Raw genomic sequence first — 55,745 nt, 5'->3', positions numbered from 1 at the left:
TCTTTTCCGGTCTGATCCGTGCCCCCCGAGCCCGCGGTTAAACGAACCGACGCGTTCATCGACGGACAGAACCTGTTCCACGCCGCGCGGGAGGCCATCGGCTACACGTACCCCAACTACGACGTGCGTGTCCTGGCCGACCGCGTCTGCGCGGAGCTCGGCTGGCAGCTCGCGCAGACGCGTTCCACTCGGGCATCCCTGATCGCGAGGACGAAGCTCGCTGGCACGACTTCTGGTCGGCCAAGCTCGCGCTGATGGGGCGGCAGGGCATCCATGGCGAGTACGACATCGCCCTGGTCTTCAGCCAGGACCAGGATCACTCCGAGGTCGCCGACGAGATCCGGGCCATCGCCGCGGAGCAGACGCGGTGGATCAAGATGGCGTGCGCGTTTCCCTCGAGCCCGACCAGCCGGAACCGCCGCAGCGTCAACAAGACAGACTGGGTTCGGATCGCCCGCGACACCTACGACGCATGCCTGGACGGCCTCGCTTACCGGACCAAGAGCGTGTGAGAGGCGTGCGAGTGAGACCGACGCGGGCGACGGCGGAGCCTTTCGCGCTGCTAAGAAGCTGCTAAGGTTCGGACTTGGATCCCGCTGACGGGCGCAGAGTGCGCTCGGCGGGGGAGCCCAGGGAGCGGCGCTTGTCCGTCCTATGCGCTCCAGCGGCAGATTCTCGATCTCCTCGCGATCGCACCACGGGAAGTGCGGACAGTAAGTCAGAAGGCCCGATCCCACGGGATCGAGAGGCGGATGGCGGAGTTGATCAGGCCCACCATGCTGTAGGTCTGCACGAAATTCCCCCATTGCTCTCCCGTGCGGGGATCGATGTGCTCGGCCAGCAGGCCAAGGCGGTTGCGGCAGGCGAGCATGCGCTCGAACAGCGCCCGCGCCTCCTCGTGGCGGCCGAGGGCAGTCAGGGCGTAGATGTACCAGTAGGTGCACACGACGAAGGCGTTCGCAGGCTCGCCGAAATCGTCGGCCTCGACGTAGCGGAAGATGAAGTCGCCGCGCTTGAGCTCCCGCTCGATGGCGCCGACCGTGGCGGCGAAGCGTGGATCGTCGGCCCGCAGGAAGCCGATCTCGTGCATCAGCAGCAGGCTGGCGTCGAGACTCTCGCCGGCGAACGTGGCGACAAACGCATTGCGCCGCCCGTTCCAGGCCGCCTCGCACACGCCCCTGCGGATCGCCTCGGCGCGGGGGCGCCAGTAGGCCACCCGCTCGGCGAGCCCGAGCCGCTCGGCGATGCGCGCCAGGCGGTCGCAGGCCGCCCAGCACATCAAAGCCGAGAAGGTGTGCACCTTGGGGGGTTCCGGGCGATTCCCACAGCCCGGCATCCGGTGTGTTCCACACGGCCACGGCCCGCTCGCCGAGCGACTCCATGCGGCGGAACAGCATCTCGTCACCGCACCGGGACATGCGCCGGTCGAAGAAGACGTGTGTGGCGGCAAGGATGGCCGAGCCGTATACGTCGTGCTGCACCTGCCGGTAGGCCTGGTTGCCCACGCGCACCGGTCCCATGCCACGGTAGCCGGGCAGATGGGGCAGCTCCCGCTCCTCCAGCGTCGCCTGGCCGCTGATGCGATAGACCGGCTGCAGCGTGTTACCGCCGTTGCCCGCGCCCGCGGCGATGTTCACCACGAAGCCGAGGTAGCGCTCCATCGTGCGCGTGGCGCCCAGCCGGTTGAGAGCGTTGACCACGAAGTAGCCGTCGCGCAGCCAGCAGTAGCGGTAGTCCCAGTTGCGCCCGGAAGCCGGCGCCTCGGGCACCGAGGTCGTCATCGCGGCGATGATGGCACCGGTGTCCTCGTAGGCGTTCAGCTTGAGCGTGATGGCGGCGCGGATCACCGCGTCCTGCCATTCGAAAGGAATGCCGAGATTGTTCACCCAGTCGCGCCAGTAGACCACCGTCTCGCGCAGGAAGCGGTCGCCCACTTCGCCCACCGCGTCCGGGACGGTCTCGTCGGGCCCGAGCAAGAGGGTGACGGAGTCCTCGAGAAAGAAGGGCATCTCCTCCAGGATTGCCGTCACCGAGGCATCCGTGGTCAAGCGCAGGACGAGCTCCGGTGCCATGAAGCGAATATGGTGGCTGCCGTGGCTGACCTGGGGCCGGGCCTGGCCGAAGTCGCAGGCGGGCCGCACACGCAGCACGATGCGTGGGCTGCCCTCGACGCGCCGGACGCGGCGCGCCAGCATCATCGGGCAGAAGGTGCGCCCGTGCTGACGGAAGCGGGGCGCGAAATCCGTCACCTCGACGATGCCGCCCTGCCGGTCATGAATGCGCGTCACCAGCACCGCCGTGTTGTCGAGGTAGGCCTGCTCGGTACGGGCGGCGTCCACCACGTCGACCGCGAAGTAGCCGAAATCGCGCTCCCCGCCGCGCTCGCGCAATAGGGAGCAGAACACCGCGTCGCCGTCGAAGCGCGGAAAGCAGGCCCACGTCACCTCGGCCTTGGCGTCGATGAGGGCGCCGATGCTGCAGTTGCCGACGAGCCCCAGATCCAGCGTGCTCATGCACCCTCCCGCGCTGCGTCGCGCGGCCGCGCCGGGCCCTCCGCCAGCGCCCGCAGCCAGCGCCGGACGGTGGCCACGTCGGGCATGCGCGAGCGGGCGTCCGGCGGGCCCGGACCCACCTTGACGGAATGGCCTCCCAGGCTGTTGACAACTGCGAACCCGTGTTCGTCGGTGATGTCGTCGCCGACAAATACCGGAATACGGCCCGCAAAGGGCGCTTCCTGCATGAATTCCATGATCGCGGTTCCCTTGTCCTTGCCGGCCGGCGTGACCTCCAGGACCATCTTGCCCGGCTGCAGCCTGAACTCGTCGCCGAATCGTTCGAGGCATTCCCTCAGCGCGTGCTGCACCGCGCCGCCCAAGTGAGGCGCCTGCCGATAGTGCACTGCCAGCGACATCCCCTTGTCCTCGAGCAGCACGCCCGGGACGGCCTCGGCCCATGCGGCAACGCAGCGCCGCAGCGCGCCGAACTGCGCCGCGCAGAGGGAATCGGCATGGGCAGCGCCCGCGGCATCGCGCCGCTCGGCGCCGTGCTGCCCGGCGATCGGCAGGCAGAGTGGCGCGAACAGCCGGTCGACGCCGGCCACCGACCGGCCGCTGATGAGCGCTAGGGCGCCGCCGGCAGCGGCGTGCAGCCGCCGCACCGTGTCGAGCAGCCGGGGCTCGACGGACACCCGGCCCGGCGTGTCGGCGATATCCACCAGCGTGCCGTCGATATCGAGAAAAAACGCGTATGCCGCCGGACCGCCGGGCAGGTCGATCCGGGATGCGTCATCCATGCCCGGCTCGGCCCGCATTGCCGCTACCGCCCGGCCGCGGGGCGCGCGGCCTCCGCCGTCATCACCCGGCCGCGCATGCGCATGTTGGAGGCATCGAGCAGCATGCGGCCGGCCCATCGGTATACGTTGAACTCCTGGATCAGGCCGCGCATGAGGCGCATGCGGTTGCGCTGCTCCGACAGCGGCATGGTGAGCGCGACGTGCATGGCCGCGGCGCACTGGTCGATGTCGTACGGGTTGACGATCAGCGCTTCCGGCAGTTCGCGCGAGGCCCCTGTGAACTGGCTGAGGATCAGCACGCCGCGCTCGTCGTCGCGCGAGGCAACGAACTCCTTCGCCACCAGGTTCATGCCGTCGTGCAGGCTGCTCACGAAGCACAGGTCCGCCGCTCGGTAGTGCTCGTACACGTCCTGGGGCTCGTGGTGCTCCACCTTGAGGATGATGGGCGGGCAGTCGCCCGCCTCGAAGCGGGCATTGATGCGGCTGGCCAGCGCCCTCACGTGCACCTCGAAATCCTGATACTGCTCGATGCTGGAGCGGGACGGCGCGGCGATCTGGATGAAACTGAACGTGCCGATCCAGCGCGGCTCGATCTCGAGCAGCCGCTCGATGGCATTGAACCGTTCGAGTATTCCCTTGGTGTAGTCCATGCGATCCACGCCGACGCCGACGGCGTGGTCGGGCCCGAGCCCGTGCCGCCGGCGCACGCGGCTGCGGCATTCCTCGAGGCTCACACGCATCACGTCGGCCGGTGGCGGCCACTCGATGGAGATCGGGTAGCGCTTCACGGCGGTGGGCTGGCCGCGGTATGAGACCGTGAACAATTCGCGATCTACGCGGGCCTCCAGTTGGCGGTCCACAGTGTCGAGGAAATTGTTGCAGTGGAACTGGGTGTGGAAGCCGAGGATGCTGCTGCCGAGCAGCCCGTCGACCAGTTCGGCCCGCCAGGGGCAGATGGCGAACGCCTCGGGGTTCGGCCAGGGAATATGCCAGAAGGTGATGATCGTGGCGCGGGGGAGCAGCTCGCGGATCATGCGCGGCAGGAGCGCGAAGTGGTAGTCCTGCACCAGCACGATGGGGGCATCGGTCTTGGCTTCCTCCTGCACCGAGCGGGCGAACGTGCGGTTGACCGCCGCGTACTGGGTCCAGTCGCTCGTGCGGAAGGTCGGGCGCACGTGGGCGATATGGCACAGCGGCCACAGTCCCTCGTTGGCGAAGCCGTAGTAGTAGCCGGCTTCCTCCTCCTTCGTCAGCCAGACGCGCCTGAGCTGGTAGGCCGGGTGCTCGGGCGGCACCGCCACGCGGTCGTTGCGGTCCACCGTCTGCCTGTCCGCGGAGCCGCCGCCGTGCGCGATCCAGACGCCGGAACAGGCCCGCATCACCGGCTCGAGCGCCGTCACCAGGCCGCTCGCCGGCCGCTGCACCTCCACGGCATCGTCCCGTCGGACGTGTATGTAGGGCTCGCGATTGGACACGACGATGATGTCCTCGCCCTTCAGGTCCTCGCGCAGGATCCGCTTCAGCGCCTCGGGCGACCAGGTGATCTGGCTCTCGTCGCGCGGCCGGTATTCCATCTCCAGATCGCGGATGAGCATGCGCAGGTCCCGGGCAAGCGGCCGCAGCTCCGGCAGGTTGATCCGCTCGGCCGGCCGCAGCAGTCCTTCCCCGCGCAGCAGCGCCCGCATGCCCTGCACCCAGCCGCGCCAGCTCAGCTGCGCGATGATGACGGTGATCATCGAGACGATGGCGCCCAGACCGATGAAGAAGTAGAAGACGTAGCGCTTCGTCTCCTCACTGCGGCGCTGGACGAAGCTCATGTCGTGCACCAGCACCAGCCTGCCGACGGATTCTCCCTCCGCTTCGATCTTCTGCACCGAAACGTGCAACGGCCCCTGCGCGCTCGGCAGCAGGTGCGTCGGTCTCGCCAGGAAGGCATCGAGGGCCTTGCAGTTGAGGTCTGGCGGGAAGGCCTGCGTGGCCACGAGCCGGTCCTGGGCCGCATCGCAAAAGCCGACCGCGTAGAGTCGCTCGTCCTGCGTCATCTTGTTGAAGAAGCGCAGGACCTTGGCCTTGGTTCCGCCGAGGACGAGCTCATGCAGCGGCTCCTGGACGGCAGTGGCGATCAGAGTCGAGCGGATCTCGAGATCCCGCGTGAACCACTTGAGCGTGAGCCGATCCACGAGCGGGACTACGGCGTAGGCGATCGCGGCCAGGGCGAGCGCCAGGGGAATGATGAAGCGAAGCGAGAGTCGCATCACCGTTTCCCGGTTGAAGAGAGAGCCATCGTCGGCTTCCGCATCCGGCCGGCGACTCCGTCAGGCGCCGGACGTCCCGGTCGCCCGAGTGTTACGAATGACGACTTGGCAGACATGGCACTCATTATCCCATTCCCTCTCAAGTGGCGCTCGCGGTTCGTGGACACCAAAGGGCCCGGGCTCGAGAGCATGAAGTAATGACATAGCCTGCCCTGTGAAGTGTCAGGAGGTTGTCCATCCGAGCTGGCCCTGAGACGCTGGTGGTTGCGACGCCAACCATCACCTCAGGGAGGGAACTCGGATGGACATGCATAAGAAAGCCCGGACCACGCCACGGAGTCGAGCCGAGATTGTGCGCCGGGTCGTGGAGGCGGGGCAACGCTCAACCCAGGTCGCCGCCGGAATGGGGATCAGTGTGCGCACGGTGCGCAAGTGGGTCGCCCGGTATCAACACGAGCGGGAGGCGGGCCTGGCCGAGCGGTCGTGTCGGCCGCGGCGGCAGTCCACGGCCACGCCCCGCCGGCTGGTCCGCTGGGTGCTGCACCTGCGGCGGCAACGCTGGACGGGGACGGACATCGCCGCGCGCTTGCGGCTCAGTCCCGCCACGGTGGCCCGGCTCCTACGGCGCCACGGACTGGCGCGCCTGCGCGCCCTCGAGCCGCCCCGGCCGGTGCGCCGCTATCAGCGCCGCCGCCCCGGAAGTTTGCTCCACGTCGGCACGAAGAAGCTCGGCCGGATCGGGCGCATCGGCCATCGCATTACCGGGGACCGCCGCGCCTGGGTGCGCGGCATCGGCTGGGAGTACGTCCATGTCGCTATCGACGACGCCACGCGCGTGGCCTATGTGGAGGTCCTGCGGGCTGGGGACGGCCCCCCGTGCGCGGCCTTCCTCTGGGGCGCGCCCTGGCCTGGTTTCGCCGCCTCGGCATCCGCGGGCGCGAGCTCATGACCGACAACGCCGGGGCCTATCGCGCGGCCGCGTACGCGGCCCTCTGCCGCGGCCACCGGCACCGAGTTCGGGATCAGCGGCTCGGCGGGCTACTTCGTCGTCGGGGAAGCCGCCTATCGGCTCAACGCCGAGAAGGGCGATGCGGGCCTGCCCGGGCGCTATCATTCGGGCGGGTACTACGACTCGAACGAGTACGCCTCTCTCACCAATCCCGGCCGGCAGCAGACGGGGAACTACGGCTTCTTCCTGCTGGGCGAGCAGATGGTCTACCGGGAAGGCGTACTACGGCGGCTTCAGCCGCGACCTGCCAGGGCAGACGTACGAGCTGGTCCTCGAGTGGACGTACGCCATCGCCGTCGCCCGGTGGCTCACGGTGCAGCCGGACCTCCAGTACGTCATCAACCCAGGGGGCCGATCGAGCGTCGGCAGCGCCGTCGTGCTCGGGGCGCAGCTCGCGGTCGAGTTCTGAGCTTTGACCCGTCTCCGGCCGGGCGCTCGCCAACCTCAACCGCGACGGGTGCTGATACGTGAGCCGGGGCTAGCCGCCGCCTGACGGGAGCGGGACGCACGCGCCGACCGGCGCGCCGGGCGTCAGATCCGTCGAGGCAACGCGCAGGCGCAGGCGGCCGCGCGCGCCGGTGCCCGTCCCGTCGGCGACGCCGTCGATCAGGTTGGTCTTGCCGATGAACTCGGCGACGAAGCGCGTCCGCGGACGCTCGAAGAGCTCTTCGGCGGTGCCGAGCTGGACGACACGCCCGTCCTGGAGCACCGCCACGCGGTCCGAGATCACCATGGCCTCCGCCTGGTCGTGGGTGACGTAGAGCGTGGTGATCGCGAAGGTCTTGAGCAGGCGCCGGATCTCGAACCGCATCGCCTCGCGGAGATTCGCGTCCAGGTTGCTGAGCGGCTCGTCCAGCAGCAGGGTGCTGCGGCGCGAGCCGAGCAGCCGGCCCTGCCTGACATGACACTGTAACCGGGGCCGGGAGCCCGGGCGACCGCGGAGGTCTGTGCTGAGCGCCCCGGTGGACGGCGCCCGCTCGCCGCCTCGAGGCGCCGGTTTGACTTGTCCCGCGCGCTCTGACAGGGTCGGCGCGAAATGCCACGGTTCGTCCGCGCTGTGGCACGGGCACCAACGGCCGCCGGGTCCGAGAACAGGCGTCATGTTACGTACGCGCCACGGAGGAGGTTCACTAGCATGTTCAAGAAGCGCTGGTTCATTATTGCGTCGATACTCCTGGCCATGGCCGGGTGGCGTGACGTGTCGTGGTCCAAAGAACCTTATCACGTGGGTGTTGTCTCCTTTGGCGGTGGGCAGGTCGAAGTCATTCTGGGCATGCAGGAAGGTATGAAAGAGCTCGGATATGAAGAAGGCAAGAATATCGCTTATACCGTCGTGGATGCCGCAGGTTCCGATGAGAAAGCCAGAGCTGCCGCTGAGGAGTTTTTGAGAAAGAAAGTCGATGTTGTCTATGCCGTTTCGACGCCGGTGACAACACACGTGGCGCAGGTCATAAAAAACATTCCAATCATCTTCAACATTGTAAGTGATCCGGTGGGCACTGGATTGGTGCGAAGCTGGCGCTCATCGGGCAACAACCTTACCGGCTGCAGTAATTACGTCGGGCAGACCGGTCCGAAGCGGCTGGAGGTTCTAAAAATGATGGTGCCCGATGTTCGTCGGGTACTTGTCCCATACGATCCGAAAAATAGGTTCTCACACGGTGCGATCGTGATTCTTCGGGAAGCTGCAAACGCGCTTAGGATTGCGCTCATTGAAAAGCACGTTGGATCGAAGGATGACGTAGTGGCCCTAATGAAGAGCATCAGGCGAGGCGAATATGATGCCTTCTTCCACCTTGGTGAGGCAAAGGTCACCGCTGCCATCGACGCGGTGATCGCACGTCTGAACGAAGTCAAACTTCCCTCAATAGCTCATGAGGAATCTTTTTCGGAAAAGGGGATGCTGGCCGCCTATGGTCCCTCGTGGCGAGTTCTTGGGAAACAGTGCGCGCAAAGTCTGGACAAAGCGTTACGCGGTGAAAGGCCCGCCGACATTCCGATTCAAATTCCGACGAGGTTTGACTTAGTAATTAACATTCAGACCGCGAAGGCGATAGGAATCACGCTACCGAGGGAGGTGTTCACTCGTGCGGAGAAGATTATTGAGCGGTGAGAAAGGGAATGTGCACCAGGGCTACGGTGTGAAGGTGCCCAAACGAATTCGACAGCGCCCTCTCGGCGATGATCAGAGAACGCGCGGACGCTCTCATCGTGTTGTCGGACCTGGAGGAGAGGGAGCACGTGCGCCGGGCCGTCGACGCCGAGATGGGCAGGCTCAACCCGGACCTCGACGTCTCGGTGCTGTTCCGGAGCGGGTGAGCCGGGCCTAGCCGCCCCCTGACGGCAGCGGGACGCACGCGCTCACCGCCACGCTCACGCTGACGCTCTCGCCCAGCCGCACACGCGGCGGGGCCGGGCCGGCCACGCGCAGGACGACGTCGCTTCCCTCGATCCGGACCTGGTAGTCGACTCCGTCGCCGAGATAGCTCGCGCGCACGACGGTACCCGTGAGGACGTTAGTCTCCCGCGCGGCCGTGGCGCCGGCTCTAGCTCGCGGCGCCAGCTCGATCTGGTGAGGCCGGATCGAGACGGCGACCGGCGCGCCGGCCGTCAGGCCTGCCGAGGCAACGCGCAGGCGTAAGTCCCCGCGGGCGACGGTGGCCGTCCCCTCGGCGCGGCCGTCGATCAGGTTGGTCTTCCCGATGAACTCGGCGACGAAGCGCGTCCGCGGACGCTCGAAGAGCTCTTCGGCCGTGCCGACCTGGGCGACGCGCCCGTCCTGGAGTACCGCCACGCGGTCCGAGATCACCATGGCCTCCGCCTGATCATGCGTGACGTAGAGCGTCGTGATCGCGAACGTCTCGTGCAGGCGCCGGATCTCGAAGCGCATCTCCTCGCGGAGGTTCGCGTCCAGGTTGCTGAGCGGCTCGTCCAGGAGCAGGATCTCGGGCTCGACCACCAGCGCACGCGCGACGGCGACGCGCTGCTGCTGGCCGCCGGAGAGCTCGCCGGGATAGCGGGATCCGTAGCCCTCGAGCTGGACCGCCTTCAGGATGTCCTTCACCCGCCGGTCCCTCTCGGCCTTCGGCACTCCCGTGAACCGCAGCCCGTACGCGACGTTCTGATCCACCGTCATGTGCGGCCACAGCGCGTAGCTCTGGAAGATCATCGCCATCCGGCGCCGCTCGGGCGGGACCACCGCTGCCGGCGACGAGAGGCAGCGTTCTCCGACCCAGATTTCGCCCGCTTCCGGCTTGAGAAAGCCCGCCACGAGCCGCAGCGTGGTCGTCTTGCCGCAGCCCGATGGCCCGAGCAGCGCCACCAGCTCGCCGGGCTCCACGCGCAGCTCGAGGCCTAGGACGGCGGCGACGTCGCCGTAGCGCTTGGTCAGACCCCGTATCGTCACGCCGGGCATCGCGGTTACCCCGGCGCGCTCGCGGACGGCCTCTGCCCGAGGACGTCCTTGCCGAGGAGCGTCTGCATCAAAGCAACGACGGCAAACGTCATGCCCAGCATGAAGATGCCGAGGACCGCGATGGCGCCGAACTGGCCCTCTTCCTTGAGGTCGAAGATCACGACCGATATGACCTTGGTATTGGGCGTGAAGAGAATGATCGACGCGGACAGCTCGCGGATGACGCCGATGAAGATGAAGCACCAGGTGGCGATGATGCCGCTCTTGGCGAGCGGCGCGGTGATCTCCCGGAGCACGCGCAGACGCCCGGCGCCCAGGATGCGGCCCGCCTCCTCCAGCTCGGGATGGATCCCGCGAAACGTGGCGTCGGACTGGGAGTAGCCGACGGGCATCTCCTTGGTCAGGTAGGCGATGAAGAGGATCCAGAGTGTGCCGTAAAGGAGGAAGGGCGGGCGGGTGTACGCGATGAAGAGGGCGACCGCGAGGACGGTGCCGGGAATGACGATGGGCGCCAGCGCGAGGAAGGCCAGGAGCTGGTGGCCCACGATGAGCTTGCGATTCGTGACATAGGCGAGCAGCGCCGCGAGCCCGGCGCCGACGCAGGCCGTGAGCACGCCCAGCTCGAGCGTGTTGACGATGGCGCCCTGGGTCGAGCTGTACAGGAACGTGAACGACCAGTTCGCCAGCGTGAAGTTCTCCCAGGTCAGCGGCTGGGCCCAGGCGCGAGAGAAGGCGGCCTTGGCGAGGATCCCATACGGGAGGAACACCGCGCAGCCGAGGACCGCGAGGCAGCCGAGGAGCGCGGGGTACCGCCACGGGCCGAGCGGGATCGCCCGGCGCTGCGCGCCCTTGCCGCCTACCGACGCGTAGCCGCGTCGGCCCAGGAGCCTCTTCTGGACGAGCAGCAGGAGCGCCGTGGCCAGCAGCAGCGGCACGGAGAAGGCGGCCGCCATCTCGACCTTGGGCGGGTAGTGGAAGAGCGCCCAGATCTGCGTCGTGACCGTGTGAAAGCCCGCCGGCAGCGCGAGGATGGCCGGGGAGCCGAAGAGCGCCAGCGCCTGCAGGACGGACAGGATGAAGCCGCTCAGAATGGCGGGCGCGACCATCGGCAGCGTGATGGTCAGCGCCACCCGGAAGCGGCTGGCGCCGAGGATGGACGCGGCCTCCTCCAGATCGGACGCGATCAGCCCGAGCGTGTTGGCGATCATGATGTACACGTAGGGGAAGGTGTAGATCGCGACCACGAAGATCAGCCCCGGCATCGTGAAGATGTTGAGGAGCGGGTCGTTCGCACCGGTCAGGCTTCGGTAGAGCTTGTTGAGGTAGCCGGCGTTCGGCCCGGCGAGCATGACCCACGCGAAGGCGCCGAGGAAGGGCGGCGTCACGAAGGAGGCCATGATGAGGCTCCGAATCACCCGCGACCAGGGCAGGTCGGTGCGGGCGGAGAGCCAGGCCATGGGCGCGCCGATGGCGACCGACAGGAGTCCCGACCAGAACGCCAACACCACCGTGTTCCAGAGCGCTTTCTGGAGCTGGGGGTCGGCGAAGACGCGGGCGTAGTGGGCGAGCGTGACGCCGCGCTCGGAGCTCACGCTCATGTAGCCGAGCCAGCCCAGCGGCAGGAGGATCAGCAGCGCGAGCACGGCCGCCGTCAGGACCCAGACGGGAGCGGAGCGATCGAGGCCGTCGAGCCGCGAGGGATGAGACCGGGCCATCTCCGGGTCGGCCGTGGGCTTTCGGATCAGGATCAGGCTCCGAAGAACTCGACGAAGCGCGTCTTGATCTCCTCGTTGCGCTTCTCCAGCTCCTCCGGGTCCACGCGGAGCAGGTTCAGCTCGGAGAGCTTGGGCCGGTCGGCCGGGTACTTCACGTCAGGATGGCCCGTGTACAGCCCCTCGCTGTCGGCCAGCACCTGCTGGAGCTCGCGGCTGAAGATGAAGTCGGTGAAGAGACGGGCAGCGTTCGGGTGCGGCGCGAAGGCGGTGATGGCGCTCGGCGACACGACGAGCGGGACGCCTTCCTTCGGGAACACGATCTCGACCGGATTGCCCTTCTTCTTGACCTGGTAGAACGTGTAGTCGCCGCCGTTCGCCGCGATGGGCCGCTCGCCCGAGGCGACGACGCCGGAGGGGTCGACCGCCGACTGGACCAGCATGGGCTTGTTCTGGGCGAGCTGCTTGAAGTAGTCCCAGCCGTGGAGATGCACCAGCGCCAGCACATGGGTCGCGATCACGCCGCTGTACCCCGGATGCGCCGTGACGAGCTTGCCTTTCCATTTCGGGTCGAGCAGGTCCTTCCATGTCCGCGGCGCCTCGGCGGCAGGAACGATCTTCGAGTTGTAGGCGATGACGTTCACCGTGGCGCGGAGGCCGTAGTGATAGCCGTCCTTGTCCTTGAAGGCGGCCGGGAAGCGATCGACGCCGGCCGGCGCGTACTTCATCAGGAGCTTCTTGTCCTTCAGCAGCACGTAGTGGCCCGCGTCGGAGGTGTGGACCACGTCGGCGATCTTGATGTTGGCCTGGAGCTCCTGCATGAGGCGCTGGAGGATCCGCTCGGAGCCGGTCCGGTGGACTTCGACCTTGATCCCGGGATACGCGGCCTCGAAGAGCTTGGCGACCTTCTCGGAGCTGGACAAGGCGAGGGAGGTGTACCAGACGACCTTGCCTTCCTTCTTCGCCGCCTCCAGGCGCGCGTCCTGCGCGGGCGCGGAGGCGGCGGAGAGGAGCAGGGCGAGCACTGTCAGGCTTGTCGCGAGCCGAAGTCGTGTCATCTCATCCCCCTAGGCCGTCAGAGAATCCATCAAGGCGGTGACGTGCGCCTGCGCCGCGAGCTGCCCCACGAGTGTGACGACGCGAGCTGACTGTTCCGCTGGTACGGCGAGAGCGGCGTTGCCGAGGAACTTCGCCTCGACTTCTTCGCGCGTCATGGGGAAGTCCGGCCCGCCGCGCGGGTGATCCTGGTGCTCCTCGAGGTGGCGGCCGTCGTGCAGGCGAATGGCGACGTGCCCGATGAACTGGCGGGGATAGTCGATGGTCGCGTCCACCTCGTAGCCGACCTTGCCCGCCACCGCCAGCACCGCCTGGTCACGCGCCGCCTCGTCGGTGAACTCGGCAAGCGTCGCCCGTCCCTTCACGAGCATGAGCGCGAGCAGATAGGGCAGGCTGAACTTGGCGGCATACCCGTTCTGCGGGCTGTGCTTGCTCGCGAGGGGCTCCCAGAGGCGCGGGATCGGGCCCTCGGCGGTGCGGCAGCGGATGCCGGCGATCTGCTCGGGCTTGATCTGATGCTGCTGCCGGAGCCGGAGCGCGCAGTCCATGTAGGGCTGGGCGATGGAGCCGCAGGGATAGGGCTTGAGCGTCAGCTCGGCGAGCTCCCATGTGCGGCCGAGGGTCGCGAGGAGAGCGTCGAGGTTGGGCTCCTCGTAGCCGCCGGCGAACGCCTGGTAGAACCCGTGAACGCCCTCGAAGACCGTCTCCGGACCGGTGAAACCCGAGCGGGCGAGGAGCGTCGCGGCCACTCCCGCGTGCGCGGCCCAGCCGGGGTGCAGGCGCTTGGTCCACGAGCCGTCTGCCAGGTACTCGATGATGCCGCCGGCCTGGCTGCCGCAGATCCCGAAGGCGTGGACGAGCTGGTCCTCCGTAAGGCCGTAGAGCTTGCCCGCGACCGCCGCCGCGGCGAAGCTGCCCGTGAGAGACGTCGGGTGATAGTGGCGCGCGTGGAAGCTGCCCGGCACCGCGAGGCCGACCCGGCACATGACCTCCACGCCCGCGATCATCGCCTCGAGCACCGCGCGGCCGGAGGCGCCGAGGGCCTCGCCGACAGCAAGCGCCGTGGTGACGGCGACACAGCCAGTGTGGACGATGGCGTCCTCCCGGGTGTCGTCGAAGTCGAGACCGTGGGCGAGCGTGGCGTTCGCGAGCACCGCGCTCGCCGCGCCCGACCTCGATTTGGTTCCGATGAGGGTGCTCTCCGGGGCGCCGCCCAGGCGCTCGGCGGCCTGCAGGACGGCTCTGCCGAAGTCCTCCCGCGAAGACGCGAGGCAGCTGCCGAGAGTGTCGAGGGCGAGCGAGGTCGCCTTCGCGGCCACCGGCGGCGGCACCTGATCCAGCGCCAGGCCGAGGACGAAGCGCGCGTAGCGCCGGGCAACCGAAGGACGCGGCACGTGCGGAAGATTACCACGGGAGTCAACCTGACCCCGATCCGGGCAGGAGGATTCCGAGCCGCGCTCTGGCAGGCTCGGCTCGGGATGGGAGGGGCGTTATCCGCGCTGTGACAAGGGGAAGAGCTGTGACAAGGAGGGAAGAGCCTGGGCCGCGGGGCGCCATGATCGAGAACGGGCTCTATGTTATCTCCACTCCCCACGCGGTTGAGCTGGCCGCACGAGTAGCAGAGGCTCGATCCGGTTCGCGGCCTGAACAAGCGGGTGGGTCTTGCCGGGACGTCGGGGACGCCGGTGAGCCGGGCGGCGGCCTCAGGATCGGCCAGGGCCGGGGGCGGACGACGGGAAAGGCGCCTGCGCCTCGAGCCGCTCCAGCAGCGCCTGCACGTGGACCGAGAAGGCTTGACGGCGGTGCGCGGTGACGCGCGAGCCGGGGATGAACTTCTCGCCCAGCGGATTCACGAGCACGCCGCCCTTGCGCACGCGGTAGTCGAGGTGCGGCCCGGTGGAGAGGCCGGTGGTGCCGACGCGGCCGATGACCTGGCGCTGGCGCACCCGCTCTCCCCGGCGGACGTCCATCTTGGACAGGTGGTTGTACATCGTTTCGTAGCCGCGCGCGTGACGGAGCGTGATGGTGAGGCCGAAGCCGCCATCCCTTCCCGCCTGGGTCACCACGCCGTCGGCCACCGCGCGGACCGGCGTGCCGACCGGCGCCCCGTAGTCCACCGCGAGGTGCGGCCGCAGCCCACCCAGGATCGGATGATGGCGCGCATGGGAGAAGCCGGAGGTGATGCGGGTGAAGTCGAGCGGGGCGCGCAGGAACATCTTCCGCACCGAGCGCCCGGAAGCGTCGTAGTAGTTCCGCCGCCCGCCGCTGTCCTCGAAGGCCACGCTCGTGAGCAGCGAGCGGCCGATACTCGAGTACTGCGCGATCAGGATGTCGCCGTAGCCCAGGAGCGTGTCGCCGACGTAGCGCTTCTCCACGAGGAAGCGGAAGCGGTCACCCGGCAGCGAGTCGGCCGCGAAGTCGAAGTCCCACTCGAAGAGGGTGACGAGCCGCGCGGTGAGGCTGGCCGCCTCGCCGAGACGCTCGATACTGGCGAAGAGCGAGTCGCGCACCTCGCCGGCGAGCGCCACCACGCGCGTGTCCACGTCTGCGCGAACCGCGGTGACCGTCCAGCGATGGCCGCTGGGCCGGATCTCGTAGCGCTCCGCGGGGGAGCGCACGTACACGACCTCCGCGGGCGGTCCCTCCGGCCCCGGCACGACCGTCAGCTGCTCGCCCGGCGCGAGGCGGCGCATGTTGACGCTGCTCCGGAGGGCTGCGACGATGGCGGCGGCCTCGGCCCGCTCGACGCCGGCGCGGCGGAGCGCGGTCTCCAGGGTCTCGCCGCGCTTCAGCACGATCTCGATGGGGGCCGGGCTCTGGTCCGGGGCCGCGGGCTCGGGCGCCTGGCCGATGTCGGGTCGTGCGCGGGGCGGCTCGGGCGCGCGCGTGCGGACGGCGACCCCGATCACGCCCAGGGCGAGCAGGACGGCAACGGAGACGAGGCGGTAGGAGCGCTTCATGACAATGCGGCTAGGATACCGCGGGAGCGCGAGGGTCCCAACCTAAACGGCCACGGGCCGAGCGAAGGCGCCGGCGGCGCGCCCGCGCTCCGTACTTGGTGAAGCGAAGGGCGTTGGCCATCACGAGCGGCATCAGATCCTGGTCCGGCATCACCCCGAGCGAGCCGCTCGCGCAGTCCCGCCCGCTGAAGCGGCTCACGAGGTCCGCGCCGCAGTAGGCGCTCGGAGCAGTCAGCGAACACCCTCATCATCGGCTCGAAGACGGAGCCGAAGCGCTACTGCGCCTGCGTGGTGCGCGCGACCAGGCGGGTGGACGTCAATCATACGGTAGGAAAGCCCCTCGGCGTGTTGCGGCTGTCCTTCGCCGGTCCCGAGGAGAGGGTTACTCGCGGAGGGCGCCGGCGAGGAGGCCGCGAACCAGGTAGCGCTGGAAGCCGACCACGATGAGGATGGGCGGCAGGCTCGCGAGGAGCGAGGCGGCCGCGATGTCGCCCCAGGGCACTTCGAACACCCCGGGGAAGAGCGCGAGGGCCACCGGCACCGTGCGGCTGGCCTCGGTGGCGGTGAGGCTGTAGGCGAACAGAAACTCGTTCCAGGAAAAGAGGAAGGCCAGCAGGGCCGCCGAGGCCATGCCCGGCGCCACCAGCGGCAGCACCACCCAGCGCAGCGTGGCCAGCCGGCCCGCGCCGTCCACCATCGCCGCCTCCTCGAGCGCGCGCGGGATCTCGCGGATGAAGCCCGCCAGCAGCCAGATCACCAGCGGCAGAGTGAACGAGCCGTTGGCCAGGATCAGCGCGAGCCAGGTGTCGCGCAGGCCCAGGGCGCGCATCAGTAGATAGAGCGGGCTCACGGTGGCGATCTGGGGAAACGCGGTGGCCGCGATCATACCGAGCAGGATGACGCTGCGACCGCGCACCGGCAGCCGCGCCAGCGCGTAGGCCGCGAGCGCGCCGAGCCCCACCGCAAGGAGCGTGCTCAGCAGTGCGATGCCCAGGCTGTTGACGAGCGCCCGCGGCATGAGGCTCTGGCGGAACACCACGTCGTAATGGGCGAGCGTGAGGCGGCTCGGCCAGAGATGCGTCAACGGTAGCAGCTCGGTGTCGGGCCGCAGCGAGGTCATCGCCTGCCAGAAGAACGGGGCGGCGTACATCGCGAGCGCGAGCAGCACGAGCCCATCGCGCACCCGGCTGGCTCTCACGCCGTCTGATCCTGTCGGTTGATCACCCACAGGTAGGCCACCGCCACCACCATGACGAAGGCGAAGACGACCACCCCGATGGCCGAGCCGAACCCCATCTGCATCGTCTGGAACAGGGCCCGATAGGCGTACACGGTGAGCGTCTCGGTCGCGCCCGCCGGTCCGCCACCCGTCAGCACGAACATGATGTCGAAGGCGCGCAGGGCGTCCAGCGTGCGGAAGAGCAGCGCGACGAGGAGGATCGGGCGCACCAGCGGCCAGGTGATGCGCGCGAAGGCCTGCAGGCCCGCGGCGCCGTCCACCTGCGCGGCCTCGTAGAGATCGGCCGGGATCGTCAGCAGGCGCGCGAAGCAGAGCAGCGTCACGAACGGCGTGGCGCGCCAGACGTCGGCCGCGATCAAGGCGGGCAGCGCTAGGTCGGGGTCCCCGAGCCAGTTGATGGTCCGGCCGCCCACCAGGAAGTTCACGAGCCCGCCCGCCGGATGGTAGAGCCACTCGAACATCTTGGCGGTCACCACCGAGGGCAGCGCCCAGGCCAGCAGCAGGAGCGCCAGGGCCACGCGGCGGCCGCGGTACTGGCCCCGCAGCCCGAGCGCCAGAGCGAGCCCCAGCGCGCACTCGAGCGCCACCGAGCACACCGTGAAGACACCGGTGACCCACGCCGCGTTCCAGAAGCGGGTGTCGACGGCGAGGAACGCATAGTGCTCGAGGCCGGCCCAGCGCGAGATCGAGAACACCGGCACGCGGTACTGGAGCGAGAGCCACAGTACCCACAGCGCCGGGTACACGGTGAGGCCGCCGAGCACGGCGAGCGCGGGCGCGAGGAGGATCCAGGCGAGGCGGCGGTCGGTCACGGGGTGATGGCCCGCAGCAGGTGCTCGACCTGGGCGGTGCCGTCGCGGATGGCCCGGTCGGGTGACTTGCGACCCACGAGGACCGCGGAGAACTCGGGCTGCAGCGTGGTGGAGAGCATGAGGTAGTAGGGCGTGATCGGGCGCGGGTGCCCCTTCTCCATCAGCCCGAGCAGGGCGGGCAGGCTCGGATCGCGCGCGACCAGGGCCGCGTCTTGGTAGAGGCTCGGCCGCGAGGGCCGGAGCGCCGCGCCCTCGGTCATCGCCCGCTGCGCGGCCTTGCTCGTGAGAAAGCGCGCCAGATCGACCGCGAGCGCCTGGTGCCGCGTGCGCGCGCTGACCGCGAGGTGCGCGCCGCCGGTGGAGGCGGCGCCCACCGGGCCGTGGCGCAGCCGCGGCAGCGGCGCCACGCCGACCTTGCCGCGCACGCGCGAGTCCGGCAGCTCGAAGAGGTCGAGCGCGTAGGGCCAGTTCCGCAGGAAGATGGCCCGCCCGTCGCCGAAGGGCCGCCGGGTCAGCTCCTCGTCGGCCGCGGTCACCCAGGCCGGGCTCACCCCGCTCTCGATGAGCCCGCGCAGGAACGCGAGCGACTCCCGCGCGCGCTCCCGGTCAGGGAACGGCCGGCCCACCTCGTCGAGCAGCCGTGCGCCGTTGGCCCACAAGGCCTCCAGCACGTTGACCATGCCGCCTTCGTATTGCTTGCCCTGCCACAGATAGCCGTCGAGCCGCGGATCGCCCTCGCCCGCGCGGATGCGGCGGACCTGCGCGGCCAGGGCCTCGTAGGTCTCGGGCGGCGTGAAGCCGTACTTGGCGAGGAGATCGCGCCGGTAGTAGAGGAGGCCCACGTTCATGAACCACGGCAGCGCCCAGAGACGACCGCTCTGCACCGCGGGCTCGATGGCGGTGGGGAAGTGCGCGTCGCGCTCCGCCGCGGGCACGAACGGGGTGAGGTCCAGGATCCATCCCGCTCGCGCGAACTCTGGCACCCAGATCACGTCGAGCATCATGACGTCGAAGGGCGGGCTGCCCCCCTCGAGGTTGATCACGTAGAACTGGTGCTGCTCGTCCGAGCTCCACGTCAGCGCCTCGCTCTGCACGCGCACGCCCGGGTGCCGGGCCTCGAAGCGCCGGAGCAAACCGGGCAGCGGATCGGCCGGCCCCAGGATCTTGGCGTGCTTGAAGACCAGCGTCACCGGCGCGCCGCTGCCCGCGCGCTCGCCGCAGCCGCCCGCGATCAGCGCGAGCAGGAGGAGCGGCACGAGCAGGACGGCGCGCGCCGGGCGGCGAGCCATGAAGGCGGCGCCCGGGCGGGCTAGCCCCCGCCCAGCAGATCGCGCAGGGTCCGGCCTTCGTTCTTGAACCAATCAAAGAGGATGCTCATGTCCCAGCCCATGCAGAAGTGCCGCCCGCCCAGGTCGAGATAGGCCTTGGCCTCGCTCGGATGCGAGATCTCGGCGCGGGGCGCGATGCCCATGCGCAGGGCGGTCTTGATGACGTGACGCTCGGCCTCGACAACTCGGGGGTGGCTCCACTGTCCCGCGAGCCCGATGCTCATCGAGTAGTCGGCGGGCCCGAACTGGACCATGTCGACGCCCTTCACCGACAGCATCGCCTCCAGGTTCTCCACCGCGGAGGCCTTCTCGATCATCACCGCCGCCACCGCGTCGTCGAGCGCCTGGACGAACGCGGGCGAGCCCACGTCCACGACGTAGCCGACATCGCGGCGCATGCCCACCCCGTGGAGGCCGCCCGCCTCGGGCGTCTCGGCCCGCACGCTCCGCACGCAGTCGCGCACGTCGTCGGGCGTGCGCGGATCGGCGAAGAGCAGGTTCTGGATCCCCGCACCGATGGCGCGCACCGCCAGGTAGGTGCGCGGCTGCTGCTCGACCTTGAACATGGCGGTCATGTGGTCGAACGTCTTCACGGCCCGCGCGAGGTTCTCGAGCGCGAAGCGATCGTAGGGCGCGTACTCGCCCACGAACTCCACGTAGTCGAAGAGGCCGGTGTGCCCGGCCAGCTCCACCACCGCCGGCCACGCCGAGTGGATGTGAGTGCCCATCGAGGGCTGGCCCGCCCGCAGCAATTCCCGGAGTCGATTGCGTCGCATGCGCCGAGTCTAGAGGGGCAGGCACGCCCCGTCAATCACCGCGTCCCGGGCGCGGTTGAAGGACACGTAGCGGTGCTTCACCTTGTCGAGGGGCGCGACGCCCTCCCGGCTGAAGGCGGCCACGAAGACGAAGCGGCCCTCGAGGGATACGGGCCCGAACACCCGGCCGTGATCGTTGGGAAGCTCGAAGGGTTCATCCGAGAACGCGTGGTTGGGTTCCGAAGGCAGATGCGGATGCAGACGGCCATCCATAGAATGCGCAGTAGCCCCCCGAATGCCCGGTGCGGCTCGGGAAGCCCGCCACGGATAAGGTTTCAGATAGAACCACCCGCGCCTCTTCCATGCTCTTGGACCGCCGATCCACGAACACCACGTTGAGGGGTTCCACCAGTTCCTTGCCGTTGACCTTCGCCCCCAGCCAGTGCGCCGCCACCAGATCCGGCGCCAGCATCCACTTGTAGAGCGGCGGAAACCCCTTGGGCTGCCCCATCTCCCCCTCCGGCGGACGCAAGCCGGAAAGGATCGTGGGACCAGAGATTCCGGGCTTGTGCATGAAGGCGGAAATCACGAGCAGCAGCGCCCCGCACAAAGTTCCCATGAGGGTTTTCGGATCCATGGAGGCAACAAGGGCACCAGGACGGTGAGAGGACGCTGTGACAAGCGCCGGGCGGAAGTGGCGGTCAGCAGATGGTCGTTCGTCGCGGCTGGCTCTGATCGGCAATGCATGATTGCAAGGTCTTGCAATCCGACATCCGCGCCCGTATCGTCGATGCTCTCATGAGGATCTCCACATGAACGTTGCCACTTGGCGCGGCGAGAGCCGCTTCACGATCGACGCGGTGCCCGATCCCGTGGCCGGGCCGGGGCAGGTCGTGGTGGGGATTCACGCCGCCGGCATCTGCGGCACCGACATCCACGCGACGCAGGGGCTCTTCCCGTGGACGCCACCCATGGTGCTCGGGCACGAGTACACCGGTGTCGTCCTCCAGGTGGGCCGAGGGGTGAGCCGGCGCCTGCTCGGGCGTGCGGTTGCGTGCGAGCCGTCGTACGGGTGCGGGGAGTGCGCCGCGTGCGAGGCGGGGCACATCTCGCAGTGCCAGCGCGCGGTCCGCGTGGGAGGCTTTGCCGAGCGCGTCGCGCTGCCCGCGACCTGCGTGCATCCGCTGCCGCGCGGCCTCGATGCGGCAACGGCCGCGCTGACTGAGCCCGCCGCCTGCTGCCTGGCGGGGCTCGAGACGTTCGCCATGCCGCGCGGGGCGACGGTGCTCGTCATCGGCGGCGGCATCATGGGGCTTCTCACCATGGCGCTCGCCCGCCGCCGGGGCGCCAAGCGCCTGATCCTCTCCGACCCGATCGAGGAGCGCCGCCGGATCGCGCGCCGCCTGGGCGCTCACGTGGTCGTTGACCCTTCGAGAGAGAGCCTGCGCGATCGCGTGATGGCGCTCACACGGGACCGCGGCGCGGATGTCGTCTGCGAAGCGGTGGGCAAGCCGGAGCTGGTCGCCGAAGCGATCGCGCTCACCCGGGCGACCGGGTACCTCCAGCTCGTGGGCGTGAATCCGAAGGGTAGCCGGCTGCCGCTCGACCTCTGGGACGTCCACTACCGCGAGCTCAGGATCGGCGGCGCGTTCGGGCGCGGCACCGCGTTCCGCCGCGCGCTCGCGCTGATGCCGAAGCTCGGGGTCAAGCGGCTGATCACCGCGCGCTTCCCGCTGGAGCGGATCGGCGAGGCCTTCGCCCACGCCGCGGCCGGCCACGGCGCCAAGACCGTCATCGCGCCGTAGCGAGACAGGGCCGGCCCTGCAGGACGCGTCCTGACTGCCCCGCGCTCGCCGGCGCACGATCGTCGCTGATGACTGGCCCGGCTGGGCGATCACCGAAGCGGTACGAGTGGCTCTCTCGGCGCCAGCCACCCCGCCGCCGGCCCCCGCCGGCGCCGGCCCAGTCCGATAATGGCCTTTAGGTCGCCTGCGCTCCGGTCGTCGAAAGGTGGGCAGGCGGCGATCCCCGTTCGGATGATCGACGAGGTCGGGCTCCTTGGGCCAGGGGGTGCAGGACGTCGATCGCCCAAGTCAGATTCAGCCGTTCCCCGAGCCAGCCGGCGCACGCCGTCCGCGCGTCGACGTGAAGGCCGATTGAGTCGTGATACGCGCGGAGAGCCTCGACGGGATCACCGGGCACTGCAGCGGGCGGCGGCACCTCAGGCAGCGGGCGCCCGTCCGGCCGCCGGAATCGGAGAGTCCCGTCGGGGCCGCGCGCGACTTGGTAGCCCTCCTCGTGCACCGCTCGGTGATGCCGGCGGCAGAGTAGCGCGAGGTTCGAAAGCGTCGTCGGCCCGCCCTGCGCCCAGTGGCGGAGATGATGCCCCTGGCCGAAGCGGACGCCGCAGCCGGGGAAACGGCAGCCCCGGTCCCGATGGTGGAGCGCTCGCCGCAAGGCGGGTGGAATCGTCCGGGTCCGGGCACCGATCTCCACCAGGCGCCCATCGTCGTCGTGGCGCATCACCACCCGGCTTGCGTCGCAGGCCAAGCGCCGGGACGTTTCCGCGGAAACGCGCGCGCCGTCCTCGAGGACGGACTGGCCCGGCTGATCCGGATCGGCCAGCGCTTGGGCGTCGACGTGGACCACCACTTGATAGCGCTCGCCCGGGGCGCCGGGATCGAGTCCGTGATGGAGGGCCGTCTCTGCGAGCAGGGCCAGTGCATCGGCCTGCTGCTGGGCCGTGGTAGGGGTGTCCTCGGTCGGATCAGCCGGGCGCGCGGTCGTCGCCTCGGCCCGGGCTCGCTGGTAGAGGGCCTCGCGCGCTGCTGCGAGCGCCTGGACGAGCACCGCCCCGACCTCCGGCTCGACCCGCCCCCTGAGGACCACCATGCCGTCCTCGTCCTGATGCAGGTGAAGTGCTCGGCTCGCATGCCGTTGCGCGGTCTCCCGAGCCTCGGCCCGCCGGTCCACCCGCCGCCAACCGCGTACGATCCGCTCGACCTGGGCGGCCGTGCCCGCGCGCGCCACCGCCAGCAGTCGAGCTTCGGTCTCCGGCGTGGCCACGCGGGTGATGGCGCGGACCTTGGCGTACGACACCTGCCCGCGGGCAAGGGCTTGGGCGACGAGTGGCAGCGTCTCGAGGGCGCGCGCGACCCGGACCCGTTCACGCGCCGCGCCCAGATCAAGCCCCACCCTCCAGCTCAGCCAGGCGGCGCAGGAGCGAAAGCCTGTGTTCCATCCCCCGCGCGCGTCGAACTCTCGGATCAAGGCGAGGAGGCGCGCGGTGGCGGCGTCGAGGTGCGCGGACAGCTCGGCGATCTCGTCGCCGAGCCGGTCCAGCTCAGATGGCGAATGGACCTGCATAACGAGCCCTCCTTCTGTTGAAGTGACCCTACACCCTGATTTTCGAGCCCCCGGGAAGCGCCCGGGCCGGGCGATCCCGGGACGCGAAATGATTTTCGATCGGATCCCGCCCGATCGCGCACCGGTGGACCGATGCATGCCGCTGGGCCGGCACTTGCCGAGGGCTGCTGCCGAGAGACCGACTCACCCGGCCGAGGCTGTCAAGCGGAAAAGCGTGGGATGCCGACTTTTGGTGTATCCCGAGTTCCTGGAGAGGCTGGCCGCGCTGACGCCGCGGCCCGCGGTGCACTGGCTCCTCTACCAGGGGGTCCTGGCGCCGCACGCTCGCTGGCGCCCGCAGATCGTAGGCTTTCGCAGGTCGGCGGCGAGCGAGGAGGCGGCCGACCTGCGCGCTCCCGCCCCCTCCCATCAGTAATCCGTCCCAGTCTCGGGGTTGGACTCTGCCCCTGCAGCACGCGCCGGGGCCGGGTTTGACCGGGCCGTCGCAATCTGGCAGGATCGGCGCGATGGTGACCCGGATCGATCACGTCATGATCGGCGTCGCCAGCCTGGAGCGGGGCATCGACGCCTACACCCGCATCGGATTCAACATTTACCCGGGCGGCGCCCACCCGGGCAAGGGGACGCGCAACGCCATCGCCTTTCACGGTGAGGACTACCTGGAGCTGGTCAGCGTGAGCGACCGGGATGAGTACCTGGCGGCGCGAGCGGCCGCTGGCAACGCGGGGCCCTCCCTCTTGGATTTCCTCTCTGGCGGTGGCGGGTTTCGTTACGTCATCGTTCAGAGCGACGACCTGGCGGCCGACGTGGCTGCGATGCGGCAACGCGGCGTCGACGTGAGCGATCCCAGTCCGGGCGCGCGCCGGACCCCGGGCGGACAGGATCTGCAATGGAAGATGGCCGCGCTGGGACAGGGAAACCCGCTCCCCGTGCTTTTCATCCAACACCTGACGTCCCTCGCTGAGCGGCGCGCGCAAGTGCCGCGCGCAGGTCAGCACCCCAACGGCGTGCTTCGTACCGACCGCGTGTACATCGCGGTTTCAGACGTCGCGGCCTCAGCCGCGAGCTACGGTCAAGTGCTTGGCATGCCCGTGCCTCCGATCCAGCGTGGCGCGGTCATCAAGGCCGACATGGCGGTGTTCGACCTCGGGCCGACGGGCCTGACGGTGGCCCAGCCCGCCGAGCCCGGTCCCGCCGCCGAGGCGCTCGGCCGGCGCGGGCCGAGACCGTTCCAGGTCTTGTACCGTACCAGCAGCATGGACGCCGCCGCCCGCTGGATGGCCGACCACGGCGTGCCGCCTCCCGTCCGCGGCGTCCGCAACACCGGCGAGCAAGCGATGCTGGTGGGACCGGAGCATGCGTGCGGCGCCTACATCGGCTTCGTGGGGCCGGCGTCGTGATTTACTAACCTTTCCCGAGGAGACCACCATGGACGCTCTCGTCAAGCAGATGAACGCCCTCTGCGAGGCCCTGCCGTTTCAGACCAGCTGGTATCTCAAGGACCTGAAGACGGGGAAAATCGCGAACCGGCTCGGCGACGTGCCCGTGCCCTCGGCCAGCACGCGCAAGATCTCCATCCTGATGGCCGCGCTCAAGGCCGTGCACGACGGCAAGCTCGCGCTGGACGAGAAGGTGACCATCGAGGCGAAGTACCAGGACAACGACTCGGGCACCTTCCAGCACATGACGCCCGGCTTCTGGATCACCTTCCGCGACGCGCTCGTGCAGATGATCATCGTCAGCGACAACACGTGCACCGGCACCGTGGTCGATCTGGTCGGGCTCGGGAACGTGCAGAGCTTCTGCGAGTCGGCCGGCATGACGCGGACCATCCACCGCTTCGGCATCCCGCCGCGGCTCGGGCCCGACCACACGCTGGAGCAGGTGACGACGACGACGCCCAACGACCAGGGCATGCTACTCGAGATGATCCTGCGCGGCGCCTCCGACAAGTCCGCGGCCGCCAAGCTCGGCTCGACGCCCGAGCTCTGCCGCCTGGGGCTCGACATCCTGTCTTGGCAGAAGCTGAAGACCCGCTTGCCGTCCCAGCTTCCCCTCGGCACCAGGGTCGCCCACAAGACGGGGACGGGATCGCGCGGCTTCATGGACGCGGGCATCATCTACAAGGATGCCGCGCCGCTCTTCATCCTGACCGCGTACACGGAACGCGTGCCCGCCGCGCTCCCCGACGGCACGCCGGGCTTCGCCGCCGCCTACCAGCTCATCGGCAGGATGTCCCGCCTCTGCTGGGACGCTCTCGCTTAGCGGCCAGTCTCAGCGCGCCGCGGGCGCCTTGTCGGCGAGCCAGTCGAGGCCGAGGTCGCGCAGCTTGGCGGGCGTCGGGTAGCCCGTCGCCGTGTCCCAGCCCGCGAGGCGGTAGTAGCTCTCGCGCGCGTGCTCGAACTCCTCCGTGGTCAGCGCCACGCCGGCGCTCGGGCCCTTGCCCTCGAGCGGCCGGAAGAGCTTCTTGGGCAGCACGTCGGCGGCCTTGCCCATGCCCTCGCGGGCGTTGAACGCGCGCTCGAGGTTGATCTTCCGCTCGCCGATCTCCAGCAGCTCGTCCATTGTCGCCTGCCACCCGGTGCCGGCGCGCACCAGCTCGACCGTCTCGGCCGGGCCGTAGAGCTGCCACGAGGGGCCCCAGACGAACTGGCAGAGCCCGAGCGTGTCGAGGGCGGAGTAGAAGCATTGCGAGCGGAAGGCGAAGCGGACCTTGGCGTCCGAGAGATCGGTGAGCGGCAGGCTGGCGGCGATGTCCAGCTCCTCGAGCCGCCGGTTCTGTAGGGTGCCGGGCTTGGCCCGCAGCGCCGAGTCGTGCTCGGAGGACTGGTGGTCGGCGCCGAAGGGGTTGACGGCGTAGATGAGGCCCAGCGAGCGCTTGACCTGCGGCATGTGGGCCGGCAGCTCCTGCCCCTTGACGGTCACGGTGAGGTCGACCGCCGCCTGGCCGAGCGTCTTCGCCGCGCGGAGGCTGCCCTCGGCGAGGAGATCGCCGGCGCCGCGTCGGAGCGCGATGGCCTCTATGGCGCGGAGGACGGAGTGGCCGTCACCGTACTCCAGGCCCAGCCCCTTGTCATCGAGGAGGCCCTTTGCCTTCGCCTCCATCGCCCACGCGATGGTCCCGCCGGCCGAGATCGTATCCATGCCGTACATGTTGGCGTCGGCCGAGGCCTTGGAGAGGAGCTTGAGGTCGCCCACGCCGCACATGGAGCCGAAGAGGGACAAGGTCTCGTACTCGGGGCCCCCGTAGATCGGGTCGATGTCGAGGCCGGGCTCGTGGACCTCGACCGTGCGCTTGCACTTCACCACGCAGGCGTAGCAGGTGTCGCGCTCCTTGAGGATGGTCTTGGCGAGCGTCGTCCCGTCGATGTTCTTGGCCAGCTCGAAGGTGCCCTCGTTGTAGTTGCGCGTCGGCAGACCGCCGACCTTGTCCTGGATGGCCAGCACGCCCGCGGTCCCGTACTCGCCGAACCACACGATGCCGGGGTTCGCCTCCTGCAGCTCCTTCAGCCGCTTGACCAGGCCGCGGAAGGCCTCGGGCACCGCCGGCTTCGGCGACTTGCTGCCGCGCACCACGACCGCCTTGAGCCGCTTCGATCCCATGACGGCGCCCAGGCCCGTGCGGCCGTTGGCGCGATTGACCATATTCATGATCGCGGCGAAGCGCACGAGGTTCTCGCCCGCCGGGCCGATCTGCGCGATCTCGACCTTCTCGTCGCCGATCTCTTTCTTGAGGAGGCTGTCGACCTCGGCGGTGACCTTGCCCCAGAGGTGCTTGGCGGGACGTAGCTCGGCCTTGCCGTCGTTGAGCCAGAGGTACACGGGCTCCTTGGCCTGTCCGGTAAAGACGATGGCGTCGGCGCCGGCCGCCCGCATCTCGGCGGGGAAGAAGCCGCCGCACTGGCTGTCGCCGATGGCGCCCGTGAGCGGCGAGCGCGCGCACGCGGTCATCCGGCTCTGCCCCGAGATCGCGAGCCCGGTCAGCGGGCTCACGGCCAGGACCAGCACGTTGTCGGGGCCGAGCGGATCGGCGCCGGCGGGAATCGACTTCAGGAGGAGGTACGCGGCGAGCGCGCTTCCACCCGGGTACCTGCGGTAGATGTCTTCGGGCAGGGTCTTCGTCTCGATGGTGCCGCGGCTCAGGTCAACGTGATAGACGGTGGCGGTGAGTGCCAAGTCTCAAGTCCTCCCTCTGGGTTTCTTTCTCGCGACCCAGTGAAGTGTACCTCAACCGGGCATCCCGCAGTCCACCTCGTGGGCGAAGCGATTCCGTTCGTCCCGGTGCGCCAGTTGGTGCTCACGCTGGCCTACCGGCAGCGCGACTTCGGCGATGAGCGCCGGGCGAGTCGGATGCGCGGCGGGGTAGTCACGCGGCGAGCGGCGAACGACGCAGACCTCCGTCCGGTGCGGGCTGTGCTGGGGCTCCTTGACGAGCAGAAGGCCGTCGAGGAGGCCGTGGTCGATCATCAACCCGTACTCGCGGCGGGACCAGCGATGGAGACCGGGTCGCTCTGCGTGCTTCATGGCGCTGAGTGACGCCGAGGCTAGCCGAGAACTCCGAGCAGCGTCACTGTATGCGGAGGGATACACCGAGAGTCGGCATCGCGTGTTTTTCCGCTTGACAGCTTCCGCGGGGCGCCATGGTCATTCGGCGGCAGTGCTCTGAAGGTGACGGCCCAGCGGCCCACACTCGTCGGCCGGCGCGCATTCGAGCGGGGTCGAGTCAAAAATCATTCCCCGTCTCGGAAACGCGCGCCCCGGGGGCTCGACGGAGGCGCGGAAACCGGGGTGTAGAGTCGGCGCAGGAGGGCTCGCCATGCAGAGCCGCGTCTCACCTGTGACTGCCTCGCAGCATCCCTTTGCGGCGCTCGACCGGCTCGGCGACGAGATCGCCGAGCTGTCCGCGCACCTCGACGCCGCCACCGCGCGCCTGCTCGCCATGATCCGGGAGTTCGACGCCCGCGGGGGGTGGAACACGGGCTTCCGCTCCTGCGCCGCCTGGCTCTCCTGGCGGGTGGGGCTCGATCTGGGCGCGGCCCGTGAGCGGGTCCGTGTCGCGCGCGCCCTCGAGACCCTGCCGCTCCTCGCCGAAGCCCTGGGTCGCGGGGAGCTCTCGTATGCCAAGGTCCGTGCGCTCACCCGGGTGGCCACGCCGGAGACCGAGGCGCGGCTCCTGGCCGTGGGGCGCGCCGGCACGGCCGCCCATGTCGAGCGGATCGTGCGCGGCTGGCGCCTGGTGGATCGGCGGGCCGAGGCTCGGGAGACCACCCTGCGGCACGCGAGCCGAGCGCTTCACGTGCACCAGGACGAGGACGGCATGGTGGTCCTCCGGGGGCGGCTTGAGCCGGAGGTTGGCGCGCTGCTCGTCCAGGCGCTCGCGGCAGCGCGGGAGGCCCTGTACCAGCGAGCCCGCGTGCCGAACGGCGACGCCAAGCCCATGGGCGTTTCCGCGGAAACGCCCTCGATGGCCCAGCGGCAGGCCGATGCCCTGACCCTGCTCGCGGAAACGGCCCTGCACCATGGGCTCGATCCCGGCGCCCCGGGCGAGCGCTACCAGGTGGTGGTCCACGTCGATGCCGAGGCGCTGGCCGATCCGGATCAGCCGGGCCAATCCGTCCTCGAGGACGGCGCGCGCGTTTCCGCGGAAACGTCCCGGCGCCTGGCGTGCGACGCGAGCCGGGTGGTGATGCGCCACGACGACGCCGGGCGCCTGCTGGAGATCGGGGCCCGGACCCGGACGATTCCCCCGGCCTTACGGCGAGCGCTCCACCATCGGGACCTGGGCTGCCGGTTCCCCGGTTGCGGCGTGAGCAATGGCCAGGGGCATCATCTCCGCCACTGGGCGCACGGCGGGCCGACGACGCTTTCGAACCTTGCGCTCCTCTGCCGCAGGCATCACCGGGCGGTGCACGAGGAGGGGTACCAGGTCGAGCGCGGCCCTGACGGGGCCCTCCGGTTCCGGCGGCCGGACGGCCGCCCGCTGCCTGACGTGCCGCCGCCTGCCGCGGTGCCCGATGATCCCGTCGAGGCTCTCCGCGCTTGTCACGACTCGAATGGCCTTCGCCTCGACGCCCGCACGGCGTGCGCCGGCTGGCTCGGGGAGCGCCTCGATCTGGGTTGGGCGATCGACGTCCTGCACCCCCGGGCGCAGAGACCAGCGTCGCTTGACCACTCTGGCTTCAGACGCTAAGGTCAGGGCGCCTGTTCTCGAGATCGTTGGCCCGCATCGAAGGAGATTGAGCATCAATCTCGACACTGCCAAGGCGCTCGGCCTGACGATCCCACAGTCCCACCTGCTGCGCGCCGACGGGGTAATCCAGTGATGGATCGGCGGGAGTTCCTCGGCACTCTGGCTGGCGGCGTCGTCGCCGCGCCGTTCGCCGCCGAGGCGCAGCAGGCGGCCAAGATCGCTCGAATAGGCATCCTGGCGCTCAACCGGGCCGCTGCCCCCCACGTGCCCGAGGCCTTCCTCCAAGGACTGCGTGACCTCGGTTACGTCGAGGGCCGCAACCTCGTGATTGAATGGCGAGATGCCGAGGGGAAGTTCGAGCGGCTCCCCGCTCTTGCGGTCGAACTGGTTGCGCTTAAGGTTGATGTCATCGTGGCCCCAGGCACACCCCACGCGCTGGTCGCCAAGCAAGCGACCAGGACCATTCCCATTGTCTTCATTGGTGCTGGCCGGTGACGAGCGCGCTCGTCACCAGCCTTGCGCGGCCGGGCGGCAATCTCACGGGGTTGTCGATCCTCTCCCCGGAGCTAGTCGGCAAGTGGCTGGAACTGCTCAAGCAGGCCGTTCCGGGGGTCAGTCGCGTCGCTGTCCTCTGGCAGCCAGGTGCCGCCGGCGAACGCACGGTCAAGGACATGCTGAAGGAAGCAGACGTCGCGGCGCGGGCGCTGGGGGTGCGGCCTCAATTCGTTGAGGCGCGAGGTCCCGCCGATTTCGACAGGGCCTTCTCGGACATGACCAGGGCGCGTGGGTGCTCTGACTGTGTTGCCAAGCGGCATGTTCTCCAGTGAGCGAAGACGCCTCGTGGACCTGGCGGCCAAGAACCGGCTGCCGGCAGTGTACCCATGGAGGGAGTATGTCGATGCCGGGGGCCTCATGTCCTATGGACCGAACAATGCTGATGCGTGGCGGCGCGCCGCTACCTACGTGGACAAGATTCTCAAGGGCGCCAAGCCCGCCGACCTCCCCGTCGAGCAGCCGACGAAGTTCGAGCTGCTGATCAACCTCAAGACCGCCAAGGCCCTCGGCCTGACGATCCCGCAGTCGGTGCTGGGGCGGGCGGACGAGGTCATCCAGTGATGGGCCAGCCGCGACCAGTTCCGCCTCGTCTCGACGCAGTGGATCCCGACATGGCCAGGGTCTTCGAGGCAAAGTCTGGGATGGATCGGCTGCGAATTGCGCACGAGGCGTGGACGCAGGCCAGAGAACGCCTCACGGCCTTTCTGGCCGCCGAGCACCCAGAATGGGGTGCCACGGAGTTGAGACAGCAAGTGGCCAAGAGACTTCTCAGTGGATCAGACTGAGCTCCTCCGTCACCTCGTGGAGACCATGGATGCCCTGGGGATCGCGTACATGATCGCCGGATCCCAAGCATCGATCTACTACGGCGAGCCGCGCTTCACCCAGGACATTGGCGTCGTGGCAGATATTAACCTGAGCCATGTGCCGGGACTGTTGGCACGCTTCCCTGCCGATCAGTTCTACATCAGCGAGGAGGCGGTGCGCGAGGCGATCAGAACCCAAGGCCAGTTCAACATCATTCACCCCGCCGCCGGCCTCAAAATCGACCTCATGCTGAAGAAGGACGCCCCCTACGATCGCGCGCAGTTCGAGCGGCGTCAGCGCAAGACGATCGCGCCCGACCTCGACGCTTACCTCGCGATGCCGGAGGACATCATCCTCTACAAGATGCTCTACTTCAGCGACGGGGGATCCGAGCGCCACCTGCGTGACATCCTGGGGATGCTCCGGATATCGGGCGCCGGCGTCGACAGGACATACATTGGCGACTGGGCCGCCCGGTTGGGCCTCGGCACGATCTGGGAGTCGCTGCAAAAGCAGGCACCCCCGAGTAAGGAAGCATGAGCCAGCGCTTCTTTACCGAAGAGCACGGGATGCTACGGAAGAACGTGCGCGTCTTCGTGGAGAAGGAAGTCGAGCAACCCACCAAGTTCGAGCTGGTCATGAACCTCAAGGCCGCCAAAGCCCTCGGCCTGACGATCCCGCAGTCGCTGCTGGGGCGGGCGGACGAGCTGATCCAGTGAGCGGCGCGTTCACCCACCCTCACCCTGCCCTCTCCCTGGAAGGGAGAGGGGACCGAATGCCCTCTCGCCCTGGAAGGGAGAGGGAACCGATTTCCCTGTCCCCCTCGGGGAGAGGGGAGGGTGAGGGGGCCGAGCAGTGAACTACACGTTCAAGTGGTCGGTGCTGTGGACCGGCGAGTCCGGGCAGTGGCTGCTGAGCGGGCTCATCGTCACGCTCGAGCTGTCGGTGCTGGCGTGGCTGCTGGCGGTGGCGCTGGGCATCGTGTCGGGGGCGCTTCGGACCGTGAAGCTCCGGCCGCTCCGGGCGCTGGCGACCTTCTACGTCGAGTTCTTCCGCAACGTGCCGCTCCTGGTCTGGATGTTCTTCTGGTACTTCGGCGTGCCTCCGATCCTGCCCGAGATGATCCGCGAGTGGATGTTGGGGCACGGGCTCGAGTTCTGGGCGGGCGTGCTCGCCCTCGGCGTCTACAGCGGCGCGCGCTTCTCCGAGGTGCTGCGCTCGGGCATCCAGTCCATCCCCAAGACGCAGATGGAGGCGGCCGTCGCCTCGGGGCTGACGACCTTCCAGTCTTACCGCTACGTCATCCTGCCGGTGGCGCTCCGGATCATCATCCCGCCGGGGACCAGCGAGTCGCTCAACCTGCTCAAGAACTCCTCGATCGCGCTCACGATCAGCGTGGCCGAGCTGACCTTCCAGACGCGCCAGATCGAGACCTACACCGCCAAGGCTATCGAGGCGCTGACGGCGGGAACACTCATCTACCTGGTCCTCTGCGTTGGGATCGCGTCGCTGATGGCCTGGGTCGAGCGGAGGACCGCGATCCCCGGCCTCATCACGGCCGGCGGCAGGAGGCGGCGGTGACCTCCGACGTCGAGATCATCTGGCGCAACCTTCCGTTCCTGATGGTCCAGGGCTTCCTGGGTTTCGGGAATTTCGTCGGCGGCACGCTGCGGCTCGCCATCCCCGCCATCGTCCTGGGCTTCCTCCTCGGCATCTTCATCGGCCTCGGCCGGCTTGCGCCCCAGCGGTGGATCCGCATCCCCGCCACGCTCTACGTCGAGTTTTTCCGGGGAGTCCCGCTCGTCATGGTCATCTTCTGGTTGTGGATCGTCGTGCCCATCGTGCTGCGACGTCCCATCCCCGAGTTCTGGGTGGCGCTGAGCGCCTTCGTCATCTTTGAGGCGGCCTACCTCGGCGAGATCGTACGCGCGGGCGTTCAGTCGGTGGCGCGGGGGCAGGTGGAGGCGGCGACCGCCGTCGGCCTGACGGGCGCGCAGACGATGCGCCACGTCGTCCTGCCACAGGCGCTCAAGAACATGATCCCGTCGCTGGTGACGCAATTCATCGTGCTCTTCAAGGACACCTCGCTCGCCTCGATCATCGGCTTCATGGACCTGACCAAGGCCGCCCAGGTCGTGAACAACCGCGAGGTGCGCCCCTTCGCCCTCTACCTCTTCATCGCGGTCGTGTACTGGATCTGCACCTACTCCATGTCTCGCTACGCGCGGCACGTGGAGCAGCGTCTCAGCCCTGCCTGAGGCGCGGCTCCAGAACGGCGTCCGCCGCCACTGGCGCGAGGCGGGCGCTCTCGCGAGGCCGCCCGTCGTCTGACGGTGTCACTATCCGGAGACATTGACGCGCTCGCTGGCCGCCGGTACGATGCCGGTAATGGCGATCCACAAGAGAAAGACGCGCCGCTGGAGCCGGATCGAATACGAGCGGCTCATCGACTTGGGCGTCTTCCAGCCCGGCGACCCCATTGAGCTGATCGGTGGCGAGCTCCTGGTCGCCGAGCCGCAGGGCGCCCCACACTACACGTCCATCCAGAAAACAGCGCGGGTCCTCGAAAGGGCCTTCGGCCCGTCGTGGAACGTCCGTACGCAGGGACCGATGGGGCTTGACGAGGAGTCAGAGCCCGAGCCCGACGTAGCCGTGGTCCCCGGCGAGCCAGAGGACTACAGGAGCTCCCATCCCTCTCGCGCCGCCCTGGTCGTCGAGGTGTCCGAATCGAGCCTTGTGTTCGATCGCGACCACAAGGGCAGCGTCTATGCCAGAGCCGGTATCCCGGACTACTGGATCGTCAACCTCGTCGATCGCGTCCTCGAGGTGTACCGCGAGCCGGCGCCCGATGCTGCTGCGCCCTTCGGCGCGCGCTACGCGAGGCGTGAGGTCCTCGACCCCTCGCGTCAGGTCAGTCCTCTCGCGGCGCCTCATGCCAGAATCCAGGTCCGCGACCTCTTCGCCTGAGCCTGAGTTGACCGGAAGGCCCTGACAGCCCTGAAGAGCGGCGCCGGCGTATTGTTTCGTAGCGGGGAATCGGGAGCGACCGGCGCCCGTCAATGCCGCGCTATCGAATGCCGTGGCCGCGCGGGCCCGACGGCTTGCCGGGCCAAGACTGTGCCGGCCGTCTAGGTTGGGAAGCCGGGGTGGGTGTAGCGCCGGAGCGCGGGCCCTGCGATGCCTGGTGCTGGCCGCGCCGCTGGGCGTTGGTCTTGGCGCGGGCGCGGTCCTCGGCCTTGCGCCCGCGGATGGCCGCGATGCGCTCCGCCAGCGGGATCTCGAGCTTCTCCGACCCGCGCCGGCTGTACTCGAAGTCGGGCAGGATCACCCGCGGCAGGCGCTTGCCGACGGCGCGCTCGATGGCGGAGAGATCCCTCTCCTCCTCCGGCGAGACGAAGGTGAAGGCGTCACCCGTCAGCTCCGCGCGCGCCGTGCGGCCGACGCGGTGAATATAGTCGTCCGGCACTTTCGGCACGTCGAAGTTGATCACGTGGCTGAGCGCCTCCACGTCGATGCCGCGCGCGGCGATATCGGTGGCGACGAGGATCCGGAACCGGCCGCTCTTGAAGCCCGCGAGCGCCGCTGTCCTCTGCGCCTGGCTCCGGTTGCCGTGGATGCGCTCGCAGGCGACGCTGTGGCGCGAGAGGAAGTCGGCCAGCCGGTTAGCGCGGTGCTTGGTGCGCGTGAAGACCAGCGCGCTCTTCATCTCGCCGCGCTTGATCAGCTCGAGCAGCAGGGAGGACTTGCCGTCCTGGGCGACCGGGTACACGGCCTGGGTGATGCCGACGGCGGGCGCGGACTTGCGCTCGAGGTTGATCGTGGCCGGGTTGCGCAGCAGCTCACGCGTCAGCGTCATGATGGGCGCCGGCATCGTCGCCGAGAAGAAGAGCGTCTGCCGCCGGGGCGGCAGGTGCTTGAGGACGCGGCGGATGTCGGGCAGGAAGCCCATGTCGAGCATCCGGTCGGCCTCGTCGAGGACCAGGATCTCGAGGCCTTCGAGTTTCGCGTAGGGGAAGCGGAAGTGGTCGAGGAGCCGTCCCGGCGTGGCGACGATGACGTCCACGCCCGTCCTGAAGGCGTGCTCCTGCGGCCCCATGCCGACGCCGCCGAAGACGGCCGCGCCCGACATCGGCGTGTGCACGGCCATCTGGCTCAGGTGCTCGTCGATCTGGGCCGCCAGCTCGCGTGTCGGCGTGATGATCAGCGCGCGGGTGACCCCGCGGCGCTTGGGCATGAGGCGGTGGAGGATCGGCAGGACGAACGCCGCCGTCTTGCCGCTGCCCGTCATGGCGCAGGCGAGCACGTCGCGGCCTTCCATCGCCGGGGGAATCGCGTCCTGCTGGATCGGGGTGGGGCGGGTGAAGCCCATCTCCTTGACGCCGCGGAGGAGATCGGAGTGAAGCCCGAAAGATGAGAATGGCATAGGCCTTCATCCTCTCACAGGCGGCGGAGCGGCCGCCGTATATCGCGCCCTGTCCACGCCGACCGGTTCGCGGTACCATAGCGGGCGAACGAGGACTTCATGCCCAGGACCCAGATCGAGCCGCAATTCCCCACCGAGCGCCTGTCCATCCTGGACAGCGACGGCACGCTCGACGCCAAGCTCGAGCCCAAGCTCTCCCCCGATGACCTCAAGCGGCTCTACCGCGCCATGGTGCTGGGCCGGCGCCTCGACGAGCGGATGCTCAAGCTCCAGCGCCAGGGCAGGATCGGCACCTTCGCGCCGATCAAGGGGCAGGAAGCCTCGCAGATGGGCAGTGTCTTCACGCTCAGGCCCACCGACTGGATGGTGCCCTCCTTCCGCGAGACGGCGTCCATGCTCTGGCGCGGCTGGCCCATCGAGAAGATCCTGGCGCTCTTCGCCGGCCGGCTCGAGGGCAGCCAGCCGGGCCCCGAGCAGCGCGACCTGCCCATCACCATTCCCGTGGCGACCCAGCTGCCTCACGCGGTGGGCATCGCGTACGGCATCCAGTACCGGGGCGAGGACGCGGTGGTCATGGTCTACTTCGGCGACGGCGCGACCTCCGAAGGCGACTTCCACGAGGCGTGTAACTTCGCCGGCGTCTGGCACGTGCCCGTGGTCTTCGTCTGCCAGAACAACCAGTGGGCCATCTCCGTGCCGCTCAAGAAGCAGACCAACTCGCGCACGATCGCCCAGAAGGCGTTGGCCTACGGCTTCCCCGGCATCCAGGTGGACGGCAACGACGTGCTGGCAGTCTACGCGGCGAGCCGGGACGCCGTCGACAAGGCGCGGGCGGGGGAGGGGCCGACGCTCATCGAGTGCGTCACGTATCGTCTCGGCGTGCATACGACGGCGGACGACCCGACCAAGTACCGCTCGGACGAAGAGGTCAAGGCCTGGGAGCAGAAGGACCCGCTGACGCGCTTCCGCGCCTACCTCGAGAAGAAGGGATTGATCGACCCTTCGGTGGACGAGCAGGTGGACGAGGAGATCGCCCGCGCCGTCGAGCGCTTCGAGGCGGTGCCGGCCGCCGACCCGCTCGGCATGTTCGACCACGCGTACGCGGAGCTGCCGCCGGACGTGGCGGCCGAGCGCGCGGAGCTGGCGGGGCGCCTGGAAGCCGCGGCGGACGCCACCGCGCCCGCCGGCTCCGAGCCCGTCTCGCCCCCGATGCGGGGCCAGCGGAGGACGAGCCGTTGGCAGAATTGATCGTCATCAAGCCGGAGCACCCGTTCAGCCGCCGGGAGCTCTTTTTCTTCGCCGTGTGCCTGGGCGCCCTGGCCTGGGTCGCGCCGTTCGCCGTGGATTTCGCCCTCGCGCACGTGCCGGGCCTGCAGTACCAGGGCTCGGGCGTCGAGCGCGCGGTGAATGACCTGGGCCGCCCCGTGCTGATAGGGCTCGGCGCCGCCGTCGTGGGCTTCTGCGTCCCGCGCCGCGGCTGGTTCATGGCTCCGGCGGTCGCCCTCGTGGACGTCTTTCTCTGGATCGTCCGCGCCGGATTGGCCGCCGGTCACTCGGATCTCGACCGGATCGAGGCGCTCGGGCCATCCCTCCTGCGCATCCTCGCGCTGACCGTGCTGCCTGCCGCGGTGACCGGCGCCATCATGCACATCGTGAGGGACTGACGGCGCGCCGCATGGCAAAGCTGAACATGGTCAAGGCGCTGAACCTGGCCCTCCTCGAGGAGATGGAGGGGGACCCGGACGTGCTCATCATCGGCGAGGACGTGGGCGTGGATGGCGGCGTCTTCCGCGTGACGGAGGACCTGCACCGGCGCTTCGGCGGCACCCGCGTCATCGACAGCCCGCTCGCCGAGGCGGCCATCATCGGCTGCTCGGTCGGCATGGCGCTCTACGGGCTCAAGCCCGTCTGCGAGATCCAGTTCTCCGGCTTCGCCTTCCAGTGCTTTCACCAGATCGAGAACCACGCCGCGCGCTACCGCCAGCGCAGCCAGGGGCGCTTCCACTGCCAGATGGTGATCCGCATGCCGTTCGGCGGCGGCGTCCGCGCGCTCGAGCACCACTCCGAGAGCGAGGAGCAGTTCTACGCCCACATCCCCGGGCTCAAGATGGTCATCCCGTCGGGGCCGCGCACGGCGCGCGCGCTGCTCGTCGCCGCGATCCGCGACCCCGACCCCGTCGTCTTCTTCGAGCACAAGGCGCTGTACCACGCGTCCAAGGAGGAAGTGCCCGACGAGAGCGAGGCCATGCCCATCGGCAGGGCGCAGGTCGTCCGCGAGGGGCGGGGGCTGACCCTGATCGCCTACGGCGCGATGCTGCGGGTGGCGCTCGAGGCGGCGGAAACGCTCCAGGCGGAGGACGGCGTGGCGCCCGAGGTCATCGACCTGCTGACCATCTCGCCGCTCGACCGCGAGACGCTGACGGCCTCCGTCGCCAAAACCGGGCGCGCCGTCATCGTCCACGAGGCGCCGCGGAGCTTCGGCCCCGGCGCCGAGATCGCGGCCAGCATCATGGAGGGCGCCTTCCTCTCGCTTGAGGCGCCCATCCGCCGGGTCGCGGCCTACGACGTGCCCTTCCCAGGCTTCGCGCGCGAGAAGGCGAACGTGCCTGACGTCGCGCGCGTCCTTGCCGCCGCCCGCGAGACCCTGGCCTTCTAGCATGGCCGCCGCGCGATCCCCTCTCCCCCTCACCTGTGTCCTCTCCCCCAGAGGGGGAGAGGGTAGGGTGAGGGGGAGAAGGTCAGGGTGAGGGGGTGTAGATGGCGCGCACTTTTGTCCTGCCAGATCTCGGCGAGGGATTGATCGAAGCCGAAATCCGCGCCGTCCTGGTCCACGAGGGCGACGTCGTGAAGGAGGACTCGCCGCTCCTCGAGGTCGAGACCGACAAGGCGCAGGTCGAGATCCCGTCGCCCTTCGCCGGGCGCGTGGAGAAGATCCATGTCCAGCCCGGACAGACCGTCAAGGTCGGCCAGCCGCTCGTGAGCTTCGCCGATGGCGGTGGCACGGCGGCGCCGGCACGCTCTGCCCCCGCGGCTGCCGCATCGGCGGGGCCGGCGGCGCTGCCCAAGCCGGCGCCACGCGTCGACGGCGGGCCGGTTGCGGCCGCGCCCGCGACGCGGCGCCTCGCGCGCGAGCTGGGCGTGGAGCTTCAGGCCGTGCGCGGCACGGGCCCCGGGGGCCGCATCACCGACGACGACGTGCGCGCGAGCGCGGGCACGCCCTCGGGCGCGCCTGGGGAGCCCGGGGCGCCCGCGCGCGCCGCCGCTCCCGCGGGCCCGGCCAAGCCGCTCGCCGCCGTCGGGCTCGAGCCGCCGCCCTTGCCCAAGTTCGAGCAGTGGGGGCCCGTCGAGCGCCAGCCGCTCTCGCATCTGCGCCGCACCATTGCCGAGCGCATGGCGCTGTCGGCCGCGCTGATCCCGCACGTGACCCACTTCGACAAGGCCGACGTCACCGATCTGAACGCCATCGTCACGCGAAGCTTCGAGGCGGCCAAGCAGCGCGGCATCACGCTGACGCTCACGAGCTTCCTCCTCAAGGCGGCGGCGCTGGCGCTCCACGAGCACCCGCAGTTCAACGCGAGCCTCGATGCCGGGGCGGGGGAGCTGATCCTCAAGCGCTACTGCCACCTCGGCATCGCCGTGGCGACGGACCGGGGCCTCATCGTCCCGGTGATCCGCGACGTGGACACGAAGCCCGTCATGGACATCGCCCGCGAGCTTGCGGCGCTCGCCCAGCGGGTGCGCGACGGCAAGGCGGCGCTCGACGACCTCCGCGGCGGCACCTTCACGATCACCAATATCGGCGCGCTCGGCGGCACGGGCGCCATTCCCATCATCAATTACCCGGAAGTGGCGATCCTCGCCGTCGCGCGGGGCAGGGAGGAGCCCGTCGTGCGGGGCGGCCAGATTGTGGCGCGCATGATGCTGCCGATCACCCTGACCTTCGACCACCGCGTGGCCGACGGCGCGGACGGCGCGCGCTTTGCCCAAGCCATTATCCGCCGCCTCGAAGCGCCGGAAACGCTCTTCGTCGGGTGGTAGGACCTAGGCCTTGGCCTTCTTCGCCCGACGCTTCTTCCGCTTCGTGGTCGAGTACTCGGCGATCCGCTCGGCAAGCCGCGAGATGAGCTTCTCGTCAGCGACCAAGGCGCCCTTGCCCGGGGGAGGGCTGCCCTCCATGTACTCGCGCAGGGCCTGGTTGATCTGGGTCTGGTACGGCGGCTTGCCGCGCTTGGCCGCCCTGGCCCTGAAAAAGTTCAAGATGTCGAGGTCGATGAAGATCGTGATCCGCTCCTTAGTGTGGCGGGCGAGCTGGTCCGGGGGCGGCATGTGTTTCCAGAACTCGGACCGCCGCGCCTTACTGAAGTCGAATTCTTTCCTCATAACCAGTGGCCTCCTGCCGGCTTGCCCGGCGTGACGAGATGATGCGAATCTTGACGCCCCTCCAGGTGAAGACCGTCATGAGCAATTGGCCAGTCCGCGTCTTGCCGAGGAGGAAGAATCGGTCCTCCGCTAGGGAGTGCCGTCCGTCGAACTGGAAGGACGCGTGCCTGTCGTCAAACGTGTTTGCCGCCTCCGTGAAATCCACGCCGTGGGATCGGATATTGTGTTCTCGTTTGGCCCGGCCCACTCGAACTCCACGCCCCCAGTATATGTATAGAATGCATATCATGTCAAGCGTGATCCCATGGTGATGGGCGACCTGGTGACTGAGGTGGACGTGGCCGTGCTGGGCGGCGGGCCCGGCGGGTATTCGGCAGCGTTCCGCTGCGCGGAGCTGGGGCTCGAGGTGGTCGTGGTGGACGCGGGGAAGCGGCTGGGTGGGGCGTGTCTCTATGAAGGCTGCATCCCGTCCAAGGCGCTGCTCCACGTCGCGGCGGTGATCGGCGAGGCCGAGCGCGCGAAGGAGTTCGGGCTCGACTTCGGCGAGCCGCGCATCTCGCTTGACCCGCTCCGCAAGTGGAAGACCGAGCGCGTCGTGGGCAAGCTCTCCCGCGGCCTCGCCTCCGTGGCCAAGGCCAAGGGCGTGCAGGTCATCGGCGGCCGCGGCGCGTTCGAAGACTCGCGGAGCATCCGGGTCGGCGGCGACGAGCCGCAGGTGCTGCGCTTCAAGCACGCGATCATCGCGACGGGCTCGCTGCCTTCGCGCGTGCAGGGGCTCGACCTCGAGAGCGAGCGCATCATGGACTCGACTGCCGCGCTCGAGGTGCCCGAGATTCCCGAACGGCTGCTCGTCATCGGCGGCGGCTACATCGGCCTCGAGCTGGGCCAGGTCTACGCCGCTCTCGGCAGCCGCGTGACCGTCGTCGAGATGACCGACGGACTCCTGCCGGGGGCTGACCGCGACCTCGTCCAGCCGCTGGCGCGCCGCTGTGAGAAGCTCTTCGCCGCGATCCATCTCAAGAGCAAGGTCACGGCCCTCAGGGAATCGGGGAGCGCCATCGAGGCGAGTATCGAAGGACAGGCCCCTCAGTCTTTCGACCGCGTGCTGGTCGCCGTCGGCCGCCGCGCGGTCACCGACGGCCTCGGGCTCGAGGCGACGAAGATCGGGATCAGCGAGCGCGGCGTGATTTCCGTGGACGAGCGCTGCCGGACGGCCGACCCGCATATCTACGCGGTGGGCGACGTCACGGGCGACCCGATGCTCGCGCATCGGGCCATGCGCCAGGGCAAGGTGGCTGCCGAGGTCATTGCCGGGCGGCCGTCTGCCTTCGACAATGCCGCGGTCCCCGCCGTGGTATTCACGGATCCGGAGGTCGCGTGGTGCGGCCTCATGGAGGCTGACGCCCAGCGCGAGGGCCGCGCGATCAAGGTCGCGAAGTTCCCCTGGGCCGCCTCGGGACGCGCGGCGACCATCGGGCGCAGCGACGGCCTGACCAAGCTCATCGTGGATGCTGCGACGGGTTGTGTGCTCGGCGCCGGCATCGTCGGCCCCGGGGCGGGGGAGCTGATCGCCGAGGCCGCGCTGGCCATCGAGACGGCCGTTACCGCCGAAGACCTCGCACTGACCATCCACGCGCACCCGACCCTTTCCGAAAGCCTGATGGAGGCGGCCGAGAGCCTCCTCCACGGAGGATCCAAATGAGTGACCTCGTCACGTTCGACAAGCAGGGCAGCGTCGGCGTCATCACCGTCAACAACCCGCCCGTCAACGCGCTCTCCCAGGGCGTCCGCCAGGGGCTGCTGGACGGCATCGCCAAGGGATTGGCTGACCCCGGCGTCAGCGCCATGGTCATCATCGGCGGCGGCCGCACCTTCATCGCGGGCGCCGACATCCGCGAGTTCGGCAAGCCGCCCCAGCCGCCCGATCTCCACAGCGTCCTCGCCGCGATCGAAGGCAGCGGAAAGCCCGTGGTAGCGGCAATCCACGGCACGGCGCTCGGCGGCGGTCTCGAAGTCTGCCTCGCCTGCCACTATCGCGTCGCCGTCGCTGCGGGGCAGGTGGGGCTGCCGGAGGTCAAGCTGGGGCTCCTGCCTGGCGCGGGCGGTACGCAGCGATTGCCTCGGGTCGCGGGAGTCGAGGCCGCGCTCAAGATGATCGTGAGCGGCGACCCCGTCCGGGCGCCCAAGGCCAAGGAGCTTGGGATTGTCGACGAGGTCGTGGGCGACGACCTCCGCGCCGGCGCCGTCACCTTTGCCGAGCGCGTCGTCGCCGAGAAGCGGCCGTTGCGGAAGATCTCGGCCATGGACGACAAGCTCCAGGCCGCGCGGGCCAACCCCGCGCTTTTCGATACCTTCAGGAAGAGCATCGAGCGGGAGGCGCGCGGCTACCTCGCCCCCTTCAAGTGCATCGAGGCCGTGCAGGCCGCGGTCACGCTGCCGTTTGCAGACGGGCTCAAGAAGGAGCGCGCGCTCTTCCAGGAGTGCATGGCCTCCCCGCAGTCCAAGGGGCAGATCCACGCCTTCTTCGCCGAGCGCGAGGCGACCAAGATCTCCGACGTGCCGCCCGGCACGCCCGCCAAGAAGATCGAGCGCGCGGCTGTCATCGGCGCCGGCACCATGGGCGGCGGCATCGCCATGAACTTCGCCAATGCCGGCATCCCGGTGACCGTGGTGGAAGTGGCGCAGGAGGCGCTCGATCGCGGCCTCGCCGTCGTCAGGAAGAACTACGCCGCCACCGTCGAGAAGGGGCGGCTCTCCCAGGCCGACATGGACAAGCGCGTGGGCCTGATCACGGGCTCGCTCGACCGCGCGGCCGTCCGCGAGGCGGACATCGTCATCGAGGCGGTGTTCGAGGAGATGGGCGTCAAGAAGGAAGTCTTCGCCGCCCTCGACAAGATCGCCAAGCCGGGCGCCGTCCTCGCCTCCAACACCTCGACGCTCGACATCGACCAGATCGCGTCCGCGACGTCGCGCCCCGAGGCGGTGATCGGCACGCACTTCTTCAGCCCGGCCAACGTGATGCGCCTCCTCGAGCTGGTGCGCGGCGCCAAGACCTCGAAGGAGACCATCGCGACGTCGGCCGAGCTGTCGCGCCGCATCGGCAAGGTGTGGGTGCTGGCGGGCAACTGCGACGGCTTCATCGGCAACCGGATGCTCCACCCCTATCTCCGCGAGGCGGAGTTCCTCGTCGAGGAGGGCGCGACGCCCCAGCAGGTGGACAAGGTCATCTACGATTTCGGCTTCGCTATGGGCCCCTTCGCCATGCAGGACCTGGCGGGCCTCGACGTCGGCTGGCGGATCCGCAAGGGCAAGGCCGCCACGCGGCGGAAGGACCTGCGCTACTCGCACGTGGGCGACAGGCTCTGCGAGCAGGGGCGCTTCGGCCAGAAGACCGGTGCCGGCTGGTACCGCTACGAGGCGGGCTCGCGCGCGCCCAAGCCCGACCCCGAGGTCGAGGCGGTCATCGTCGCGGCGGCCAAGGAGGGCGGCATCGCGCGGCGGACGGTGAGCGACGAAGAGGTCCTCACGCGGTGCCTGTGGGCCCTCGTCAACGAGGGCGCCCGCATCCTCGAGGAGGGCATCGCGCTCCGCTCGAGCGACATCGACGTCACCTATCTCTACGGCTACGGCTTCCCGCGCTACCGCGGGGGCCCCATGTTCTACGCCGACCAGGTCGGGCTCAAGAAGGTCTACTCTGACGTGGCGGGCTTCCACACCCGGCACGGCGAGCCCTGGGCGCCGGCGCCGCTTCTCGAGCGGTTGGCGAAGGAAGGCAAGGGCTTCCGTGACGCCTTGACATCATGAGGGGCCCCTGCTATCAACGGAGCGCGCCGGACCCGCCGGCACCCACCCACACACCGAAGGAGGACACGACGATGGCGTCGATCTCACGTCGCAAATTTCTGGGCGCAACGGGCGCGACCGCCGGAGCGGTCGCCGCTCATGGGCTCTTTCCCTCGGTGCTCCGCGCGCAGGCTGAGCCGCTTCGCATCGGGTGCCCGCTGCCGCTGACTGGACCCTTCGCGGCCCTGGCCGCGGACATGCAGCGCGGCGCGCAGCTCGCCGTGGACGAGCTCAACGCAAAGGGCGGTGTCATGGGCCGCAAGGTCGAGGTGCTCTTCCGCGACGACGAGCTCAAGCCGGCCGTCGGCGCCCAGCGCACGAAGGAGCTGATCGAGAACCAGAAGTGCCAGTTCATCGTCGGCGGCCTCGCCGCGCATGTCCAGATGGCCATCAATGAACAGACCAAGAAAGCCAAGGTTCTCTTCATCTCCACCAGCCAGTCCGACGAGATCAGCGCCAAGCCCGACACGAGCCCCATCACATTCCACGAGGCGCTCAACCCCACCATCACCTCGCGCGTCATGGGCACCTGGATTGCCCAGAACCTCGGAAAGAAGTGGTGGATTATCTACGCCGACTACGCCTGGGGCAAGCAGAACAACGCGGTGCTCCAGGACACGCTCAAGAAGCAGGGCGGCACGCTCCTCGGCGCCACCCCGTACCCGCTCGGCAGCGCGGAGTTCTCGGCCCACCTGCCGAAGATCCAGGCGGCCAAGCCCGACGTGCTCGTGTCGGTAACTCCCGGCGCGGACAATATCGCCTACCTCAAGCAGGCCCGGAGCTTCGGGATGGACAAGACCATGAAGCTCGCTCAGCCGCTGCTGTGGATCTCGTACCTGAAGGAAGGCGGGCCGGAGCTCTACTCGGACATCTACGGCTCGATCAACTGGTACTGGGAGCTGCAGGATACGATCCCGTCGGCGAAGAAGTTCGTCGAGGCGTCCATGAAGAAGTTCAACATGCCGCCCGGCGACTACGGCGCGTACTCCTACTCGGGAGTGCTCGAGGTCGGGCGCGGAGTCGAGCTGGCCAAGTCGACCGACGCCGAGGCCGTCGCGAACGCGCTCAGGAAGAGCCCCGTCTACGACCACTTCAAGGGCAAGGAGTGGTGGCGGGCCTGCGACAACAAGGCCATGCAGGACATGTGGATTGTCAAGGGGCGAGGTCCCGGCAAGACCAAGGGCGATTGGGGGCTGATGGATATCGTGGCCAAGGTGGCCGCGGACGAGAAGTACGACCGGACCTGCGCCGAGAAGGGGTTCGTCTAGACCCTGATGGACTTCTCGCTCGCCGCGGTCCTGCCCCAGATCTTCACCGGTCTGGTGCTGGGGATGCTCTTCGTGCTGCTCGCGATCGGCCTGTCGCTGATCTTCGGGCTCATGACCGTGGTCAATTTCTCGCACGGGGCGCTGTATATGCTGGGCGCCTACTTCACCGTGTTCTTTCTCGGTTACACGCGCAACTTCTGGCTGGCGCTGCTGCTGGCGCCGCTCATGGTCGGGACGTTCGGGCTCCTCATCGAGCGCTTCCTCATCCGGAGGCTCTACGGTCGGAGCCCGGACGATCCTCTGCTGCTCACGTTCGGACTCTCCCTCGTGCTCATCGAAACCGCCAAGATCATCTGGGGGAAGATCGGGCTCACGCTCGATCCCCCGCGTGAGCTTGCCGGGACGGTCAATCTGGGCTTCATGATCTTTCCCGCGTACCGCCTCTTCGTCATCGCGGTCACCATCGTCGTCCTCTTCGGTCTCTGGGCCTTCCTGACGCGCACCAATGTCGGCCTCATCATCCGCGCGGGCTCGCGCGACCCGCTGATGGTCCGGGCGCTCGGCATCAACCTCAACCGCATCTGGCTGCTCGTCTTCGGCATCGGCTGCGGCCTGGCGGGTCTCGCGGGAGCGCTCGCAGGCCCGATGCGGGGCGCCTACGCCGAGATGGGTGTCACGATGGTCATCGAGTCTTTCGTGGTGGTCGTCGTGGGCGGGATGGGCAGCCTCCTCGGCGCCGTGGTCGCAGGCATCCTGATGGGGCAAGTGGTAGGCATCACCACCTACTTCGCACCCAAGGCCGCCGAGATCATGGTCTTCGTCGTGATGGCAGTGGTCCTCCTCGTCCGGCCCAGCGGCATCTTCGGCGAGGCCGGGCTCGCGGAGTGAGGGTGCCCGGCGCGGGCGCCCTGATTTCATGGGTGGGCCGCCATCCTGTGGCGGCCTTCGGCATGTTCTTCGCGGTGTTTCCGTTCCTCATGCCGTACAAGTCACTGGCGTCCCAGGTTCTGATCTTCGGACTCTTCGCGCTCGGCTTCAACCTTCTCTACGGCTACACGGGCCTCCTGTCCTTCGGCCACGCGGCCTACTACGGCCTCGGCGCCTACGGCACGGGCATCGCGCTCGCCAAGCTCAAGCTGGGCTCGCTCTGGCTCGGGATCGCCGCGGGGCCGCTCCTGGCCGTCCTGGGCGGCATCGCCATCGGCTTCTTTTGCCTGAGGCGGCGCGGCATCTACTTCGCCATGCTGACGCTCGCCTTTGCCCAGCTCCTCTACTTCGTCGCGTTCCACCTGTCTGACGTGACGGGCGGCGACGACGGTCTGCGCGGCATTCCTCAGCTGCCGCTCAATCTCTTCGGCTGGAAGATCGACCTCGAAGGCTCGCTGGCTTTTTACTACTTCACGTTTGTCCTGGTCTGGCTCGCGGTCGCGGGCCTCAAGCGGATCCTCGACTCGCCCTTCGGCACCGTGCTCCAGGCAATCCGTGAGAACGGCGACCGCGCGGCGGCGTGCGGCTACGACGTCCGCCGCGTCAAGCACCTGTCCTTCGTCTTCTCGGCGTTCTTCGCGGGCCTGGCTGGGGGGCTGGACGCGCTGCGGCTGGCCGTCGTGCCCGTCGAGTCGCTGTACTGGGTCACGTCTGGTCAGGTGGTGATCATGACGCTTCTCGGTGGTGCGGGCACCTTCTTCGGGCCCTTCGTCGGCGCCGGCACGTATCTGGTGCTTGGAGACCGGCTGGCCGTCTTCACCGAGCGCTGGCCGCTCGTGATCGGCCTCATCTTCATGGCGTTCGTGCTGTTCCTGCCCAAGGGCATCTGGGGCACATTGATCGACAGACTCCCGGGCGGCACCTCCGCCGGAGCGAAACCGTAGCCAAGGAGGACATCATGGCGGTCAAGGTGCTGGAGCTGCATCATCACGGCATTCGCGTCAACCCGGAAGAGACCGACAAGTCGCTGGCCTTCTACCGCGATGTGCTGGGGCTCACGCCGGACGCGGGGCGCCCGAACATCCCCGGCATCCCCGGCTACTGGATGGACTGCGGCAACGATACGCAGATCCATATCATGGGCTGCGACGGGATGTCGCGTTACGCCAAAGGGCCGAAGCAGGATCCGACGACGCTCCACGTGGCGCTGGCCGTCCCCGACGTCCAGGAGGCCAAGCGCGAGCTGGACCGGATGGGCGTCAAGTACTGGAGCATCGTGTCCGTCGTCGGCCCCCAGCTCGAGCAGCTGTTCATGGATGACCCGCACGGCAACCTGATCGAGCTGCACGAGGCCGGCACGTGCCGCTGCAAGAAGACCGCCCGCAAGAGCGCGGCCGCGGCGCCGTCCATGGCGGGCTAGGATGCGGCAGGACGTTGTCGACCGCGCCGACGCGCTCACGCGCGAGAAGATCGCCCCGCGCGCGGCGATGTACGACCGCGAGGGCAAGAACCCCGTGGAGAGCTGGGGCGACCTCCGGCGCGAGGGGTATCTGGGGTGCGCGGTTCCGAAGGCGTACGGCGGCATGGGGCTCGACATGGCGACCTATATCGGCGTCATCCGCACGATCGCCCGCGGCTGCGCCAGCACGGCCATGACGGTCCACATGCATTCCACGGTCATGCGCTTTATCGACGCTCTCGGCACCGAGGCGCAGAAGCGCCGCTACTTCGCCGAGGCGGTCGAGCGCGGCCGGATGTTCGGTAGCTGGGGCAGCGAGCCTGCCGTGAGTCTCTCGCGCACCTTCACGATGGAGACGGTCGTGCGCGCGGCGGACGGCGGATGGGTCGTGGACGGCGTCAAGCACTTCTGCACCATGGCGCTCGGCGCCTCGTACTACATGGTCTGGTGCGCCCTCGACGGCAGCGGCGACATGGCCAGCGCGCTCCTCCAGGTCCTCGTGCCCGCCGAGAGCGCCGGCATCTCCACCGACGGCAAGTGGGACACCCTCGGCATGCGCGCGACCTTCAGCCCGACCGTCACCCTGTCGAACGTGCGCGTCCCGCAGGACGCGGCGCTCGGCAAGCCCGGCTCGGCGACGGGTGTGGGCGTGGTCGAGAGCTTCGCGCTGGGCTACGCGGCCGTCTACGTCGGCATCGCGGAGGCGGCCTTCGAGTTCGCCGCGGACTACGTGAAGAAGCGGGTCGTCAAGCCCGAGAACGTTCCCGTGGCCAATGACCCGGGAGTCCAGCGCCAGATCGGCGACCTCGAGGCGCGGCTGGACGCCGCGCGGCTCGTCCTCCACGACTCGGCCTCGCGCTGGGAAGCGGCCGACGTGGCGCAGCGCGGGCACCTGGCCAACCGCGCCAAGTACCTGACCACGGAGATCGGACTGCACGTCACGTCGCTGGCGCTCCAGATCACCGGCGGGCGCGGCGCCTACAAGGACTATCCCGTGGAGCGGGCTTTCCGTGACATGCGCACGGCGTCGCTCATGCCGCCCACGATGGACCGGATGGTTGAGGGCATGGGCAAGCTCGCGCTGGGGCTGGGCGGAGGCATGTTCGAGTTCGGCGCGGGCACCCAGGCCCCGCCAGGTCCAAAGTAGGGCTGATGCCGAAGATCGCGTTCGTGGGCCTTGGCGCCATGGGCAGCGCCATGGTCAAGCGTCTCCTCGCGGCGGGCCACCCCGTCACCGGCTACAACAGGACCCGCGCGAAAGCTCTAGCGCTGGTGTCCCAGGGGATGACCGTCGCCGACTCGGCCCGCGCCGCGGTGGACGGCGCCGACGTGGTGCTGAGCATGGTGACGGACTCAGAGGCACTGCGCGACGTGGCCCTCCGCCCCGACGGCATTCTGGCCGGCCTCGGCAAGGGAGCGGTGTGGGCCGAGATGAGCACCGTCAGCCCGGCGGTGACGCGCATGCTGGGCGAGCGCGTGGCGGAGCGGGGAGCGGCGATAATCGACGCGCCCGTGTCGGGCAGCACCGTCACCATCGCACAGGGGCAGCTGTCGTTCATCGTCGGCGGCGATCCCGCCGCGCTCGAGCGCGTGCGCCCCTACCTCCTCGCCATCGGCCCCACGATCACTCATGTCGGCGCACTCGGCCTGGCCGTCACCATGAAGATCGCCATCAACCTCGGCATCGGCGTCCAGATCCTGGCCTTCGCCGAGTCGGTGCTGCTGGCAGAGAAGTCAGGCATCCCGCGCGAGCGCGCCGTCGAGGCGCTCCTCAAGAGCGTCACGGCGTCGCCCATGCTGAAGTACCGCGGGCCCTTCGTGCTGAAGATGCCCGAGGAGGCGCTCTTCAACGTGGTGCTCATGCAGAAGGACCTCCAGCTGGCGCTCGAGCAGGGGCGGGCGGTAGGCGTGCCGCTGCCGTCGACAAGCCTCACCCACGAGATGCTGACGGCAGCGCGCGGCCTCGGCTTAGCAGATAAGGACTTCACCGCCGTCTTCGATGTCCTCGCGCGGATGAGCGGCCTGCCCGGGAGCTAGACGCTCGGTCGTTTGCCCCCACCGGATGCCGAGAGGGAACCGTGTGAATGAGCAATGACGTCCTGGCGGGCGGGCGTCTCGCTGCCTCGCGGTGGAAGACCTTCTTTGCCGTGCTCGGGCCCGGCCTCGTGGTCATGCTCGCGGATACGGATGTCGGCAGCATCATCACCGCGGGGCAGAGCGGGGTCCAATGGGGCTACAGCCTCCTGCTCCTGCAGGCCATCCTGATGCCCATCCTCTATGTGGTGCAGGAGCTGACCGTCAGGCTCGGGATCTTCACCGGCAAGGGACATGGCGAGCTGATCCGGGAGACGTTCGGGCCGCTCTGGGCCTGGGTCTCGGTCGCGGGCCTGGGGGTGGCGACCGTTGGAGCGCTGCTGACAGAGTTTTCCGGCGTGGCGGCGGTGGGCGAGCTCTTCGGCGTGCCGCGGATCGTCAGCCTGAGTCTCGCCGTAGGCTTCCTGCTGGTGGTTGTCTGGACTGGGTCCTACCGGCGCGTCGAACGGGTTGCCATCGCCCTCGGTCTGTTCGAGTTCGCCTTCTTCTGGGTCGCCTACGCGGCGCACCCGCAAGGCGCGGAAGTGGCGTCGGGGCTGACGCACATGCCGCTCCACGACAAGGACTATCTCTACCTGGTCGCCGCCAATATCGGGGCGGTCCTCATGCCGTGGATGATTTTCTATCAGCAATCGGCGGTTGCCGACAAGAAGCTGCGGCCCGAGCATTACAAGGATGCCCGCTGGGACACAGCGCTGGGCGCGGTCATGACTCAACTCGTCATGGCGGCTGTCTTGGTGGCGACCGCCGCCACCATTGGGAAATCCAACTCCGCTGCGAGCCTCAACACGGTCGGCGACATCAGCAATGCCCTCACGCCCTTCATGGGTCCGGCCGTCGGCCGCCTGGTTTTCAGCCTCGGCATCATCGGCGCCGCGATGGTGGCCGCCATCGTCGTGTCATTGGCTTCGGCGTGGGGCTTCGGAGAGGTTGCCGGCTACAAGCGCTCGCTCGAGCACCATCCCATGGAAGCGCCCTGGTTCTATGCGGTCTACACGGCCGCTGTCGTCGGGGGCGCTGTCGTGGTCGCCTTTGTACCGGACCTCGTGAGGCTGAACATCGCCGTCGAGGTGATGAACGCCCTGATACTGCCGCTGGTCCTTGGGTTCCTGATCCTGTTGGCCATAAAGGCTCTGCCGGCGGAACATCGGCTGCGCGGCGCCTACGGCTGGATTGTGATCGCTGTGTCTGGGCTTACCGCCGGCCTGGCCGTGTACGCGGGCATTTCCGGCTCGGGGATGTGGAGTTCGCGTTGAACCCGGGCCACCTCGACATGCCCCCAACTCCCGCGCTCAGACTCCGAGGAAGCGCTGCTGGATCTCCGGGTCTGCGCGGAGGGCGTCAGGCGTGCCCTCGAACTGGATGCGCCCCTGGTCCATGACGTAGAGGCGGTGCGAGAGCGCGAGCGCAACCTCGAGCATCTGCTCGACCAGCAGGATGGTCGTGCCGCGCCGGTTGATCTCGCCGAGGATTTCCGTCAGGCTCTCGACGAGGAGCGGGGAGAGGCCTTCCGTCGGCTCGTCCACGAGCATGAGCTTGGGGCGGGCCACGAGCCCGCGCGCGATCGCCAGCATCTGCTGCTCGCCGCCCGAGAGCGATTTGCCCTTCTGCTCGTAGCGCTCGCGAAGACGCGGGAAGTAGGTCAGCACCTCTTCCATCACGCCGGCGTTCTCGGCCTTCGCGGCGCGGGTTGCGCTCAGCATGCCCAGGCGCAGGTTCTCGGCCACGCTCAGGTTGGGCAGGATGCGGCGCTCTTCCGGCACGTAGGCGATGCCCGCTCGCGCGATGTCATGAGTGGCGAGACCGACGAGCTCGCGGCCCTCGAAGCTGATCCGCCCCCCGCGCGGAGGGACCAGGCCCATGATGCTTTTCAGCGTCGTCGTCTTGCCCGCGCCGTTCCGGCCGATGAGCGTCACGACCTCGCCCGCGCCGACAGTGAGCGACACGCCCTGGAGGATGTGCGCCTCGCCGTAGTAGGCGTGCAGGTCCTCGAGGGCGAGGAGCGTCACTTGGCGGCGCCCAGGTAGGTCTGCTGCACGCGCAGGTTGGCGCGGATCTCGGCGGGGCTGCCCTCGGCCAGCACCTGACCCTGGTGCAGCACGGTGATGCGGTCGGAGATGTTCATGACGACCTTCATCTTGTGCTCGATCAGGATGACGGTGCGCCCCTCGGCGATGCGGCGGATCAGGTGGATGGTCTCGTCCGTCTCCTCCGGGCTCATGCCGGCCGTGGGCTCGTCGAGCAGGAGGAGCGTCGGATCGGTCGAGAGCGCGATGCCGAGCTCGAGGTGGCGCTGCTCGCCGTGAGAGAGATGGGCCGCGAGGAGGGTCCGCTTGTCCCAGAGGCCGACCTGTTTCAGGATGGCGCCGGCCTTGTCCCGGATGCCGTGGAGCGCCACGGCGCGCCCCCAGAAGTTGAACGAGAGGCGGTACGTCTGCGCGGCCACGCGGACATTTTCGAGCACGGAGAGATGCGGGAAGATGTTGGTGATCTGGTACGACTTGGCGACGCCGAGACGCGAGACCCTGTGCTGGGGCAGGCCGGTGATCTCGCGCCCGTCGAACCAGATCCGGCCCGCGGAGGGCGCCATCTCGCCCGAGATCAGTCGGAAGAAGGTCGTCTTGCCCGCGCCGTTCGGGCCGATGATCGAGCGCAGCTCGCCGCGCTCGACCTCGAAGTCCACCTGCGCGACGGCCATGAGGCTGCCGAAGCTTCGGGTCAGTCGCTCGGTGCGGACGATGGGGGAGGCCATGGCGGGGGAACCGGGCCGTAACATAGCAGGGCGCTGTTTCAAGCGTCAAGGTAGGATTCCCGCGTGAAGCCCGCTCCGTTCGCCTATCACCGGCCCGCCTCTCTCGACGAGGCCCTGGCGCTGCTCGAGCGCTACGGCGCCGACGGCCGCGTCCTGGCGGGCGGCCAGAGCCTGGTGCCCGCCCTCAACATGCGCCTCGCCGCCCCCGCCGCGCTGATCGACATCAACCGCCTGCCCGGGCTCGACGGGATCAGCCTGGAGCCGGACGGGCTCGTCATCGGCGCGCTCGCGAGGCACGAGGCCGTGGAGGCCTCGCCGCTCGTGGCCCGCCATGCGCCGCTGATTGCCCAAGCGATGCCTCACGTGGGCCACCGGGCCATCCGGACTCGTAGCACCGTCGGCGGCAGTGTCGCGCTCGCCGATCCTGCCGCCGAGCTGCCGGCCTGTCTCATCGCGCTCGACGCGATTGTCCGCGCGGCAGGGCGCGGGAGGCGGCGCGACATTCCGGCCCAGCGCTTCTTCCGCGGCATTTATACGACGGACCTCGCGCAGGGCGAGATCGTGACGGCCGTCGTGGTGCCGCCCATCGGGCCCGGCTGGCGCTCCCGCTTCGACGAGCTGGCCCGGCGCCACGGCGACTACGCGCTGGTCGGTCTCGCCGCCCACTGCCGGGTCGAGGGCGGGGCCATCATGGAGGCGCGGTTGGCGTTTTGCGGTGTCGGCCCGACGCCTGTCCGCGTCCTTCGCGCCGAGGCCGCGCTTTCGGGCCGTCGTCCTGACGCCGATGTCGTGGCGGAGGCGGGCCGCGTCCTTGACGCCGATCTGGACCCTCCGGGTGATGTCCACGCGAGCCCCGCGCTGAGACGTCACCTGGCCCGAGTGCTGCTCGCCCGGGCCGTGGCGCAGATCGTTGCCTGACATGGACCCGGCGATTCAGATTTCGTTGACGGTGAACGGCGTGGCGGTGAGCCGGCGCGTCGAGCCGAGGCAGAGCCTGGTGGACTTCCTCCGCTACGGCCTCGAGCTGACGGGCTCTCACGTGGGCTGCGAGCACGGCGTCTGCGGCGCCTGCACGGTGCGGGTGGATGGGGCCATCGTGCGCGGCTGCCTCATGCTGGCCGTCCAGTGCGACGGCTGCCGCGTCGAGACCATCGAGGGCGTCGCGGGAACGGGCGAGGTCTTCGACCTCCAGCAGGCTTTCGCGCAGGAGAACGCGCTGCAGTGCGGCTTCTGTACTCCAGGCATGCTGCTGACGGCTCAGGACCTGCTCGCGCGCAAGCCGGGTGCGAGCGCCCAGGAGATTCGCGAGGCGCTTTCTGGCAACTACTGCCGCTGCACCGGGTATCACGCCATCGTCGAGGCGGTGCGGAAGACCGCCGAGGCGCGGGGGCGCGGATGAGCCGGATCGAAAAGGGCCGGAGCTACATCGGCGAGAGCGTGGTCAGGCCGCAGACCGCGCGGCTTCTCGCGGGCCGGGGCGTCTTCACCGACGACATCACGCTGCCGCGGATGCTCCACGTCGCCTTCGTCCGGAGCCCGCACGCCCACGCGCGCATCGTGTCCGTCGACTCCACCGAGGCACGGACCCTGCCCGGAGTCATCGCCATCGTCACGGGCGAGGAGATGGCGCCGGTCTGCTCGGGGTGGGTCGGCACCCTCGCCCACTTCCAGGGGATGAAGTCCGCCATGCAGCGGCCGCTCGCCGTCGACAAGGGCTCGTGGCAGGGCGAGCCCGTCGCAGCCGTCGTGGCGGAGAGCCGCGCCGTCGCCGAAGACGGCGTCTCGCGGGTGCGCGTCGAGTGGGCGCCGCTGCCGGCCGTGACGGATCCCGAGACCGCGCTCGACCCCTCGACGCCGGTGATCCACCCGGAGCTCGGCGACAACCTCGCCTTCAAGCTCGAGCTCAACTCGGGCGACGCGGACGCGGCCTTCAAGAGCGCCGACGCCGTGCTGACCGAGACCTTCACCATGGGCCGGCACACGGGCGTCACGCTCGAGGCGCGCGTCATTTTGGCCGACTTCGACCCGTCCGAGCGGCGGCTGACGGTGTACCACTCTTTCCAGGCGCCCAACATGATGCAGGACATCCTGGCGCGCCACCTGGGGCTGCCCGAGCAGGACGTCCGCGTCATCTGCAAGGACGTGGGCGGGAGCTTCGGCATCAAGGTGCACATCTACCCGGATGAGATGGCGACCTGCGCGCTCAGCGTGATGCTCGGCCGCCCGGTCAAGTTCACGGCGGACCGGCTCGAGTCCTTTGTGAGCGACATCCACGCGCGGGAGCACCATGTGAAGGCCGAGCTGGCCGTCAAGCGCGACGGGACCATTCTCGGCATGCGCGTGGACGACTTGACCGGCATCGGCCCGTACTCCGTCTACCCGCGCACGAGCGTCGTCGAGGGCAACCAGACAATTCGCCTCACGCCCGGGGTTTACCGCTTTCGCGACTACGCCGCGAGCCTCCGCGTGGTCTTCCAGAACAAGACGCCCATGTGCCAGTACCGCGCCGTCGGCCACCCGATCGCCTTCGCGGTGATGGAGGCCATGGTGGACAGGGCGGCGCGCGACCTCGGCCTCGACCCCGTCGAGATGCGCCGGAAGAACTACGTCACGGCCGAGATGTACCCGCACACATCCCAGACGGGCTATTTCTTCGAGCGCCTGTCGCACGAGGAGGCGCTCGACAAGCTGCTGGAGATCTCCGACTACCGCGTGCTGTGCGCCGAGCGCGACGAGCGCCGCACGCATGGGACCTACCGCGGGCTCGGTCTCTGCGCCTTCATCGAGCTGACCACGCCGGGCCCGGCCTTCTACGGCGTGGGCGGCGCCCGCATCTCATCCCAGGACGGCTGCACGATCAAGCTCGAGCCGTCGGGCAAGCTCACCTGCATGACCGGCGTGACGGAGCAGGGGCAGGGGACGGACACCATGATCGCGCAGGTCGTGGCGAGCGCGGTGGGCGTGGCCATGGAAGACGTCCGCGTGCTAACGGGCGACACCATGGTCTCGCCTTACGGCGGCGGCACCTGGGCGTCGCGCGGCGCCGGCATCGGCGGCGAGGCGGCGCTCCAGACGGGCAAGGCTATCCGCGACAACATCCTCAAGGTCGCGGCGGCGATCCTTCAGTGCGAGCCGGAGGATCTCGACATCAGGCTCGGGAAGATCGTGGATTTGATGACTGGCGAGGTGAGGCTGGAGCTGGCCGAGCTTGGCCGCGTCGCCTACTTCCGTCCCGACACGCTCCCGAAGGACTTCCAGTCCGAGCTGACGGTGACGCGCCACTACGTGCCGCGCCACCAGGGCTTTGCCTTCACCAACGGCATCCAGCTCTCCCACGTCGAGGTGGATGTCGAGACGGGCTTCGTGCGCCTGCTCAAGCATTGGTGCGTGGAGGACTGCGGGCGCATCATCAACCCGCGCCTGGTGGACGAGCAGATCCGCGGCGCCATCGTCCAGGGCATCGGCGCCGCGCTCTACGAGCACCTGGTCTACGACGAGCAGGGGCAATTGCTGACCGGCACGATGATGGACTACCTCGTGCCGATGGCAGCCGAGATGCCCGAGATCGTGGTCGGCCACGTCGAGACGCCGACGGCCTACGCCGAGGGCGGCTTCAAGGGCGTCGGCGAGGCGGGCACGGCGGGGGCGCCGGGGGCCGTGCTCAACGCCGTCAACGACGCCCTCGCCCCGTTCGGGGCGCGCGTCACGTCACAGCCCATCACCCCCGAGGTCGTGCTGAAGGCGTTGGGCAAGCTCTGAGGAGATAGCCGGCTTACTTCCGCGCCCACGTCTCCAGGCACGCGAGGGCGTCGGCGCGCCCGAGGGCGAGCAGGCGTGCCATCGCGTC

General features: G+C 69.0%; 54 protein-coding genes and 3 pseudogenes (1 of these 57 running past the window's edge). 34 read left to right on the top strand and 23 right to left on the bottom strand.

From position 1 onward, the window contains the following. Positions 1-18: 18 nt before the first annotated feature. Entirely contained in the window at positions 19-255 is a 237-nt protein-coding gene (locus tag Q7W02_14495) for a hypothetical protein (GenBank protein ID MDO8477374.1), read from the top strand. Next, on the top strand, positions 255-512 hold the full coding sequence (locus Q7W02_14490; protein MDO8477373.1) for a hypothetical protein: 258 nt from the start codon (positions 255-257) through the stop codon (positions 510-512). The genes Q7W02_14495 and Q7W02_14490 overlap by 1 nt, the downstream gene beginning before the upstream one ends. 206 nt (positions 513-718) lie before the next feature. On the opposite strand, the pseudogene Q7W02_14485 reads toward Q7W02_14490, so the two are convergent. From Q7W02_14485 to Q7W02_14475, 3 genes and pseudogenes are all read right to left on the bottom strand, one after another. Then, a pseudogene (locus tag Q7W02_14485) lies at positions 719-2,513 on the bottom strand (glycoside hydrolase family 15 protein). Next, positions 2,510-3,310, bottom strand: coding sequence for a trehalose-phosphatase (otsB, locus tag Q7W02_14480; protein MDO8477372.1), 801 nt, complete (start codon positions 3,308-3,310; stop codon positions 2,510-2,512). The pseudogene Q7W02_14485 and the gene otsB overlap by 4 nt, the downstream one beginning before the upstream one ends. Positions 3,311-3,315: 5 nt before the next feature. Next, a complete protein-coding gene (locus tag Q7W02_14475; GenBank protein MDO8477371.1) occupies positions 3,316-5,547 on the bottom strand; it encodes a trehalose-6-phosphate synthase in 2,232 nt (743 codons plus the stop codon). A 301-nt stretch (positions 5,548-5,848) separates the two neighbouring features. On the opposite strand from Q7W02_14475, the gene Q7W02_14470 reads away from it, so the two are divergent. Both Q7W02_14470 and Q7W02_14465 read left to right on the top strand, forming a co-directional pair. After that, positions 5,849-6,496 carry a leucine zipper domain-containing protein gene (locus Q7W02_14470; protein ID MDO8477370.1) on the top strand — a complete coding sequence of 216 codons (648 nt, stop codon included), beginning with the start codon at positions 5,849-5,851 and terminating at the stop codon, positions 6,494-6,496. Between the two features lie 139 nt (positions 6,497-6,635). Beyond that, positions 6,636-6,965, top strand: coding sequence for a carbohydrate porin (locus Q7W02_14465; GenBank protein ID MDO8477369.1), 330 nt, complete (start codon positions 6,636-6,638; stop codon positions 6,963-6,965). Between the two features lie 189 nt (positions 6,966-7,154). Here the strand turns inward: Q7W02_14465 and Q7W02_14460 are convergent. After that, a pseudogene (locus Q7W02_14460) lies at positions 7,155-7,418 on the bottom strand (ABC transporter ATP-binding protein). A 273-nt stretch (positions 7,419-7,691) separates the two neighbouring features. On the opposite strand from Q7W02_14460, the gene Q7W02_14455 reads away from it, so the two are divergent. Then, positions 7,692-8,669, top strand: coding sequence for an ABC transporter substrate-binding protein (locus Q7W02_14455; protein ID MDO8477368.1), 978 nt, complete (start codon positions 7,692-7,694; stop codon positions 8,667-8,669). Positions 8,670-8,882: 213 nt separating this feature from the next. On the opposite strand, the gene Q7W02_14450 is transcribed toward Q7W02_14455, so the two are convergent. The 11 genes from Q7W02_14450 to Q7W02_14400 form a co-directional block, all read right to left on the bottom strand. Further along, positions 8,883-9,971, bottom strand: coding sequence for an ABC transporter ATP-binding protein (locus tag Q7W02_14450; GenBank protein MDO8477367.1), 1,089 nt, complete (start codon positions 9,969-9,971; stop codon positions 8,883-8,885). A gap of 5 nt (positions 9,972-9,976) precedes the next feature. After that, positions 9,977-11,686 carry an iron ABC transporter permease gene (locus tag Q7W02_14445; protein ID MDO8477366.1) on the bottom strand — a complete coding sequence of 570 codons (1,710 nt, stop codon included), beginning with the start codon at positions 11,684-11,686 and terminating at the stop codon, positions 9,977-9,979. A gap of 32 nt (positions 11,687-11,718) precedes the next feature. Continuing rightward, positions 11,719-12,741: an extracellular solute-binding protein gene (locus tag Q7W02_14440; protein ID MDO8477365.1), complete on the bottom strand. Its 1,023-nt coding sequence runs from the start codon at positions 12,739-12,741 to the stop codon at positions 11,719-11,721. A gap of 9 nt (positions 12,742-12,750) precedes the next feature. Then, entirely contained in the window at positions 12,751-14,133 is a 1,383-nt protein-coding gene (locus tag Q7W02_14435; GenBank protein ID MDO8477364.1) for an MmgE/PrpD family protein, read from the bottom strand. Positions 14,134-14,442: 309 nt separating this feature from the next. After that, positions 14,443-15,699, bottom strand: coding sequence for a M23 family metallopeptidase (locus Q7W02_14430; protein ID MDO8477363.1), 1,257 nt, complete (start codon positions 15,697-15,699; stop codon positions 14,443-14,445). A gap of 382 nt (positions 15,700-16,081) precedes the next feature. Further along, positions 16,082-16,897 (bottom strand): carbohydrate ABC transporter permease, encoded by an 816-nt coding sequence (locus Q7W02_14425; GenBank protein ID MDO8477362.1) that lies wholly within the window; start codon positions 16,895-16,897, stop codon positions 16,082-16,084. Continuing rightward, positions 16,894-17,751, bottom strand: a complete 858-nt coding sequence (locus tag Q7W02_14420) for a sugar ABC transporter permease (GenBank protein MDO8477361.1) — start codon at positions 17,749-17,751, stop codon at positions 16,894-16,896. The genes Q7W02_14425 and Q7W02_14420 overlap by 4 nt, the downstream gene beginning before the upstream one ends. Beyond that, a complete protein-coding gene (locus tag Q7W02_14415) occupies positions 17,748-19,040 on the bottom strand; it encodes an ABC transporter substrate-binding protein (GenBank protein ID MDO8477360.1) in 1,293 nt (430 codons plus the stop codon). The genes Q7W02_14420 and Q7W02_14415 overlap by 4 nt, the downstream gene beginning before the upstream one ends. 20 nt (positions 19,041-19,060) lie before the next feature. Next, positions 19,061-19,855 carry an aldolase/citrate lyase family protein gene (locus tag Q7W02_14410; GenBank protein MDO8477359.1) on the bottom strand — a complete coding sequence of 265 codons (795 nt, stop codon included), beginning with the start codon at positions 19,853-19,855 and terminating at the stop codon, positions 19,061-19,063. A 9-nt stretch (positions 19,856-19,864) separates the two neighbouring features. Then, positions 19,865-20,017, bottom strand: a complete 153-nt coding sequence (locus tag Q7W02_14405) for a hypothetical protein (GenBank protein MDO8477358.1) — start codon at positions 20,015-20,017, stop codon at positions 19,865-19,867. Positions 20,018-20,048: 31 nt separating this feature from the next. Next, positions 20,049-20,471: a hypothetical protein gene (locus Q7W02_14400; GenBank protein ID MDO8477357.1), complete on the bottom strand. Its 423-nt coding sequence runs from the start codon at positions 20,469-20,471 to the stop codon at positions 20,049-20,051. Between the two features lie 175 nt (positions 20,472-20,646). Here Q7W02_14400 and Q7W02_14395 point away from each other — a divergent pair, with 175 nt between their 5' ends. Continuing rightward, entirely contained in the window at positions 20,647-21,639 is a 993-nt protein-coding gene (locus tag Q7W02_14395) for an alcohol dehydrogenase catalytic domain-containing protein (GenBank protein ID MDO8477356.1), read from the top strand. A 175-nt stretch (positions 21,640-21,814) separates the two neighbouring features. Here the strand turns inward: Q7W02_14395 and Q7W02_14390 are convergent, their stop codons facing one another. Beyond that, positions 21,815-23,200 carry a DUF222 domain-containing protein gene (locus Q7W02_14390; protein MDO8477355.1) on the bottom strand — a complete coding sequence of 462 codons (1,386 nt, stop codon included), beginning with the start codon at positions 23,198-23,200 and terminating at the stop codon, positions 21,815-21,817. A gap of 232 nt (positions 23,201-23,432) precedes the next feature. Between Q7W02_14390 and Q7W02_14385 the strand changes: the two genes are divergently transcribed. The 3 genes from Q7W02_14385 (at position 23,433) to Q7W02_14375 (ending at position 25,465) form a co-directional block, all read left to right on the top strand. Beyond that, positions 23,433-23,615 (top strand): hypothetical protein, encoded by a 183-nt coding sequence (locus Q7W02_14385; GenBank protein ID MDO8477354.1) that lies wholly within the window; start codon positions 23,433-23,435, stop codon positions 23,613-23,615. Between the two features lie 91 nt (positions 23,616-23,706). Further along, complete coding sequence (locus tag Q7W02_14380) at positions 23,707-24,600, top strand: VOC family protein (protein MDO8477353.1); 894 nt, start codon at positions 23,707-23,709, stop codon at positions 24,598-24,600. A gap of 28 nt (positions 24,601-24,628) precedes the next feature. Then, the gene (locus tag Q7W02_14375) at positions 24,629-25,465 is read left to right on the top strand and encodes a serine hydrolase (GenBank protein ID MDO8477352.1); all 837 of its coding nucleotides are present in this window, start codon (positions 24,629-24,631) and stop codon (positions 25,463-25,465) included. A gap of 9 nt (positions 25,466-25,474) precedes the next feature. Here the strand turns inward: Q7W02_14375 and Q7W02_14370 are convergent, their stop codons facing one another. Both Q7W02_14370 and Q7W02_14365 read right to left on the bottom strand, forming a co-directional pair. Next, on the bottom strand, positions 25,475-27,376 hold the full coding sequence (locus Q7W02_14370; protein ID MDO8477351.1) for an aldehyde ferredoxin oxidoreductase family protein: 1,902 nt from the start codon (positions 27,374-27,376) through the stop codon (positions 25,475-25,477). 51 nt (positions 27,377-27,427) lie between these two features. After that, positions 27,428-27,667 (bottom strand): hypothetical protein, encoded by a 240-nt coding sequence (locus Q7W02_14365; protein ID MDO8477350.1) that lies wholly within the window; start codon positions 27,665-27,667, stop codon positions 27,428-27,430. Positions 27,668-28,016: 349 nt separating this feature from the next. On the opposite strand from Q7W02_14365, the gene Q7W02_14360 reads away from it, so the two are divergent. The 9 genes and pseudogenes from Q7W02_14360 to Q7W02_14320 all read left to right on the top strand — a co-directional run bounded on the left by Q7W02_14360 (position 28,017) and on the right by Q7W02_14320 (position 33,719). Next, on the top strand, positions 28,017-29,390 hold the full coding sequence (locus Q7W02_14360) for a DUF222 domain-containing protein (GenBank protein MDO8477349.1): 1,374 nt from the start codon (positions 28,017-28,019) through the stop codon (positions 29,388-29,390). A 132-nt stretch (positions 29,391-29,522) separates the two neighbouring features. After that, positions 29,523-29,885 (top strand): ABC transporter substrate binding protein, encoded by a 363-nt coding sequence (locus Q7W02_14355; GenBank protein MDO8477348.1) that lies wholly within the window; start codon positions 29,523-29,525, stop codon positions 29,883-29,885. After that, positions 29,882-30,217, top strand: a complete 336-nt coding sequence (locus tag Q7W02_14350; protein MDO8477347.1) for an ABC transporter substrate binding protein — start codon at positions 29,882-29,884, stop codon at positions 30,215-30,217. The genes Q7W02_14355 and Q7W02_14350 overlap by 4 nt, the downstream gene beginning before the upstream one ends. Before the next feature lie 13 nt (positions 30,218-30,230). Continuing rightward, positions 30,231-30,506 (top strand): ABC transporter substrate binding protein, encoded by a 276-nt coding sequence (locus Q7W02_14345; protein MDO8477346.1) that lies wholly within the window; start codon positions 30,231-30,233, stop codon positions 30,504-30,506. Between the two features lie 210 nt (positions 30,507-30,716). Continuing rightward, positions 30,717-31,292, top strand: a complete 576-nt coding sequence (locus Q7W02_14340; protein MDO8477345.1) for a hypothetical protein — start codon at positions 30,717-30,719, stop codon at positions 31,290-31,292. A gap of 68 nt (positions 31,293-31,360) precedes the next feature. Continuing rightward, positions 31,361-31,471: pseudogene (locus Q7W02_14335) on the top strand (ABC transporter substrate-binding protein). A gap of 136 nt (positions 31,472-31,607) precedes the next feature. Next, the gene (locus tag Q7W02_14330) at positions 31,608-32,333 is read left to right on the top strand and encodes an amino acid ABC transporter permease (GenBank protein ID MDO8477344.1); all 726 of its coding nucleotides are present in this window, start codon (positions 31,608-31,610) and stop codon (positions 32,331-32,333) included. Then, positions 32,330-33,010: an amino acid ABC transporter permease gene (locus Q7W02_14325; GenBank protein MDO8477343.1), complete on the top strand. Its 681-nt coding sequence runs from the start codon at positions 32,330-32,332 to the stop codon at positions 33,008-33,010. The genes Q7W02_14330 and Q7W02_14325 overlap by 4 nt, the downstream gene beginning before the upstream one ends. A 130-nt stretch (positions 33,011-33,140) precedes the next feature. Continuing rightward, positions 33,141-33,719 carry a Uma2 family endonuclease gene (locus Q7W02_14320; GenBank protein ID MDO8477342.1) on the top strand — a complete coding sequence of 193 codons (579 nt, stop codon included), beginning with the start codon at positions 33,141-33,143 and terminating at the stop codon, positions 33,717-33,719. 100 nt (positions 33,720-33,819) lie between these two features. On the opposite strand, the gene Q7W02_14315 is transcribed toward Q7W02_14320, so the two are convergent. Then, a complete protein-coding gene (locus Q7W02_14315; GenBank protein MDO8477341.1) occupies positions 33,820-35,175 on the bottom strand; it encodes a DEAD/DEAH box helicase in 1,356 nt (451 codons plus the stop codon). A gap of 99 nt (positions 35,176-35,274) precedes the next feature. Between Q7W02_14315 and pdhA the strand changes: the two genes are divergently transcribed. From pdhA to Q7W02_14295, 4 genes are all read left to right on the top strand, one after another. Beyond that, the gene (pdhA, locus tag Q7W02_14310) at positions 35,275-36,423 is read left to right on the top strand and encodes a pyruvate dehydrogenase (acetyl-transferring) E1 component subunit alpha (GenBank protein ID MDO8477340.1); all 1,149 of its coding nucleotides are present in this window, start codon (positions 35,275-35,277) and stop codon (positions 36,421-36,423) included. After that, on the top strand, positions 36,411-36,839 hold the full coding sequence (locus Q7W02_14305; protein ID MDO8477339.1) for a hypothetical protein: 429 nt from the start codon (positions 36,411-36,413) through the stop codon (positions 36,837-36,839). The genes pdhA and Q7W02_14305 overlap by 13 nt, the downstream gene beginning before the upstream one ends. An 11-nt stretch (positions 36,840-36,850) precedes the next feature. Then, the gene (locus tag Q7W02_14300) at positions 36,851-37,831 is read left to right on the top strand and encodes an alpha-ketoacid dehydrogenase subunit beta (protein ID MDO8477338.1); all 981 of its coding nucleotides are present in this window, start codon (positions 36,851-36,853) and stop codon (positions 37,829-37,831) included. 101 nt (positions 37,832-37,932) lie between these two features. Next, on the top strand, positions 37,933-39,213 hold the full coding sequence (locus Q7W02_14295) for a dihydrolipoamide acetyltransferase family protein (GenBank protein MDO8477337.1): 1,281 nt from the start codon (positions 37,933-37,935) through the stop codon (positions 39,211-39,213). Between the two features lie 3 nt (positions 39,214-39,216). Here the strand turns inward: Q7W02_14295 and Q7W02_14290 are convergent, their stop codons facing one another. After that, positions 39,217-39,555: a BrnA antitoxin family protein gene (locus Q7W02_14290; protein ID MDO8477336.1), complete on the bottom strand. Its 339-nt coding sequence runs from the start codon at positions 39,553-39,555 to the stop codon at positions 39,217-39,219. Positions 39,556-39,865: 310 nt separating this feature from the next. On the opposite strand from Q7W02_14290, the gene lpdA reads away from it, so the two are divergent. From lpdA to Q7W02_14245, 9 genes are all read left to right on the top strand, one after another. Further along, complete coding sequence (gene lpdA / locus Q7W02_14285) at positions 39,866-41,257, top strand: dihydrolipoyl dehydrogenase (GenBank protein ID MDO8477335.1); 1,392 nt, start codon at positions 39,866-39,868, stop codon at positions 41,255-41,257. Next, on the top strand, positions 41,254-43,359 hold the full coding sequence (locus Q7W02_14280; protein MDO8477334.1) for a 3-hydroxyacyl-CoA dehydrogenase NAD-binding domain-containing protein: 2,106 nt from the start codon (positions 41,254-41,256) through the stop codon (positions 43,357-43,359). The genes lpdA and Q7W02_14280 overlap by 4 nt, the downstream gene beginning before the upstream one ends. Positions 43,360-43,430: 71 nt before the next feature. Next, positions 43,431-44,666 (top strand): ABC transporter substrate-binding protein, encoded by a 1,236-nt coding sequence (locus tag Q7W02_14275; protein ID MDO8477333.1) that lies wholly within the window; start codon positions 43,431-43,433, stop codon positions 44,664-44,666. Between the two features lie 6 nt (positions 44,667-44,672). Then, on the top strand, positions 44,673-45,554 hold the full coding sequence (locus tag Q7W02_14270; GenBank protein ID MDO8477332.1) for a branched-chain amino acid ABC transporter permease: 882 nt from the start codon (positions 44,673-44,675) through the stop codon (positions 45,552-45,554). A gap of 32 nt (positions 45,555-45,586) precedes the next feature. Then, positions 45,587-46,537, top strand: coding sequence for a branched-chain amino acid ABC transporter permease (locus tag Q7W02_14265; GenBank protein ID MDO8477331.1), 951 nt, complete (start codon positions 45,587-45,589; stop codon positions 46,535-46,537). A 14-nt stretch (positions 46,538-46,551) separates the two neighbouring features. Next, complete coding sequence (locus Q7W02_14260) at positions 46,552-47,013, top strand: VOC family protein (GenBank protein MDO8477330.1); 462 nt, start codon at positions 46,552-46,554, stop codon at positions 47,011-47,013. 1 nt (position 47,014) lies between these two features. Further along, positions 47,015-48,199 carry an acyl-CoA dehydrogenase family protein gene (locus Q7W02_14255; GenBank protein MDO8477329.1) on the top strand — a complete coding sequence of 395 codons (1,185 nt, stop codon included), beginning with the start codon at positions 47,015-47,017 and terminating at the stop codon, positions 48,197-48,199. A 5-nt stretch (positions 48,200-48,204) separates the two neighbouring features. Continuing rightward, complete coding sequence (locus Q7W02_14250; GenBank protein ID MDO8477328.1) at positions 48,205-49,089, top strand: NAD(P)-dependent oxidoreductase; 885 nt, start codon at positions 48,205-48,207, stop codon at positions 49,087-49,089. A gap of 47 nt (positions 49,090-49,136) precedes the next feature. After that, entirely contained in the window at positions 49,137-50,402 is a 1,266-nt protein-coding gene (locus Q7W02_14245; GenBank protein MDO8477327.1) for a divalent metal cation transporter, read from the top strand. 36 nt (positions 50,403-50,438) lie between these two features. On the opposite strand, the gene Q7W02_14240 is transcribed toward Q7W02_14245, so the two are convergent. Together Q7W02_14240 and Q7W02_14235 are read right to left on the bottom strand one after the other, a co-directional pair. Beyond that, the gene (locus Q7W02_14240; GenBank protein MDO8477326.1) at positions 50,439-51,155 is read right to left on the bottom strand and encodes an ABC transporter ATP-binding protein; all 717 of its coding nucleotides are present in this window, start codon (positions 51,153-51,155) and stop codon (positions 50,439-50,441) included. Further along, a complete protein-coding gene (locus Q7W02_14235) occupies positions 51,152-51,898 on the bottom strand; it encodes an ABC transporter ATP-binding protein (protein MDO8477325.1) in 747 nt (248 codons plus the stop codon). Before Q7W02_14235 ends, Q7W02_14240 begins: the two co-directional genes overlap by 4 nt. A gap of 63 nt (positions 51,899-51,961) precedes the next feature. Here Q7W02_14235 and Q7W02_14230 point away from each other — a divergent pair, with 63 nt between their 5' ends. Genes Q7W02_14230 through Q7W02_14220 form a run of 3 tightly spaced genes read left to right on the top strand, consistent with a single transcriptional unit; the run spans position 51,962 to position 55,657 of the window. Next, on the top strand, positions 51,962-52,816 hold the full coding sequence (locus Q7W02_14230; protein ID MDO8477324.1) for a xanthine dehydrogenase family protein subunit M: 855 nt from the start codon (positions 51,962-51,964) through the stop codon (positions 52,814-52,816). A 1-nt stretch (position 52,817) separates the two neighbouring features. Beyond that, the gene (locus Q7W02_14225) at positions 52,818-53,297 is read left to right on the top strand and encodes a (2Fe-2S)-binding protein (GenBank protein MDO8477323.1); all 480 of its coding nucleotides are present in this window, start codon (positions 52,818-52,820) and stop codon (positions 53,295-53,297) included. Continuing rightward, positions 53,294-55,657, top strand: coding sequence for a xanthine dehydrogenase family protein molybdopterin-binding subunit (locus Q7W02_14220; GenBank protein ID MDO8477322.1), 2,364 nt, complete (start codon positions 53,294-53,296; stop codon positions 55,655-55,657). The genes Q7W02_14225 and Q7W02_14220 overlap by 4 nt, the downstream gene beginning before the upstream one ends. 13 nt (positions 55,658-55,670) lie before the next feature. Here Q7W02_14220 and Q7W02_14215 read toward each other — a convergent pair whose 3' ends face one another. Continuing rightward, positions 55,671-55,745: the end of a patatin-like phospholipase family protein gene (locus Q7W02_14215; GenBank protein MDO8477321.1), read on the bottom strand. 1,002 nt of this gene lie beyond the right edge of the window; only the last 75 of its 1,077 coding nucleotides appear in the window; its start codon lies beyond the right edge, outside the window; it ends in the stop codon at positions 55,671-55,673.

The sequence above is a fragment of the Candidatus Rokuibacteriota bacterium genome, assembly GCA_030647435.1.
In the GTDB taxonomy this organism is placed as follows: domain Bacteria; phylum Methylomirabilota; class Methylomirabilia; order Rokubacteriales; family CSP1-6; genus AR37.
Note: the sequence above shows the minus strand (reverse complement) of the source record. Positions and strands in the feature narration are given on the sequence as shown.

What these genes read in the sequence shown, in the direction of transcription:
- Q7W02_14415 (MDO8477360.1), bottom strand. Translation starts at nt 19,040, where the DNA reads ATGGCTCGCCGCCCGGCGCGCGCCGTCCTGCTCGTGCCGCTCCTCCTG.
- Q7W02_14410 (MDO8477359.1), bottom strand. Translation starts at nt 19,855, where the DNA reads ATGCGACGCAATCGACTCCGGGAATTGCTGCGGGCGGGCCAGCCCTCG.
- pdhA (MDO8477340.1), top strand. Translation starts at nt 35,275, where the DNA reads ATGCCCAGGACCCAGATCGAGCCGCAATTCCCCACCGAGCGCCTGTCC.
- Q7W02_14280 (MDO8477334.1), top strand. Translation starts at nt 41,254, where the DNA reads ATGAGTGACCTCGTCACGTTCGACAAGCAGGGCAGCGTCGGCGTCATC.
- Q7W02_14290 (MDO8477336.1), bottom strand. Translation starts at nt 39,555, where the DNA reads ATGAGGAAAGAATTCGACTTCAGTAAGGCGCGGCGGTCCGAGTTCTGG.
- Q7W02_14315 (MDO8477341.1), bottom strand. Translation starts at nt 35,175, where the DNA reads ATGCCATTCTCATCTTTCGGGCTTCACTCCGATCTCCTCCGCGGCGTC.
- Q7W02_14255 (MDO8477329.1), top strand. Translation starts at nt 47,015, where the DNA reads ATGCGGCAGGACGTTGTCGACCGCGCCGACGCGCTCACGCGCGAGAAG.
- Q7W02_14355 (MDO8477348.1), top strand. Translation starts at nt 29,523, where the DNA reads ATGGATCGGCGGGAGTTCCTCGGCACTCTGGCTGGCGGCGTCGTCGCC.
- Q7W02_14380 (MDO8477353.1), top strand. Translation starts at nt 23,707, where the DNA reads ATGGTGACCCGGATCGATCACGTCATGATCGGCGTCGCCAGCCTGGAG.
- Q7W02_14470 (MDO8477370.1), top strand. Translation starts at nt 5,849, where the DNA reads ATGGACATGCATAAGAAAGCCCGGACCACGCCACGGAGTCGAGCCGAG.
- Q7W02_14445 (MDO8477366.1), bottom strand. Translation starts at nt 11,686, where the DNA reads ATGGCCCGGTCTCATCCCTCGCGGCTCGACGGCCTCGATCGCTCCGCT.
- Q7W02_14320 (MDO8477342.1), top strand. Translation starts at nt 33,141, where the DNA reads ATGGCGATCCACAAGAGAAAGACGCGCCGCTGGAGCCGGATCGAATAC.
- Q7W02_14275 (MDO8477333.1), top strand. Translation starts at nt 43,431, where the DNA reads ATGGCGTCGATCTCACGTCGCAAATTTCTGGGCGCAACGGGCGCGACC.
- Q7W02_14440 (MDO8477365.1), bottom strand. Translation starts at nt 12,741, where the DNA reads ATGACACGACTTCGGCTCGCGACAAGCCTGACAGTGCTCGCCCTGCTC.
- Q7W02_14225 (MDO8477323.1), top strand. Translation starts at nt 52,818, where the DNA reads ATGGACCCGGCGATTCAGATTTCGTTGACGGTGAACGGCGTGGCGGTG.
- Q7W02_14300 (MDO8477338.1), top strand. Translation starts at nt 36,851, where the DNA reads ATGGCAAAGCTGAACATGGTCAAGGCGCTGAACCTGGCCCTCCTCGAG.
- Q7W02_14390 (MDO8477355.1), bottom strand. Translation starts at nt 23,200, where the DNA reads ATGCAGGTCCATTCGCCATCTGAGCTGGACCGGCTCGGCGACGAGATC.
- Q7W02_14360 (MDO8477349.1), top strand. Translation starts at nt 28,017, where the DNA reads ATGCAGAGCCGCGTCTCACCTGTGACTGCCTCGCAGCATCCCTTTGCG.
- Q7W02_14455 (MDO8477368.1), top strand. Translation starts at nt 7,692, where the DNA reads ATGTTCAAGAAGCGCTGGTTCATTATTGCGTCGATACTCCTGGCCATG.
- Q7W02_14365 (MDO8477350.1), bottom strand. Translation starts at nt 27,667, where the DNA reads ATGATCGACCACGGCCTCCTCGACGGCCTTCTGCTCGTCAAGGAGCCC.
- Q7W02_14465 (MDO8477369.1), top strand. Translation starts at nt 6,636, where the DNA reads ATGCGGGCCTGCCCGGGCGCTATCATTCGGGCGGGTACTACGACTCGA.
- Q7W02_14220 (MDO8477322.1), top strand. Translation starts at nt 53,294, where the DNA reads ATGAGCCGGATCGAAAAGGGCCGGAGCTACATCGGCGAGAGCGTGGTC.
- Q7W02_14475 (MDO8477371.1), bottom strand. Translation starts at nt 5,547, where the DNA reads ATGCGACTCTCGCTTCGCTTCATCATTCCCCTGGCGCTCGCCCTGGCC.
- Q7W02_14270 (MDO8477332.1), top strand. Translation starts at nt 44,673, where the DNA reads ATGGACTTCTCGCTCGCCGCGGTCCTGCCCCAGATCTTCACCGGTCTG.
- Q7W02_14450 (MDO8477367.1), bottom strand. Translation starts at nt 9,971, where the DNA reads ATGCCCGGCGTGACGATACGGGGTCTGACCAAGCGCTACGGCGACGTC.
- Q7W02_14395 (MDO8477356.1), top strand. Translation starts at nt 20,647, where the DNA reads ATGAACGTTGCCACTTGGCGCGGCGAGAGCCGCTTCACGATCGACGCG.
- Q7W02_14250 (MDO8477328.1), top strand. Translation starts at nt 48,205, where the DNA reads ATGCCGAAGATCGCGTTCGTGGGCCTTGGCGCCATGGGCAGCGCCATG.
- Q7W02_14430 (MDO8477363.1), bottom strand. Translation starts at nt 15,699, where the DNA reads ATGAAGCGCTCCTACCGCCTCGTCTCCGTTGCCGTCCTGCTCGCCCTG.
- Q7W02_14245 (MDO8477327.1), top strand. Translation starts at nt 49,137, where the DNA reads ATGAGCAATGACGTCCTGGCGGGCGGGCGTCTCGCTGCCTCGCGGTGG.
- Q7W02_14400 (MDO8477357.1), bottom strand. Translation starts at nt 20,471, where the DNA reads ATGGATCCGAAAACCCTCATGGGAACTTTGTGCGGGGCGCTGCTGCTC.
- lpdA (MDO8477335.1), top strand. Translation starts at nt 39,866, where the DNA reads ATGGGCGACCTGGTGACTGAGGTGGACGTGGCCGTGCTGGGCGGCGGG.
- otsB (MDO8477372.1), bottom strand. Translation starts at nt 3,310, where the DNA reads ATGCGGGCCGAGCCGGGCATGGATGACGCATCCCGGATCGACCTGCCC.
- Q7W02_14490 (MDO8477373.1), top strand. Translation starts at nt 255, where the DNA reads ATGGGGCGGCAGGGCATCCATGGCGAGTACGACATCGCCCTGGTCTTC.
- Q7W02_14295 (MDO8477337.1), top strand. Translation starts at nt 37,933, where the DNA reads ATGGCGCGCACTTTTGTCCTGCCAGATCTCGGCGAGGGATTGATCGAA.
- Q7W02_14375 (MDO8477352.1), top strand. Translation starts at nt 24,629, where the DNA reads ATGGACGCTCTCGTCAAGCAGATGAACGCCCTCTGCGAGGCCCTGCCG.
- Q7W02_14235 (MDO8477325.1), bottom strand. Translation starts at nt 51,898, where the DNA reads ATGGCCTCCCCCATCGTCCGCACCGAGCGACTGACCCGAAGCTTCGGC.
- Q7W02_14260 (MDO8477330.1), top strand. Translation starts at nt 46,552, where the DNA reads ATGGCGGTCAAGGTGCTGGAGCTGCATCATCACGGCATTCGCGTCAAC.